Annotated in this window: 43 protein-coding genes and 1 tRNA gene (2 of these 44 only partly in view); 13 read left to right on the forward strand and 31 right to left on the reverse strand. The window is 39.7% G+C overall.

Annotated features, from left to right (window positions below; all coding sequences use genetic code 11):
• From F1325_RS16435 to F1325_RS16455, 5 genes are all read right to left on the reverse strand, one after another.
• Window positions 1-191, reverse strand: partial view of a DUF4156 domain-containing protein gene (locus tag F1325_RS16435; RefSeq protein WP_023582946.1) — the 5' portion only. The gene continues 154 nt to the left of window position 1, outside the view; the window shows 191 of its 345 coding nt (coding positions 1-191); it begins with the start codon at window positions 189-191; the stop codon falls past the left edge of the window.
• A gap of 324 nt (window positions 192-515) precedes the next feature.
• Window positions 516-2,147, reverse strand: coding sequence for a Na+/H+ antiporter (locus F1325_RS16440; protein WP_109374264.1), 1,632 nt, complete (start codon window positions 2,145-2,147; stop codon window positions 516-518).
• A gap of 361 nt (window positions 2,148-2,508) precedes the next feature.
• Window positions 2,509-4,155, reverse strand: coding sequence for a chaperonin GroEL (gene groL, locus F1325_RS16445; protein WP_109374263.1), 1,647 nt, complete (start codon window positions 4,153-4,155; stop codon window positions 2,509-2,511).
• Between the two features lie 52 nt (window positions 4,156-4,207).
• Window positions 4,208-4,501, reverse strand: a complete 294-nt coding sequence (locus tag F1325_RS16450; protein ID WP_036914050.1) for a co-chaperone GroES — start codon at window positions 4,499-4,501, stop codon at window positions 4,208-4,210.
• A gap of 169 nt (window positions 4,502-4,670) precedes the next feature.
• Window positions 4,671-5,177 carry an FxsA family protein gene (locus F1325_RS16455; RefSeq protein ID WP_109374262.1) on the reverse strand — a complete coding sequence of 169 codons (507 nt, stop codon included), beginning with the start codon at window positions 5,175-5,177 and terminating at the stop codon, window positions 4,671-4,673.
• Between the two features lie 374 nt (window positions 5,178-5,551).
• Between F1325_RS16455 and aspA the strand changes: the two genes are divergently transcribed.
• The 4 genes from aspA to F1325_RS16475 all read left to right on the forward strand — a co-directional run bounded on the left by aspA (window position 5,552) and on the right by F1325_RS16475 (window position 9,590).
• Window positions 5,552-6,976 (forward strand): aspartate ammonia-lyase, encoded by a 1,425-nt coding sequence (gene aspA / locus F1325_RS16460; protein ID WP_109374261.1) that lies wholly within the window; start codon window positions 5,552-5,554, stop codon window positions 6,974-6,976.
• Between the two features lie 158 nt (window positions 6,977-7,134).
• Window positions 7,135-8,460: an anaerobic C4-dicarboxylate transporter gene (locus tag F1325_RS16465; protein ID WP_098941860.1), complete on the forward strand. Its 1,326-nt coding sequence runs from the start codon at window positions 7,135-7,137 to the stop codon at window positions 8,458-8,460.
• A gap of 185 nt (window positions 8,461-8,645) precedes the next feature.
• Entirely contained in the window at window positions 8,646-9,218 is a 573-nt protein-coding gene (gene dicD / locus F1325_RS16470) for a division control transcriptional repressor DicD (RefSeq protein ID WP_109374260.1), read from the forward strand.
• 296 nt (window positions 9,219-9,514) lie between these two features.
• Window positions 9,515-9,590, forward strand: a tRNA-Phe gene (locus F1325_RS16475).
• Between the two features lie 178 nt (window positions 9,591-9,768).
• On the opposite strand, the gene F1325_RS16480 is transcribed toward F1325_RS16475, so the two are convergent.
• The 5 genes from F1325_RS16480 to F1325_RS16515 all read right to left on the reverse strand — a co-directional run bounded on the left by F1325_RS16480 (window position 9,769) and on the right by F1325_RS16515 (window position 22,637).
• Window positions 9,769-11,028 (reverse strand): HlyD family type I secretion periplasmic adaptor subunit, encoded by a 1,260-nt coding sequence (locus F1325_RS16480; protein WP_109374259.1) that lies wholly within the window; start codon window positions 11,026-11,028, stop codon window positions 9,769-9,771.
• Window positions 11,029-11,044: 16 nt separating this feature from the next.
• On the reverse strand, window positions 11,045-13,210 hold the full coding sequence (locus F1325_RS16485; RefSeq protein ID WP_160230723.1) for a type I secretion system permease/ATPase: 2,166 nt from the start codon (window positions 13,208-13,210) through the stop codon (window positions 11,045-11,047).
• A 24-nt stretch (window positions 13,211-13,234) separates the two neighbouring features.
• Window positions 13,235-14,488 carry a TolC family protein gene (locus tag F1325_RS16490; RefSeq protein ID WP_160230724.1) on the reverse strand — a complete coding sequence of 418 codons (1,254 nt, stop codon included), beginning with the start codon at window positions 14,486-14,488 and terminating at the stop codon, window positions 13,235-13,237.
• Between the two features lie 102 nt (window positions 14,489-14,590).
• A complete protein-coding gene (locus F1325_RS19445) occupies window positions 14,591-22,234 on the reverse strand; it encodes an Ig-like domain-containing protein (protein ID WP_244313530.1) in 7,644 nt (2,547 codons plus the stop codon).
• 121 nt (window positions 22,235-22,355) lie between these two features.
• A complete protein-coding gene (locus F1325_RS16515; RefSeq protein WP_109373306.1) occupies window positions 22,356-22,637 on the reverse strand; it encodes a helix-turn-helix domain-containing protein in 282 nt (93 codons plus the stop codon).
• Between the two features lie 441 nt (window positions 22,638-23,078).
• Between F1325_RS16515 and F1325_RS16520 the strand changes: the two genes are divergently transcribed.
• Window positions 23,079-23,870, forward strand: a complete 792-nt coding sequence (locus tag F1325_RS16520) for a helix-turn-helix transcriptional regulator (protein ID WP_109373305.1) — start codon at window positions 23,079-23,081, stop codon at window positions 23,868-23,870.
• Here F1325_RS16520 and F1325_RS16525 read toward each other — a convergent pair.
• The gene (locus F1325_RS16525; RefSeq protein WP_109373304.1) at window positions 23,849-24,703 is read right to left on the reverse strand and encodes a helix-turn-helix domain-containing protein; all 855 of its coding nucleotides are present in this window, start codon (window positions 24,701-24,703) and stop codon (window positions 23,849-23,851) included. The genes F1325_RS16520 and F1325_RS16525 overlap by 22 nt on opposite strands.
• 123 nt (window positions 24,704-24,826) lie before the next feature.
• Here F1325_RS16525 and F1325_RS16530 point away from each other — a divergent pair, with 123 nt between their 5' ends.
• Together F1325_RS16530 and F1325_RS16535 are read left to right on the forward strand one after the other, a co-directional pair.
• Window positions 24,827-25,474, forward strand: a complete 648-nt coding sequence (locus tag F1325_RS16530) for a CPBP family intramembrane glutamic endopeptidase (protein WP_109373303.1) — start codon at window positions 24,827-24,829, stop codon at window positions 25,472-25,474.
• A gap of 601 nt (window positions 25,475-26,075) precedes the next feature.
• On the forward strand, window positions 26,076-27,041 hold the full coding sequence (locus F1325_RS16535; protein WP_109373302.1) for a helix-turn-helix domain-containing protein: 966 nt from the start codon (window positions 26,076-26,078) through the stop codon (window positions 27,039-27,041).
• Window positions 27,042-27,111: 70 nt separating this feature from the next.
• Here the strand turns inward: F1325_RS16535 and F1325_RS16540 are convergent, their stop codons facing one another.
• The 16 genes from F1325_RS16540 to fixA (F1325_RS16615) all read right to left on the reverse strand — a co-directional run bounded on the left by F1325_RS16540 (window position 27,112) and on the right by fixA (F1325_RS16615) (window position 44,565).
• Window positions 27,112-27,396 (reverse strand): ferredoxin family protein, encoded by a 285-nt coding sequence (locus tag F1325_RS16540; RefSeq protein ID WP_109373301.1) that lies wholly within the window; start codon window positions 27,394-27,396, stop codon window positions 27,112-27,114.
• Window positions 27,393-28,679 (reverse strand): FAD-dependent oxidoreductase, encoded by a 1,287-nt coding sequence (locus F1325_RS16545; protein ID WP_109373300.1) that lies wholly within the window; start codon window positions 28,677-28,679, stop codon window positions 27,393-27,395. The genes F1325_RS16540 and F1325_RS16545 overlap by 4 nt, the downstream gene beginning before the upstream one ends.
• A 63-nt stretch (window positions 28,680-28,742) precedes the next feature.
• Window positions 28,743-29,684 carry an FAD-binding protein gene (locus tag F1325_RS16550; protein ID WP_160230725.1) on the reverse strand — a complete coding sequence of 314 codons (942 nt, stop codon included), beginning with the start codon at window positions 29,682-29,684 and terminating at the stop codon, window positions 28,743-28,745.
• Between the two features lie 11 nt (window positions 29,685-29,695).
• On the reverse strand, window positions 29,696-30,472 hold the full coding sequence (fixA, locus tag F1325_RS16555; RefSeq protein WP_160230726.1) for a putative electron transfer flavoprotein FixA: 777 nt from the start codon (window positions 30,470-30,472) through the stop codon (window positions 29,696-29,698).
• A gap of 53 nt (window positions 30,473-30,525) precedes the next feature.
• Window positions 30,526-31,665, reverse strand: a complete 1,140-nt coding sequence (locus F1325_RS16560; RefSeq protein WP_088494521.1) for an acyl-CoA dehydrogenase family protein — start codon at window positions 31,663-31,665, stop codon at window positions 30,526-30,528.
• Window positions 31,666-31,760: 95 nt separating this feature from the next.
• On the reverse strand, window positions 31,761-33,080 hold the full coding sequence (locus tag F1325_RS16565; RefSeq protein WP_109373297.1) for a GntP family permease: 1,320 nt from the start codon (window positions 33,078-33,080) through the stop codon (window positions 31,761-31,763).
• An 80-nt stretch (window positions 33,081-33,160) separates the two neighbouring features.
• The gene (locus F1325_RS16570) at window positions 33,161-34,294 is read right to left on the reverse strand and encodes a 2-hydroxyacyl-CoA dehydratase subunit D (protein ID WP_160230727.1); all 1,134 of its coding nucleotides are present in this window, start codon (window positions 34,292-34,294) and stop codon (window positions 33,161-33,163) included.
• On the reverse strand, window positions 34,294-35,535 hold the full coding sequence (locus tag F1325_RS16575; RefSeq protein ID WP_069369783.1) for a 2-hydroxyacyl-CoA dehydratase subunit D: 1,242 nt from the start codon (window positions 35,533-35,535) through the stop codon (window positions 34,294-34,296). The genes F1325_RS16570 and F1325_RS16575 overlap by 1 nt, the downstream gene beginning before the upstream one ends.
• Window positions 35,532-36,359, reverse strand: coding sequence for an acyl-CoA dehydratase activase (locus tag F1325_RS16580; protein ID WP_109373295.1), 828 nt, complete (start codon window positions 36,357-36,359; stop codon window positions 35,532-35,534). Before F1325_RS16580 ends, F1325_RS16575 begins: the two co-directional genes overlap by 4 nt.
• A gap of 36 nt (window positions 36,360-36,395) precedes the next feature.
• Window positions 36,396-37,631: a CaiB/BaiF CoA transferase family protein gene (locus tag F1325_RS16585; RefSeq protein ID WP_098941845.1), complete on the reverse strand. Its 1,236-nt coding sequence runs from the start codon at window positions 37,629-37,631 to the stop codon at window positions 36,396-36,398.
• A 66-nt stretch (window positions 37,632-37,697) separates the two neighbouring features.
• On the reverse strand, window positions 37,698-39,335 hold the full coding sequence (locus tag F1325_RS16590; protein ID WP_109373294.1) for an AMP-binding protein: 1,638 nt from the start codon (window positions 39,333-39,335) through the stop codon (window positions 37,698-37,700).
• Between the two features lie 461 nt (window positions 39,336-39,796).
• Complete coding sequence (locus F1325_RS16595) at window positions 39,797-41,119, reverse strand: MFS transporter (RefSeq protein ID WP_109373293.1); 1,323 nt, start codon at window positions 41,117-41,119, stop codon at window positions 39,797-39,799.
• An 88-nt stretch (window positions 41,120-41,207) separates the two neighbouring features.
• Window positions 41,208-41,495 carry a ferredoxin-like protein FixX gene (gene fixX / locus F1325_RS16600; RefSeq protein ID WP_023582978.1) on the reverse strand — a complete coding sequence of 96 codons (288 nt, stop codon included), beginning with the start codon at window positions 41,493-41,495 and terminating at the stop codon, window positions 41,208-41,210.
• A complete protein-coding gene (gene fixC, locus F1325_RS16605) occupies window positions 41,492-42,784 on the reverse strand; it encodes an FAD-dependent oxidoreductase FixC (protein ID WP_160230728.1) in 1,293 nt (430 codons plus the stop codon). Before fixC ends, fixX begins: the two co-directional genes overlap by 4 nt.
• A gap of 57 nt (window positions 42,785-42,841) precedes the next feature.
• Window positions 42,842-43,780, reverse strand: a complete 939-nt coding sequence (locus tag F1325_RS16610) for an FAD-binding protein (protein ID WP_160230729.1) — start codon at window positions 43,778-43,780, stop codon at window positions 42,842-42,844.
• Window positions 43,781-43,791: 11 nt separating this feature from the next.
• Window positions 43,792-44,565: a putative electron transfer flavoprotein FixA gene (fixA, locus tag F1325_RS16615; RefSeq protein ID WP_109373290.1), complete on the reverse strand. Its 774-nt coding sequence runs from the start codon at window positions 44,563-44,565 to the stop codon at window positions 43,792-43,794.
• 600 nt (window positions 44,566-45,165) lie between these two features.
• Here fixA (F1325_RS16615) and caiT point away from each other — a divergent pair.
• The 6 genes from caiT to caiE all read left to right on the forward strand — a co-directional run bounded on the left by caiT (window position 45,166) and on the right by caiE (window position 52,282).
• A complete protein-coding gene (gene caiT / locus F1325_RS16620; protein WP_088494513.1) occupies window positions 45,166-46,680 on the forward strand; it encodes an L-carnitine/gamma-butyrobetaine antiporter in 1,515 nt (504 codons plus the stop codon).
• Between the two features lie 41 nt (window positions 46,681-46,721).
• Window positions 46,722-47,864, forward strand: a complete 1,143-nt coding sequence (gene caiA / locus F1325_RS16625; protein ID WP_099074590.1) for a crotonobetainyl-CoA dehydrogenase — start codon at window positions 46,722-46,724, stop codon at window positions 47,862-47,864.
• A 69-nt stretch (window positions 47,865-47,933) separates the two neighbouring features.
• Window positions 47,934-49,154 carry an L-carnitine CoA-transferase gene (gene caiB / locus F1325_RS16630; protein ID WP_109373289.1) on the forward strand — a complete coding sequence of 407 codons (1,221 nt, stop codon included), beginning with the start codon at window positions 47,934-47,936 and terminating at the stop codon, window positions 49,152-49,154.
• 75 nt (window positions 49,155-49,229) lie between these two features.
• Complete coding sequence (gene caiC, locus F1325_RS16635) at window positions 49,230-50,786, forward strand: crotonobetaine/carnitine-CoA ligase (protein WP_109373288.1); 1,557 nt, start codon at window positions 49,230-49,232, stop codon at window positions 50,784-50,786.
• Between the two features lie 77 nt (window positions 50,787-50,863).
• A complete protein-coding gene (gene caiD, locus F1325_RS16640) occupies window positions 50,864-51,649 on the forward strand; it encodes a crotonobetainyl-CoA hydratase (RefSeq protein WP_109373287.1) in 786 nt (261 codons plus the stop codon).
• Between the two features lie 39 nt (window positions 51,650-51,688).
• Complete coding sequence (gene caiE, locus F1325_RS16645) at window positions 51,689-52,282, forward strand: carnitine operon protein CaiE (RefSeq protein ID WP_109373286.1); 594 nt, start codon at window positions 51,689-51,691, stop codon at window positions 52,280-52,282.
• Window positions 52,283-52,353: 71 nt separating this feature from the next.
• On the opposite strand, the gene caiF is transcribed toward caiE, so the two are convergent.
• The 4 genes from caiF to F1325_RS16665 all read right to left on the reverse strand — a co-directional run.
• The gene (caiF, locus tag F1325_RS16650) at window positions 52,354-52,746 is read right to left on the reverse strand and encodes a carnitine metabolism transcriptional regulator CaiF (protein ID WP_100158920.1); all 393 of its coding nucleotides are present in this window, start codon (window positions 52,744-52,746) and stop codon (window positions 52,354-52,356) included.
• Between the two features lie 572 nt (window positions 52,747-53,318).
• Window positions 53,319-53,981 carry a fructose-6-phosphate aldolase gene (gene fsa / locus F1325_RS16655; RefSeq protein ID WP_109373285.1) on the reverse strand — a complete coding sequence of 221 codons (663 nt, stop codon included), beginning with the start codon at window positions 53,979-53,981 and terminating at the stop codon, window positions 53,319-53,321.
• 288 nt (window positions 53,982-54,269) lie between these two features.
• Entirely contained in the window at window positions 54,270-54,881 is a 612-nt protein-coding gene (locus F1325_RS16660; RefSeq protein WP_109373284.1) for a lytic polysaccharide monooxygenase, read from the reverse strand.
• Window positions 54,882-55,268: 387 nt separating this feature from the next.
• Window positions 55,269-57,671: the 3' portion of a cytotoxic necrotizing factor Rho-activating domain-containing protein gene (locus F1325_RS16665; protein WP_160230730.1), read on the reverse strand. Its footprint extends 453 nt past the window's final position; 2,403 of the gene's 2,856 nt are visible here — the last part of the coding sequence; the start codon falls outside the window, past its right edge; it ends in the stop codon at window positions 55,269-55,271.

Raw genomic sequence — 57,671 nt, forward strand, 5'->3', positions numbered from 1 at the left:
TGGCTTTCAGTACGGGAACCTGATAACCAGTTATTTTGAACACCTGTCACTGTTCCTAGTAATTGGCATTCACTGCCTGGTTGCGTATCAGTGATTTGTACCTGTGAGCCAGCAGTGCTTAATGTGTTTGTTGCAGAACAGCCTGCTAGTAACAACGCGGCTGCAGCTCCCAATAACAATTTAATTCGCATGATCCCCTCATTTATTTGAGTGTCCGTTTAGTAATGACAACAATATACCTTGTCATCTCTCTTATGCGCAAAAATAAATCATCATCACTATCTCACATTAGCCAATAGCCTTAAGATATTATTTTCGCTTCAAACTTATTTTAACGTACAAATTCGGCTTTGAGATAGACAAAGCAATAATGCCCCTATTCTACACCGCTTTTATGCTTTTAAAACGATCTGACCTATTTTCAACCTACACAGTGCGAGAACGAACACATAATTTGTTTATTTTTTAACATCTTCAGACAGCAAATCGCTATCTGAAGATAATATTGACCTAAATTAACTCAAATGATGATTCAGTGCTTCTTCTTTTAAATCTAATTCATGGCGTAAACGATGAAAAATATGTTCGCTAATATGACGTGATTTACGTAACTGCTGTAATGTATCGCGCTCTATTTTTAATGCACTGCGAGACAACTGACGCTCCATGCTAAACAAGCGTTTCAGATCAAGCGCCCCTTCTTGCACACTGTCTTCACTATCAAGACGACGGCTATAAATTTCTAATAAATGTGAACCTGCCTCATTGCGTAGTGACATCTCATCAAGATCTTCACAAGGTTGGTTCATTAGCTCATTAATATGCGCAATCGCCGCTTCGTTTAACGCCAAACGCGTACGAATTTCATCATTTTCATAAGGTAAATCTTCTGATAGCCCTTTAGTTAAAATCGGTAATGCAATTGTGGCTATCAATAATGAACAGAGAATAACGCCCATGGAAATAAAGATGGCGAGATCTCGTGTTGGGAAAGGTGAACCATCTGTCATTAATAAAGGAAGGGTTAAGATACCTGCTAGTGTAATTGCACCCCGTACTCCTGCGGTTGCCATAATGGCCATTAAGCGCAGATCATGACGAGATAAACGTTTATTAGGAGAACGGAATACCGTCAGCGACATCGATACCCATACCCACGAAAAACGCAGTACAGCAAGTCCGATTGTAATAACGATAATATAACCTACAACTGCCCAAGGATTAGTTGCACCCGCCGATTGCGTCACTTCAGGTAAAATTTTCCACATTGCAGGAAGTTGTTCACCTAATAGAATAAAAATCATGCCATTAAGTGCAACCTGAACCGTATCCCAAACCGCTTTACTTTGCATACGTGTCGCTGCTTGCATACGACCCACGATTTTTTCGTAGTGCATTGCAATACCAGCAACAACCGCCGCTAAGATCCCAGATACATGGAAATGCTCCGCTAATAAATAAGCAATAAATGGCATCAATAAGCTGATCAAGATTTGGATAGCTGGATCTTCACCAGTACGTTTAACCAAAAACTGATTTAATCGCCCAATCACGCCAGCCACAATCAAACCAATAGCAGCACCACCTAAAGCAACTAATAAAAATTGCCCCGTTGCTGAAGCAATAGAAAAAGAACCTGTTAATGCTGCTGCGACCGCAAAACTAAAACAGACTAAGCCTGTAGCGTCATTGAGTAACGACTCGCCTTCTAAAATATGTGTCATACGTGAAGGAAGTGGCGAATTGACGGTCATTGCAGACACAGAAACAGGATCGGTTGGCGATAAAATCGCGGCTAATGCAAAAGCAATCGCAAGCGAAATAGAAGGAATAAGCCAATGAATAAAAAAGCCCATCCCAATTACAGTAACAACAACTAAACCGATCGCTAACGACATAATGGGTTTAATCTCTTGGAACAACGCCTCTTTGGGAATACGCCAACCATCTAAAAACAGCAATGGAGGAATAAAGAGGAACAAGAAAAGATGTGGATCAAACGCCACTTCAAAGCCAAAGATCGACAAACATGCGCCAACCGCAATTTGGATCAATGGCAAAGGAATTTTTTCTGACAGTAATCGTGAGATAAACACACTCACAATCACGGCAAAAAGAAAGATAAGTACAATTGCGACGACAGACATGGTGAGCACCCCAATTTATTTAATATTTTTTAAGCGGTGCAGTAAAAACGATCTGTTGCCTAATTGTAAAGAAATAAGTTGTTTCTAATTATATATAAAATGAATTATCTGATAATTCTGAAATAAAACGGCATAAAAAGAGCGTAATTGGCAGTCCAACTATTGGGGGGGAACTTCATATAAGAGGTTGTTTTGTGCATTAAAGGCATAGTATGTGATTTATGTTAACAAATAACCCCCTAAAAAGGGGTTGTTATGTGTATCAATGAAATAATGCGATTTTCAAATCTCGATTGTATTTAGACATAAAAAAACCCGAGCCTAAGCTCGGGTTTTCTCTGTAAAACGGTAAGCTGATGAATTACATCATGCCGCCCATTCCACCCATGCCGCCCATACCGCCAGCGCCACCTAAATCCATTTTGTCATCTTTAGGTGAATCTGTGATCATTGCTTCTGTTGTGATCATCAGACCTGCGATAGATGCTGCAAATTGTAGTGCAGAACGAGTAACTTTAGTTGGATCTAAGATACCCATATCAATCATATCGCCGTAAACATCAGTTGCCGCGTTATAACCGTAGTTACCTTCACCCGCTTTCACGTTGTTTACAACAACAGATGGCTCTTCACCTGCGTTAGCAACGATTTGACGCATTGGAGATTCCATTGCACGTAATGCAACGCGGATACCCACTGTTTGTTCTTCGTTATCACCAACCATCTCACGCAGAGCGTTAGCAACACGAACCAGCGCAGTACCACCACCCGCAACAACGCCTTCTTCAACCGCTGCACGAGTTGCATGCAGAGCATCGTCAACGCGAGCACGTTTTTCTTTCATTTCAACTTCAGTTGCTGCACCAACTTTAATTACTGCAACACCGCCAGCTAATTTAGCAACGCGTTCTTGTAATTTTTCACGGTCATAATCTGAAGTTGCATCTTCGATTTGTTGACGAATTTGAGATACACGACCGCTGATAGCGTCTTGATCACCTAAACCATCAATAATAGTGGTTGTATCTTTGTTGATAACAACACGTTTTGCTTGACCTAAGTCTTCTAATGTTGCTTTTTCTAACTCCATGCCGATTTCTTCAGAAATCACCGCACCGTTAGTTAATGTTGCGATATCTTGCAACATTGCTTTACGACGATCACCAAAGCCAGGTGCTTTAACAGCAGCAACTTTAACGATACCACGCATGTTGTTCACAACTAATGTTGCCAGTGCTTCACCTTCAACATCTTCTGCAATGATAAGCAGAGGTTTGTTAGCTTTAGCAACACCTTCTAAGACAGGCAGTAATTCACGGATGTTAGAAACTTTTTTATCAACTAACAGAATGAATGGGTTTTCTAATTCTGCTGTACCCGTTTCAGGTTTGTTGATGAAGTAAGGAGACAGATAACCACGGTCAAACTGCATACCTTCAACAACGTCTAGCTCGTCTTCTAAGCCAGTACCTTCTTCAACGGTGATAACACCTTCTTTACCCACTTTATCCATCGCTTGCGCGATCAGAGTACCAACGGTTTCATCAGAGTTAGCAGAAATTGTACCAACTTGAGCAATCGCCTTAGTATCTGAACATGGAACAGACAGTTTTTTCAGTTCTTCGACTGCTGCAAGAACAGCTTTGTCGATACCGCGTTTCAGATCCATAGGGTTCATGCCAGCGGCAACTGCTTTTAAGCCTTCGGCAATGATTGATTGTGCTAATACTGTTGCAGTTGTAGTACCATCACCTGCCGCATCATTGGCTTTAGAAGCAACTTCTTTCACCATCTGTGCGCCCATGTTCTCGAATTTATCTTCGAGTTCAATTTCGCGAGCAACAGATACACCATCTTTAGTAATAACAGGTGCGCCGAAAGATTTATCTAAAACAACGTTACGACCTTTAGGACCTAAAGTTACTTTAACTGCATCTGCAAGAACATTAACACCACGTAACATTTTATTACGAGCATCTACACCGAATTTGACGTCTTTAGCTGCCATCGTATATTTCCTTTGAATTCGTTCAGTTTAAGAAGATCTTAAAAGAGAAAAATTATTCTTCTACAATTGCTAAAATGTCGCTTTCAGACATGATAAGCACGTCTTCGTTATCAATTTTTTCTGTTTTAACGCCATAACCGTCGTTAAAAATTACGATATCGCCAACTTTAACATCCAGCGGCTTAACGTCGCCGTTTTCCATAATACGGCCTTGACCTACGGCTAAAATTTCGCCACGAGTTGATTTACCCGCCGCAGTGCCAGTCAGTACGATACCGCCTGCTGATTTAGCTTCGACTTCTTTACGTTTAACAATAACACGGTCATGTAATGGACGAATCTTCATTAATAGTGCTCCTATAAAAAAGTCCATATCAGGATTAAGGTTGATACCAGTGCCCAAGATGAACCAGTACCATGACGATACAGGTGGGGGCATCCAGTAAAACTTCAAGGGGAGAAGTGTGATTTTTTTTCAAATTTTCCCCATTTCAGTTGATTATGCTTTGGGCTAATTATTTTTTGTCAGAAAAATGGTCGTTATCCTGATCTTCCGTCTTATTATTCAGTTGGTTACTCGGTGAATCCTCTTTACGCTGAAACTCGCCTTCGAAGGTTGTTCCATTCTGATTAGAAGAAAATCCACTTTGACCATGACCTGCTGAATAAATTTGAATTCGAGAGATCAGTTTCGTCACTAATAGCGCTTGCAATGGTGGTAATAACAACAGCAAGCCCAAGAAATCTGTAAAAAAGCCTGGGATTAACAGTAAAATACCTGCCAGTATTAATGAAACGCTTTTCACCATTTCTGCTGCTGGCACTTCACCCACTGCAAGTTTTTGTTGCATTGAAGCAATATTTTTTACGCCCTGATTTTTTACCAGTGAGACACCAACACAAGAAGTCAACACCACAAGGAATAGTGTTGTAAGAACGCCAATAGAAGATGCCACATTGACGAAAATAACGGCTTCTATATAGATAAGAAGGCAGATAACAATTAATGGGAGCCAACGCACTTGGTTCTCCTTTTTATAAAAAAAGATTCATATTATTAATAGAAAGGAGTGTGAACTACATCTAAGGTGATGGTTTACGAACTCGCTTTTTCTTAGTTTATCTACATAATAATGGGGAGCCTAACACTCCTTTTCAAGGGGCGTTAAAAAGAGAAGTAGAACTGTAAAATCCATGAGATAGATCACAAAAAGAAAATATTTAGAGGTTATTTACGTATAAAGTGATCCAGCTTAAAGGTATTTGTTCACAACCCGAATATGATCGTGTCAGTACCAAGCAAAACGGTAAGTTATATTACATTATTAACCGTTAACGATATATTTTATTAACAAGCGCATAACTAGACAGTTAAAATTTTAATAAGAAGGTTCTCATGTCAAATAAAACTCGTATCGAAGAAGACCTGTTAGGTAAAAGAGAAGTTCCTGCTGATGCTTACTACGGCGTCCACACTTTACGTGCAATTGAAAACTTCTACATCAGTGATCGTACCATCAATGATGTTCCAGAATTCATCCGCGGTATGGTAATGGTGAAAAAAGCTGCTGCATTAGCAAACAAAGAGCTTCACACTATTCCTCGTGAAATCGCTGATACGATTATCAAAGCCTGTGACGTAGTATTAGAAACAGGTAAACACATGGATCAATTCCCAGTTGATGTATTCCAAGGCGGTGCAGGTACTTCATTAAATATGAATACCAATGAAGTTATCGCAAACATCGGTCTGGAATTAATGGGCCATCAAAAAGGTGAATACCAATACCTGAACCCAAATGACCACGTCAATAAGAGCCAATCAACAAACGACGCTTATCCTTGTGGTTTCCGTGTAGCGGTTTATAACTCTATTATCAAATTAACAGAATCTATCGAACTGCTGAAAGCTGGTTTTGATAGAAAAGCAGTTGAGTTCAAAGACATCCTGAAAATGGGTCGTACTCAATTACAAGACGCTGTACCAATGACTTTAGGTCAAGAATTCCACGCTTTCTCTGTACTGATGAAAGAAGAAATCAAAAACCTGAAACGCACTGCTGAGTTACTGTTAGAAATGAACTTAGGTGCAACAGCTATCGGTACTGGTCTGAATACAGCACCTGGTTACCAAGAACTGTCTGTTAAAAAATTAGCAGAAGTAACTGGTTTAGCCTGTGTTCCAGCAGAAGACTTAATTGAAGCAACTTCTGACTGTGGTGCTTATGTAATGGTTCACGGCGCATTAAAACGCTTAGCTGTAAAAATGTCTAAAATCTGTAATGACTTACGTTTACTGTCCTCTGGTCCTCGTGCAGGTCTGAAAGAAATCAATCTTCCAGAACTACAAGCAGGTTCTTCAATCATGCCAGCTAAAGTAAACCCAGTAATTCCAGAAGTTGTAAACCAAGCTTGCTTTAAAGTTATCGGTAATGACACTTGTGTCACTATGGCAGCTGAAGCTGGTCAATTACAATTAAACGTAATGGAACCTGCAATTGGTCAAGCAATGTTCGAATCAATCTCTCTATTAAGCAACGCTTGCCGTAACTTAGTAGAAAAATGTGTTGATGGTATCACTGCGAACAAAGAAATCTGTGAACACTTCGTATTTAACTCAATCGGTATCGTTACTTATCTGAACCCATTCATTGGTCACCATAACGGCGACATCGTTGGTAAGATTTGTGCAGAAACAGGTAAGAGTGTACGTGAAGTTGTTCTAGAACGTGGTTTATTAACCGAAGAACAACTGGATGATATCTTCTCTGTTGAGAACTTAAAAAACCCGGCTTACAAAGCAAAACGCTTTGATGATTAATAATTATGTTTCATAACATAACCATGTTAAACATAAGAATGAGCTCTTAAAAATACAAGGCACGGACTCTTTAAGGGACGTGCCTTTTTACTTGATTGTAAAAACAAAAATTTAACTTATCTTTCTCATTTTTTTAATTATCTCAAGGAGTAAACGCTATGTTAGCCGTAGAATTGATTATCGTTCTGCTGGCCATTTTCCTCGGTGCGAGACTTGGGGGAATTGGTATCGGGTTTGCCGGTGGTTTAGGGGTTTTAGTTTTAGCTGCTATCGGTGTTAAACCTGGTTCAATCCCTTTTGATGTTATCTCCATCATTATGGCTGTTATTGCCGCAATCTCTGCGATGCAGGTTGCTGGTGGTTTGGATTATCTTGTTGGCCAAACTGAAAAACTGTTAAGACGCAATCCAAAATACATCACAATTCTTGCGCCTATTGTGACTTATTTCTTAACTCTATTTGCAGGTACAGGGAACATCTCTTTAGCAACACTGCCAGTTATCGCTGAAGTTGCAAAAGAACAAGGCATCAAACCTTGCCGTCCTTTATCAACCGGTGTTGTTGCAGCTCAAATCGGTATTACTGCATCTCCTATCTCTGCGGCTGTTGTTTACATGGCTTCTGTCATGGAAAACCCAGCAATGGTGGGTGAAGGTAACACTGTAAGTTATATCACTCTGCTGTCTATCTTATTACCAGCAACTTTCCTTGCTATCATTCTGATGTCATTTATCGTGTCTTGGGTATTTAACTCAAAACTGTCTGATGATGCTGTCTATCGTGAGCGTTTAGAGCAAGGTCTGGTTGAATTACGTGGTAGCCAAGAACGTAGAGAAACATTACCAGGTGCTAAATCATCTGTAATGCTGTTCCTACTGGGTGTTCTGTGTGTTGTAACTTATGCAATTATCAACAGCCCAAGCTTAGGTATTGTCAAAACTCCACTGATGAATACGACTAACGCTATTCTTATCATCATGCTGAGTGTTGCAACACTGATCACTGTCTTCTGTAAAGTGAAAACTGACAACATCCTAAACTCAAGTACCTTTAAAGCTGGTATGAGTGCATGTATCTGTATTCTGGGTGTTGCATGGTTAGGTGATACTTTCGTTTCAAGTAACATCGATTGGATCAAACTGACTGCGGGTGACTTAATCACTGGCCATCCTTGGTTATTAGCAGTTATCTTCTTCTTCTGTTCTGCTCTGTTATATTCTCAAGCAGCAACAGCGAAAGCGTTAATGCCAATGGCTTTAGCATTAGGTGTAACTCCATTAACTGCAATTGCTTCTTTCTCTGCGGTTTCTGGTCTGTTCATTCTGCCAACTTACCCAACATTGGTTGCAGCAGTTCAAATGGATGACACAGGTACAACTCGTATCGGTAAATTAGTCTTCAACCACCCATTCTTTATCCCAGGTACTATTGGTGTGGTATTAGCTGTCGGATTTGGTTTCCTCTTCGGCGGTATGATTTTGTAGTTTGAAGTAAAAAATTAAAACATTGCAAAAAAGTGCTTAGCACTTAAAAGAAATAAAAAATAAGAAAATACCCTGTCGGCCAAGATGGGGTATTTTCATTTTAGCTTATCGCTCCTCGCTTTCATTTTTAGCTAAAGTCTGCTAATTATGATGTTCTCGCGACAACGTGATTTAAGGAGATTTCCGTGCAACGTGAAGCGTTATTAGACCACGTACTTATCCAATTAGAGCAATATGGCTTAGCTGCAACCTTACCTGAGCTTCTTCAAGATTCGGGTATCAACGAATCTGATCTTCACCCTTTCTGGCCTGATAGAGATGCATTGATTTTTGATTGTCTTCGCCACCATGGACAGCAAATTGACATTTGGCAACGCCAAGTAATGTTAGATGAAGAGCTCTCTATCGAACAAAAACTACTGGCACGTTACGATCAACTCGCTATGCGTTTAGAAAAAAACCGATTCCCAGGTTGTTTATTTGTTGCTGCTTGTAGCGCATATCCTGATGAGCACTCTCAAATCCACCAATTAAGCCAACGCCAAAAACAAAGCTCATTTGATTACTCTAGAACGCTACTACGCGAGCTTGATATCGAAGACAGTGAATTAGTTGCCAAACAGATGGAACTCATCTTAGAAGGCTGTCTAAGTCGTTTAATGGTGAATCATCATGCTGATGATATTATTACAGCAAAATTATTGGCAGAAGATATTCTTAAGATTGCTCAATGCCGAAAAAATGGTGCATTAAGTTAGTTGTAAGCGTTAGAAAACGAGAAAAATGATCTGTTTTTTTGTTTGTACTCAATTTCTATCTGTAGAGTAGCAAAAAACAAATTTAATCATCAAAAAAAGAGAAGGTTTTCTCTTTGATATGCAAAAAAGTGAATATCTTTACTGATTGTTATTTAAGCATTTTTTGCTAAAAAAACGCTTATGATGAAAATTTAAACTCGAATAGAGTAAAAAGAAAGCAAACAAACTTATTTTTGCATTTTTTATTAAAAAGACGTTGACGCATCACGCTGAATACGGTTTAATGCGCCTCGTTAGCCCGAATAGCTCAGTCGGTAGAGCAGGGGATTGAAAATCCCCGTGTCCTTGGTTCGATTCCGAGTTCGGGCACCATCTTTAGAAAAACCAGCCTTAGGGCTGGTTTTTTGCTTTCTACTCTTCATAATTTTCAATATCTCTTTTCAAACGAGACAATCCCTTTATTGCATTATGACTTTTCTTGTTCTCTTAAAATATTATTTCTAATGCAGCCTTATTATATGAACAAGACTGCATAATATTAAAAATAGAATTATCTTTCTTGTAATGCTTGTTTCATCCTAGTTATTGGCTTAATCAAATATTGGAATACTGTTTTTTCACCCGTCTTAATATCCACACCAGCAATCATCCCTGGAATGACAGGTAATTCCTTTCCGTTTTTGTCAGTAAGATGACTACTCTGTGTAGTGACTAACACACGATAAAAAGCTTCATCTTGATTGAGTTTTAAATCACTAGGTCTCTTTTGATCATGCAATGTATCTGGGCTAACTAAAGTAACAATACCTTCCAATCCACCATAAATAGCGTAATCATAAGCAGTTAGTTTGACTAATGCAGGCATTCCTGTACGGACATAAGCAACATCTCTCGGGCTGATATAAGCCTCAACTAATAGTTGGTCTTCCAATGGGACAATTTCCATAATATCCTGCCCTGCTGAAATTACTCCGCCAACAGTATTAATACGTATATTTTTGACTATACCTCTTAATGGAGCCCGTATTAATGCTCGTTCGACCGGATCAGCACGCCCTGCCATATTTTCCCTTGCCTGAGCTAATTCGGCTTCTGTTTTAACTAACTCAGCACTTGCTTCCGTTAAATATTTATTTTTCTTTTCATTTATCTGAGATTGAATATCGGCTGACTGTCGCTCCATTCGCAACAATTCCACAGCTGACATCGCACCTTGTGCAACAATAGGCCTTGTTATTGCAATCTCTCTGTCTAATAAGGCTTTACTTTTTTGTAAATTATCTATCCCTGACTCCAGTGCCTCTTTACGTATATTGTATACCGTTGTTTCACGCGCCACTAAATCAGCGGCTAATCCCTCAGGGAATTTTAGTTCAGTAGAATATGCCTCCGCTTTAAGTCTTGCTCGGATTGCTTCCAGATTATCAACTTTCGCTTCACTTTCCCTTAAAATAGCCGATGAACGGGTATCATCTAGAGTCAACAATACTTGTCCTTTCTCAACAATATCCCCTTCTTTTACCTCCATGCTTTTTAATATACCAGCATCTAATGTCTGGATGATCTGCTCTCGACTGCTGGGAATAATACTACCCTGCCCACGAGTAACTTCTTCAAGACTACTGTTCCATGCCCAAATAACAAAAATAATCAGAAAAATCAGCAACATTGTGATCATCATAAAGCTCTTATGATGTTTTTCGTGCTGAAGCGCTGCATGTAAGTCATTTAGAAGTGCTAAATCTTTATTAGAAAAAGCCTCTTTAGGATGACTTGGCGATGTCACTTGTTTTTTATTTAATTCATTCATTTCAACATTCTCAATCTTACTTATCTGTTTTGGCTTTTGAGTGAACAGTTATTTGTTTTTCTTTTTCATTTTTAGCTAACTGTTGTAAGACCGCATCTCTGGGGCCATCCATCACCACTTTACCGTTATCAACAACAATTATTCGGTTGACGATACTCAGAACCTGAGGTCGATGAGTAACAACCAATAATGTTCTTGCACGACACCATGCTGAAATGGCATTTAATGCCTGAATTTCTGAATATTGATCAAGTCCCGTTGTTGGTTCATCAAGTAAGACAACTTTTGGATTTCTCATCGTCATTCTAGCCAAAGCAACAATTTGTTTTTGCCCACCAGAAAGACCTAACCCATTCTCCCCCAAGGACATATCTAAGCCTCTTGGATGCTTTTTAATGACTTTATCTAAACCAAATCGCTTTAGTGCTACAATCAAATCTTGATCACTAGAAAAACCATCCATACGAGCTAAATCAAGATTTTCTCTTAAACTACCTAAAAATAATCTTGGTTCCTGCTCTAATAACAACACCTGATTACGCAAATAATGAGGATCTATTTGGCGAATATCGACATCATCTAGTGTGATGTTCCCTTGTTCCGTCGGATATAACCCAGTGGCTAATTTTAAAGTCGTTGATTTACCACTGCCAATACGCCCAAGTATTCCGACTTTTTCACCTGGCTTTATTTCAAATGATAAATTTTTCACTACACTGCTACTATCTTGATTATAAGCAAATGAAACATTTTGGAATTTTATATTTCCATTCATTTGTTTTAACGTAATATATTTCCTATCAGGTTCACGTTCTGAAGGTCTTTCAACAATACCGTTTACACCTTTTAAGGCGACCCAAGCCTGTTGAAAGCGTATAGCTAAACCCGCAATTTGCCCTAATGGTGATAATGCTCTACCGGATAAAATAACCGTTGCAATTAACGCCCCCATCGTAATTTTATTTGCGGGATCATCACTATGAATTAAATAAGTACCGATAATAACTAAAAATATCGTATTTAACTGTTGCATCATAACAGCAAAATAAATAACAAAATTACTGATATTTTTAACTTTCATTGATGAGGAAGCTGTTTTTGCCGTGTAATAATCCCAACGCTTTTGTGCCCAATTCATTGCGTTATTCGTTTTTAACGTTTCTATGCCTTCAATCGCTTCTACTGCTAATCCTTGTCTTTGAGATGATTCCTTCATTGATTCATTAATATATTTTGATAAAGGGAGCTGAGCTAAAAGTCCAACAATAATAACCAGTGGAATTATCGTAAGTGGCACCAAAGCCAAGCTTCCCCCAACCAGTGCAATGACCGAGACAAATAAAATTAAAAAAGGCATATCAACTAATGTTAATAAACTTGCACTCGTCATAAAATCACGGACAGATTCAAAATCTCGTAAATTATTAACATAGGAGCCAGATGATATAGGCCTTTCCTGTAATTTAAGATTTGTCACTTTTCTAAATAAAGCCGAGCTGATAATTAGGTCAGCCTTTTTACCCGCAATATCCGTTAATCGTCCTCGGATCATCTTTGCTGTAAATTCAAATAATATCGCGATAATTACACCAATACTTAAAACCCAGAGAGTTTGATATGACTTATTTGGTATTACTCTGTCATAAACATTCATGACATATAATGAACTAACAAGTGCTAGAAAATTAATTACAAAAGTAGCAAAAATAATTTGATAATAATATTTTTTAAAGCGCCAAATAACTTTAAAAAACCATGCCTTAGGCATCGTATATTCGGGCAATTCTGAACGTACATCTGTTGCGATACGAGGCTTAATAAACCAACAATAACCTAAATACTTTTCATTTAATTCTGATTGAGTTAACCAAACAGATAAACCATCGACTTGCTGAATTTTATATTTACGCTGCCCAGTTTCATCAAATGAAATTTCTGTTAAAACGGCACTCTCTTCATTTTTTAATAATAATAATACTGGCATAGCCAGAGAGGGAATATCATCTAATAAACGTTGTGATAATGTATTTTCAAATCCTTCACTCTTCAGATATTCAACCAGTGATGAAAAATCAATTCCCATCTTTGCGGTACGGATTGTATGCGCAGTCAGTGTAGCCACGGATAAATGTGTGCCTAATAACTGAGTTGTAAGAGAAAGACCTTCTATGATCAATTTCATAACTACAATATTTACCTTAATTTATTAATGTGCGAGTGAATTAAGTGCCCAGCGAGAAAGTGTTCCTTGCGCATATAAATAATCAAGCATTCCATACCTAAGATCACTCAATGTGGTGGCATAAGATAATTCAACATCAGATAGCTCTTTTTCTGCATTCAAAACATCTAACAAAGAACGGCGAGCAACATTAAATTGCAATTGATAAAAATCGACGACTTTTGTCGATGATAAAATTTGTGCATCTAATATCTTTAATTTTTGAGTACTTTTTTGAATATTAATTACAGATAAGCGTCTTGCTTCTTCAATATCTCGAATAACCCTATCCATTCGCTGTTGAGCCGCATTTAACTGACTTACTTTTTCATCAACAGAATATAATGATGAAAAATTAATAATATCCCATGTCACATCAATACCTATCTGACGATCATCTTTAGTTATATTTCCAGTTAAATTAATTCTTGGTAATTGTTTTTTATTTTCAACTTTAACGCCCATTTTTTTAGCGTCTATATCGGCTTGGCTCACAAGATAGGCCGGATTTTGATTATTATTTTCCGCAGTGAATTCTCTATACATATCACTGACTGTCATTCCATCAAAAGGATTGACAAGATCACTCTCTCCAACCGGAAACCCTGTATATTTTGATAACGTACTCAGCGTTGTCATTAATTCTTTTTCATAATAATTAATATCTTGTTCTACTAATATTTTTCTTGCTTCTGCCTGAACATATTCAGAAACACGTCCTTCATCATTACGGGCTATCACATTTAATTCAGAGATAATTCTATTATGCCTATCTAAGCTTTTTTTCTTTACCGCAATAGATTCTTTGGCTAACAATGCTTTTAAATAGAGATCTGATATGGTGTAAGCGACATTTTCTTTCGTTTCGCTATATTTAAATTGATAATAGAGCTGTTCTTTTTCATTACGTTCAACATCATTTTCTATTCCACCAAAAGAATAGAGATTTAATTCTCCTCTTAGTCCTGGAGTAAAACTATTATTATCATAATCACTTTCATCACGATGATATTGTCCTAATAATTTATTTCCAATGACGCTTATTACGGGAAAATGTTGAGCCCTAGCCTGATTAACTCTTGCAACCGCTATATCTATATCGGCTTTAGCTTCTAATAACTCGGGCGCATTATTTAATGAGTTATTTAATATATATTTTAAAGAATTCGCATGTGAATTAAATAATACGCCTCCAAAAATAACAAACGTTATTATTTTGAGTTTATTTATAGAAAACACAGATATTACCTCTAATAAAAAATACAATCTAAATATAGAAATTTATGATTGGATAATAAGGCTGCTCGAACGAGCAGCCTTAGATTTAATTAAAACAGATAATTAGAAAACACCTCCATTATCAATAATATTATTATCGATATAGACATTAGCACCACTTGCACTACTGTAAAGCGTATAAGTATGCTCAGTGCCATCTAATGCAGTTGCTTTAGTTGTTGTGGCTGTAGCGGTAAATGTCCCTAAGGTGTTAACTCCGTCAGCCCCTAAATCAACTTTATCATTAGCATCACCGGAAATATAAATCGTTGAATTTGCATTCATTCCCAATACATCCGATGCTGTTAATTTGACGGTTTGAGATGCATTATCTACTTTCAGAACACTGCCAACAGTCATATCAACTTTCTCGAAGCCAGTAATACCTTCATTGTTCCCTGTCGCCAGATTGACAGAAATATTACCTGCCAGAACCAGAGTATCACTACCTTCTCCACCGTTAATGGAACCTTGATTACCAATAGGTTTGGTATCATAGTCTTTTGTCAGAACAACGATATCATCACCAGCACCCGCATCAATGGTTATATTACCATTTGAAATAGTGCCAATTTTGATTGTGTCATTCCCCTCACCACCATCAATGGTTGTCGCAGCTGAACCTAAAGTTGCACTAGTGGAATCAAATACGTCATCACCCGCCCCTAGTGAAATAGTGGCGTTATATGCTCCCTCAGTAACGGTAACAGTATCATTACCATCCCCCATAGAAACAGTAGCACCACCATAAATCCATCCAGCAGTTAAGGTATCGGCATTATCACCGACAGAAACATTACCAGTCAGATTTTTAGTGATAGTGATATTATCACTACCATATCCACCTAAAATTTCACCGGATACAGAGCCATAAATAGTGACGGTATTAACATCTGTAACTGCGTCAATATTAGTGTCATTACCCAGACTGAAATTGCCACCATCCTGATAAACAGAAAGATACTCTTTTGGCAGATTTGACTTAGCTTGAGTACCACTCCCCAGATCTAATAAACCAGATAATTCGGTATTATTTTGAGAATTAGCATCCCCTTGGGTAAAAGTATCACTGCCTGAGCCAAGATAGATTTGACCAGCATTTGTTACCCCTGTACGTTTAATCGTAACGGTGTCATCACCAGATTCCATAAAGAGATAACTGCCAGCATACATAACACGCAACGCCGTATTCATACCATCCATAGTAAAAGTATCATTACCTTCACCAGCATAGACTCGGGTATTGGCTAACATATTACCGCGAACCACCATCAGGTCATCACCAGCCCCTAAATCAACAGTTGTAATACTTTGATTACCATCTGTTTTTGTACCATCAGGTCCATTATCTGAAGAGTTAGCCACATTGCTGTATGATGAAGTTTCGCTACCATCCTGATAATAACCAACATAAATTGTATCGTTATAATCAGTTGTTAACATAGGATCAGCATCACCGCTGTTAGCACCGATGGTATATCCAAAATCGTTTGTTCCCGCTTTAGATGAGGATAACGAATATTTCAGCGTAAAATCACCATCCAGATTACGTAATGAAATCGGGTTACCATCATAAATAACACCCGTTGCTGAAGCACCCGCATTATTTACTATATCTGTTGCGGCTGTAGCGTTGTCAGATGTTCCCGTAATGGTTGCAACCACTTTTTCCATACCCTCGGCATTAAATGCATTTTGGTTAGCTTCCATTGTTGGATCAACCATAAATGAAACACTCTTAGAGCCAGCAGGAATAACAACCGTTACTGTTGATGCACCATCATACGTTACTTTGCCTGTGTCACCATGCAGGACAATTTTTCCGTCGTGCTGAGAGCCTGCAAGCGTTGAATAATCTGGCGCACTGGCATGACCCACACCATTTGTTAAGGTTATTGTCACAGTCACATCTTGTGCTGCAACAGAATCTAAAGCAACGGTATACACTAATCCGGTAGTACCATCTGTGTCTTCAACGGTTGCAGGAACCTCTGTTACTTCACCGGAAACAGAGGCATCTGCACTAATCTTATCCCCTTTGCTATCCGTTGATGTTGTATCAACACTGATACTCACTGTCGGTAACACATCTGTTTTAGATGTTGTTGTTGCCGGATCACTTTCATTACCACTTGGATCTTTAGCAATTGCGGTCACTTCACTGTTATCTTTTACATTATCAGACGGAATAGTAGTGTTATTACCTTGACTGTCTGGGATCAAATTAGGATCGCTAGATGTCCAGCCATTATCCCCTTTCTCCATTGTTACAGTCTGTTTATCACCGTTTTCATCTTCAAACGTAATTTCAACAGTATCACCTTTATTGGCATCCCCCGGCAGTTCAACGGAAACAGAACCGTTATCTTCTGCATTTAATACTGGTGCCGATGGTGCAACCGTATCAACAGTAAAGTCGGTTGCTTGACCTTGACCACTCGTGTTGCCCGCAGGATCGGTAATTTCTGCTTTCACAGAATAATTGCCATCCGGAGTTGCTTTATCCGCTGGGATAGTGACATCCGCTTTACCCGCTGTTACTTCATCCGCTGTCAATGTGTGTTCAACGGTGTCAGTAGTGCCATCAGGTTTGGTAATAGTCAGTGTCAGAGTGTCACCCGCAGCACTACCACCCGGTACGGTCACTTCAGTTTGTACGCCGTCTTTTAACTCATCAGCATTCACACCGTTTGCCGCTTCTGGAATAGTCACCACCGGTGTTGTATCTACAGTGCCGTCACCGTCAGTATCCCCCGGAATTTGCGTATCAACAGTAAAGTCAGTTGGTTGACCTTTTCCGCTGGTGTTACCCGCTGGATCGGTGATTTCAGCCGTAACAGAGTAGTTACCGTCTGCCGTCACTTTATCCGCAGGGATAGTTACCTCGGCTTTACCCGCTGTCACTTCATCCGCCGTCAGTGTGTGTTCAACAGTGTCAGTGCTACCGTCAGGTTTGGTGATCGTCAGGGTGAGTTTATCCCCTTCCGCACTGCCTGCTGGCACGGTCACTTCAGTTTGTACACCGTCTTTTAGCTCGTCAGCATTTACACCGTTGGTTGCTTCTGGGATCGTGACTACAGGAGTCGCATCCACGGTACCATCACCGTCAGTGTCGCCTGGAATTTGTCCATCAACAGCAAATTCCACTTTATTCCCTTGTTTCGGCGGATTACTTCCCTGAGTTAAACTGACATCTACGCTATTTTGACCGTCTTGTACCGCGCCTTTCGGAATATCCATTGACACTTTGCCCGCAGTTACTTCATCTTTCGTGACGGTATGTGTAATAGTTTCAGTGGTGTTATCTGGACGAGTAATAGTCAGTGTAATTTCTGCACCTTCTACAGTGCCTGCTGGCAAGGTCACTTCCGCCTGTAAACCATCTTTCAGTTCATCTGCATTCGCATAACCATCCGCCACTTCTGGGATAGTCAGCACTGGTGCATCGGTGACACCATCGGTTTTTGAAGTCACAGTTGAAGGGTCACTTTCATTGCCGCTTGGATCTTTGGCAACACCCGTTACTTCGCTGTTGTCTTTTACATTATCCGCAGGGATCGTCGCTTTATCACCATTGCTATCCGGAATTAAAGCAGGGGTATCCGATGTCCAACCATTGTCGCCTTTTTCTAAGGTCACCGTATGTTTGTCACCGTTTTCATCTTCAAACGTAATTTCTACGGTATCGCCTTTATTGGCATCCGTTGGCAGTTCAATAGATACCGAGCCGTCATCTTCTGCTTTTAATTCTGGTGCTGAAGGTGCAACTGTATCGACCATAAAGTCTGTTGGCTGACCTTTTCCACTGGTGTTACCCGCTGGATCGGTGATTTCAGCCGTAACAGAGTAGTTACCGTCAGCCGTCACTTTATCCGCAGGGATAGTTACCTCGGCTTTACCCGCTGTCACTTCATCCGCCGTCAGTGTGTGTTCAACAGTGTCAGTGCTACCGTCAGGTTTGGTGATCGTCAGGGTGAGTTTATCCCCTTCCGCACTGCCTGCTGGCACGGTCACTTCAGTTTGTACGCCGTCTTTTAGCTCGTCGGCATTTACACCATTAGCCGCTTCTGGGATCGTGACTACAGGAGTCGCATCCACGGTACCATCACCGTCAGTGTCGCCTGGAATTTGTCCATCAACAGCAAATTCCACTTTATTCCCTTGTTTCGGCGGATTACTTCCCTGAGTTAAACTGACATCCACGCTATTTTGACCGTCTTGTACTGCGTCTTTCGGAATATCCATTGACACTTTGCCTGCCGCCACGTCATCTTTCGTGACAGTGTGCGTGACCGTTTCAGTGGAGTTATCTGGACGAGTAATGGTCAGCGTAATTTCAGCACCTTCTGCGGTGCCTGCTGGCAAGGTCACTTCGGTCTGTAAACCGTCTTTCAGTTCATCTGCATTCGCATAACCATCGGCCACTTCTGGGATAGTCAACACAGGGGCATCGGTAACACCATCTGTTTTTGAAGTTACAGTCGAAGGATCACTTTCATTACCGCTTGGATCTTTGGCAACACCCGTTACTTCACTGTTGTCTTTTACATTATCCGCAGGGATCGTCGCTTTATCACCATTGCTATCCGGAATTAAAGCAGGGGTATCCGATGTCCAACCATTGTCGCCTTTTTCTAAGGTCACCGTATGTTTGTCACCGTTTTCATCTTCAAACGTAATTTCAACGGTATCGCCTTTATTGGCATCCGTTGGCAGTTCAATAGACACCGAGCCGTCATCTTCTGCTTTTAATTCTGGTGCTGAAGGTGCAACTGTATCGACCGTAAAGTCAGTTGGCTGACCTTTTCCGCTGGTGTTACCCACTGGATCGGTGATTTCAGCCGTAACAGAGTAGTTACCGTCTGCCGTCACTTTATCCGCGGGGATAGTTACCTCGGCTTTACCCGCTGTCACTTCATCTGCCGTCAGTGTGTGTTCAACAGTGTCAGTGCTACCGTCAGGTTTGGTGATCGTCAGGGTGAGTTTATCCCCTTCCGCACTGCCTGCTGGCACGGTCACTTCGGTTTGTACACCGTCTTTTAGCTCGTCAGCATTTACACCGTTGGTTGCTTCTGGGATCGTGACTACAGGAGTCGCATCCACGGTACCATCACCGTCAGTGTCGCCTGGAATTTGCGTATCAACAGTAAAGTCAGTTGGTTGACCTTTTCCACTGGTGTTGCCCGCAGGATCGGTGATTTCAGCCGTAACAGAGTAGTTACCGTCTGCCGTCACTTTATCCGCCGGGATAGTTACCTCGGCTTTACCCGCTGTTACTTCATCTGCCGTCAGTGTGTGTTCAACAGTGTCAGTGCTACCGTCAGGTTTGGTGATCGTCAGGGTGAGTTTATCCCCTTCCGCACTGCCTGCTGGCACAGTCACTTCGGTTTGTACGCCGTCTTTTAGCTCATCAGCATTCACACCATCTGCCGCTTCTGGGATAGTCACTACCGGTGTTGTATCTACCACACCGTCACCGTCGGTATCCCCCGGAATTTGCGTATCAACAGTAAAGTCAGTTGGTTGACCTTTTCCACTGGTGTTGCCCGCTGGATCGGTGATTTCAGCCGTAACAGAGTAGTTACCGTCTGCCGTCACTTTATCCGCAGGGATAGTTACCTCGGCTTTACCCGCTGTCACTTCATCCGCCGTCAGTGTGTGTTCAACAGTGTCAGTGCTACCGTCAGGTTTGGTGATCGTCAGGGTGAGTTTATCCCCTTCCGCACTGCCTCCCGGTATGGTCACTTCAGTTTGTACACCGTCTTTTAGCTCGTCAGCATTTACACCGTTGGTTGCTTCTGGGATCGTGACTACAGGAGTCGCATCCACGGTACCATCACCGTCAGTGTCGCCTGGAATTTGCGTATCAACAGTAAAGTCAGTTGGTTGACCTTTTCCACTGGTGTTACCCGCTGGATCGGTGATTTCAGCCGTAACAGAGTAGTTACCGTCTGCTGTCACTTTATCCGCTGGAATAGTGACATCCGCTTTACCCGCTACTACTTCATCCGCTGTCAGCGTGTGTTCAACAGTGTCAGTGCTACCGTCAGGTTTGATGATTGTTAGAGTGAGTTTATCCCCTTCAGCGCTACCACCCGGTACAGTCACTTCGGTTTGTATGCCGTCTTTTAACTCTTCAGCATTCACACCATCTGCCGCTTCTGGGATAGTCACTACCGGTGTTGTATCTACCACACCGTCACCGTCGGTATCCCCCGGAATTTGCGTATCAACAGTAAAGTCAGTTGGTTGACCTTTTCCACTGGTGTTACCCGCTGGATCGGTGATTTCAGCCGTAACAGAGTAGTTACCGTCAGCCGTCACTTTATCCGCAGGGATAGTTACCTCGGCTTTACCCGCTGTCACTTCATCTGCTGTCAGCGTGTGTTCAACAGTGTCAGTGCTACCGTCAGGTTTGGTGATCGTCAGGGTGAGTTTATCCCCTTCCGCACTGCCTGCTGGCACAGTCACTTCGGTTTGTACGCCGTCTTTTAGCTCGTCGGCATTTACACCATCTGCTGCTTCTGGGATAGTCACTACCGGTGTTGTATCCACCACGCCGTTACCGTCGGTATCGCCTGGAATTTGAGTATCGGCAGCAAATTCCACTTTATTCCCTTGTTTCGGCGGATTACTTCCTTGAGTTATACTAACATCAACACTGTTTTGGCCGTTTTGTACTACATCTTTCGGAATATCTATTGACACTTTGCCTGCCACGACTTCATCTTTCGTGACGGTATGTGTAATAGTTTCAGTGGTGTTATCTGGACGAGTGATGGTTAGCGTAATTTCTGCGCCTTCCACAGTACCTTCTGGCAAGGTGACTTCTGCTTGTAAACCGTCTTTCAGTTCATCCGCATTTGCATAGCCATCCTCTACTTCTGGAATACTTAAAACTGGTACATCTGTTACAGGATCTGGTTTTGCTGTTACAGTAACGTCATCACTTTTATTACCGCTCGGATCTTTTGCACTTGCGGTAACGTCGCTATTATCTTTTATCTTGTCATTAGGAATAGTGACATGATCGTTATCTGTATCAGGAATCAAGTCCGGATTGCTTGATGTCCAGCCATTATCGTCTTTCTCTAGTGTGACAGTATTTGAGTTACCATTCTCATCTTCAAAAGTAACATCTACAGAATCACCTTTGTTTGCATCTTTTGGTAAATCGATAGAAACAGAACCATCATCTTCAGCGGTTAATCCCGGTTTACTTGGTGCAGTGACATCTGCATCATTACCTTTATTGTCACCACCATGATTTCTATTAGCTAAAAAGATCGCTAATGCACTACCGATAGAACCCGCAACCCATAAAAATAGGCCAATTCCATCATCATTATCAGAAAGAGTACCGGTTTCACCAGCAACTAAATGCTCTAAAACAGGACCATCTTGAGTAATAGTGGCTTCCCCCATTACCCCATTTTGATCTAAGACATTTAAAGTTGCATAACACTGTTGCTCTCCTGGTTTGCATTCTTCCCAGAAATCTTTAATTACAACTTCAAGATCTTGTTCTTTACTAGATAAAATAAGATCATCCGATTTACGAAGTGCTTTAATATCTAGTGGTGAAAGATTTGTTTCAGAATCAAATAATTGATAAACCTCATTTGGCTTTGCCGTTATTACATGCTTTGCATGCGGATTTAACTGCACTTGTATATCTGAATTTTTTTCAGAAAAGATAAATTTCATAATAATTACCTAGCATTAGAATAGAACCTCTAAACAGAAGATACTTGCTGTTTATTTAAAAATTTCTTTATTAAGAATTAGTTACAAAATGATATTCTTTCCTTTTTCATTCTCCTTACATTTACATTTTTTTATCTTTGTGAATATATTCACAATTACAATCAATAATTATTCTCTTTTTACTGTCTAATATTTTTATAAAATGAAGGATGGAAATATTTAAAATAAAGCAAACTTCTATTAGTGTAGAAACGCTCCATTTAACATCACCTCGTTCTAGGCGAGAATAATGTTGTTGACTTATATTCATTTTCTTTGACATATTAATCCCTGTCAGTTTTTTAGCCTTCCTTATAGCTTTAACCTCGTTTCCTATTACATAATTAATATTCCAGCCATACATCTTAATTACCTAATTCAGGGATAAAGATAGAAATACTACAAATACAATTTCACTTAAGTTCAGTGTATCACCTAGCCTCACGCCCCAAATCAAACAAACAAATAAATAAATGCCACAAAATAACAAACAAGATATCTATCAACAAAATAGCTCACAGAAAAAAAGATAAATTGCCACAACTTTTAATTAAATCGCCAAAAATGTTAAAACACATCCTTATAATCAAAGTTATACTCACATTCATGTAAGTAACCTTGAAAAAATTAGTCTTTAACCAAGCTGGTTCACACAAAAAATAACACTAAAAGATAAATAAATATCACTATTTGCCACCCTGCGATAAATGTAATTTCATTTATAAAAATAAAACCATAGACTGATCATTAATATTTATCATTACTATTTAACTAATTTAATTTGGATTAAAGTGAGTCTATTTACATGAAAGATTACTATTTTCATTTAAAAAACTTAACCCTATCTAATTACATTATGCTACTAACAAAAGACAGCGAAATACGAATAGAAACAAATAACTTTAAAAAATCAATAAATAAAAATAGTATTGCTCTAATATCAAAAGATATAAAGTTCGATGTATATTTTTCTAATATAAATAAACCAACCTTACTTTATTTATCTTGTGATATTCTTAGAGATGCGTTAAAAATAAACCTTGCCTCTAACCATCTTAGATTAAAAGAGAATGCGCAGAATATTGAAAATAATATTTTAATAAAAAAGGCTCAACCAGAAGATATTCTATTATTTAATAAATTAAAAAGTAAATTTAACAATGAAATTGTCACGTCTGATAAAATAGAACATGAATATATATTAAAAATAGCATGCTTATTGAGCGGATTAGAAATAAATATGATGGGTTTTATCTATGAGATGTATAACTCATCATATACAAATAAAATCATCAATATCATTAGTGAAGATTTAAGTTATGAGTGGACAATAAAAGATATTAGTAAAAGGCTATATATTGGAACATCATCTTTAAGAAAAAAACTAGAGGCTGAAAAAACAAGCTTTACTAAAATATTAACAAAAACAAGAATGGAACATGCTATAAATTTATTAACAACAACAAATTTAAATATCAATACTATATCAAATAAATTAGGGTATAAAACAACTTCATATTTCATAAAAAAATTTAAAGAATATTACAATACAACACCTAAAAAATTACTAAAAAATCATACTACAGGAACGAAATAATCTAATGAACATATATTACTTTTATCTTTCATATCGTTGATATTAAAAACTTCAATATCATAGCTATCTCTTTTTTTAGCCTTTAACTTTGATAGCTCTCTAAAATAAATAACATTAGATAATATGAGATATTCATCCCATGTACCATAAAATGAAAATTTATAATACCTATCACCATTTGTAGAAACAAAGGTTTCATGTTTATTAGTAAATTCAAAAAAATTATATACAGCTAAAATGTTCTTAGTGGAGGTAGTTCTTTCACATCTATAATATACGTTTAAATAAATTTCAGAACTATTTTTTATTAAGCTTTTTAATTTATCTATTTTATTTTTATTCTTAAAACCTAATCCCGTTCGAGTAACTTTTGCCTTAAGCTCAAAAGGAATATCAACATAAAAAACACTTTCCTCATTTTCAGAAGGTAACAGACAAACAAAGCTCTCACTATTCATTAAGTTAGGGAAAGTTAAATATTTGTGTTGCGGTATATAATCAGTAAAATCCCAGTATGCACAGCTCCGGTAAGCACTTGGTGTTATTTTAAAGTATCTTTTAAAAGCTCTTGAAAAGTTCTGTTGAGAATTAAATTGATAAATAATCGATATATCTAATACAGATAAACTTGTTAATCGTAATAAAGTTGCAGACAACGATAAACGTCTCGCGAGGATATATCTAGCAATCGTCTTACCAGTAAAATGATAAAACAAATCTTGAAAATGCCTTTTACTGTATCCTGATTTTTTTATAACATCATCTTGAGATAAAGGACTATTTAAATTTTCTTCAATCCAATCGAGGATAGCCTGTAAAAGATTTTCTTTCAAAATTTAGCCTTATATTAGCTATAAGTTATTTATATTTATTACATTAACACAAAAATTATTTTTATCATGCATAATAAATAAAACAAATTACTTATCTGATTACCTCCCCAAGGACAAGCATAAATGGAATTTCCCAAAGATCGAGTTTACCATTCAGTCATCTGCGTACTTGCCTTTATAGGCTACTTCTTTTCCTCTTTTAGCCTATTGCTAACGCCTTCACCTATTGCACTGTATCAATCGACTTATATCATCTCATTGGTGAGCTTTTTTATTTACCTTCCCTACTGCCTAATTATTTGGTTTGCCTATCAAAAACACATTACATTAATGCCATTAGGCCGACTTCAATGGCGAACATTAAAAGCTCCTGTCTTAGCATTACTGGGATTATTATTTATCGGCATGTTTTTAGGATCTGACGATGATTCATGGATAGCCGAGGTTGAACCCATTACAGGATTTGCTTTCTTCCTGTTTGCCCTTGCTGTTATGTTTATTGCTCCGATTACTGAAGAGATCATTTTTAGAGGTTTTCTATTAAATGCAGGCATGTGGTATGGCAATACAGGAAAATGGATAGCGATTATTCTTTCTTCACTGCTATTTTCAACTATGCACTATCAATATGAATCAATCTCTACATTTATTCTTATTTTTATTGTGGGAGTTATCTTTTGTTTAGTAAGGATAGGAACTCGTTCATTAATCGCACCTATTGCCCTACACTGCATCAATAATTCAATCACTATTCTTTTCTTAATGATATAGCACGTTTATTTAATAAAACTCTCTTTGATATAGAAAAATGGTTATTATTAATAACTAATATTTAAAGAGTTTTATTACTTTTAGCTAAATATTTTTTATAATAAAAAAATATTTATTATCTATAATTATCTTACTAACGCATCTTAAAAATAAATTACATTATTAACCATAAAAAATCATCTTATTAACAAGCCATTATTTAAATTACATAAAATCCATATTAACTCACACTCTGAAAAGAATGAAATAAATAAGATATTAATAAGAATCACTCTTAATTTATTTATGAGATCTCTCTCTAAAGATAGGAAATTAACTTAGGATTAATAGCATAGAAATGCTAGCATAAAAAATGCTATAAATTAATTCTATAATTTACATGATGTTAGTTTAAATAAATTAAAAATTTTTAAATATATTGTCTTCAATTTATTAACAAGAAAGATAATGAATATCTCCGTTAATAATTATTTAAACTTACTATTCTAATTTTAAAATTAAAGTTATAAAAACATTATTCTATTTCAACCTGGTTTAAGTCGTTTTTATACTAGATTGATAGCAACACAACAAAAATACTTTCAATAAAAGTGGGCGTACTATGAAAAGCATGTTTACGACTCGGGAGCTCCCTGACGTAGATCGGTTTTCCGTATTCAGGGATACAATAAAAGACCGCTTTTTATCGTCTTATGAATGCAATGAAGTCGAATTGCCTCCTCATTCTCGATTTTATGCCAACATTGTCGAGCAGAAGGTGACAAATATTCGCTTTATTCAGCTAGAGTCTAATGGTCACTGGGCGAGTAGCCGTCCTTTAACTCATAAACTTAGCTTGGAAGAGCATTTTCAAATTGAGATACAGCGTTCAGGAACTAGCCATCTTACTCAAGATGGAAGAACCGCATTTCTACGGCAAGGAGACTTTTGTATTTTTGATATGGCAAGACCCGTATCATGGTCTTTTGATAACGATTACTCATTATTTAAAATTTTGATCCCAAGGGAGAAACTAGCATCACGTTTAGGTAATACCCAAAATCTTACTGCAAGAGCAATACGAGGCAATAGCATTACAGGCTCCCTCGTTTATAGCTTTGTGATGCGCTATATTCCGTTCTTAGACTCAATGCCACCACAACATGCACAACAACTTTCCGATATTTTATTGAATTTAATTACGTCTGCTTTCAGTGAATACAGTATTGCAACTCCACCTCAAAGCTTAGGAAGATCAACACTGTTTTATTTTGCCCAGCACTATTTAGAGCAACATATTTCCGATCCAGATTTAAGTGTTAATCAATGTGCAAATGCTTGTGGGATCTCTGTGCGCTATTTACAGATGTTATTTAAAGAACAAAATACCTCTGTACTTCGTTGGATCTACCAAAAACGCCTTGAGAATTATAAAGCGGCTTTAGTTAATCCTCTCTTGGCAGAGAAAAATATTACACAATTAGCTTATGAATGCGGATTTAGCGATATTTCTAATTTAAGTCGAAAGTTTAAATCCGAATTTTTTATGACGCCTTCAGAATATCGAAAAATACATTCGTTAAGATAAATAGACTAATTATCTCCCCCTCTAGTTAAAATTTTGGAGGTTACGCTAAAGGGGGATTGGTGTTGTTACATTAACCGTAACGAAATTCAATGCCTAAAGTGCCACATGGATATTCCCATTTCTTTAAAATTGTTTCACCACATAAAACACGGCAAGTTCCGCACTCTAAACAGCCCGCGTAATCAAAAAGGTATTGTCCTTTTTCATCTTTCTTATATAACCCAGCAGGGCAAGCTTTCATTAAGATGTCAAATTGTGCAGGATCGATATCATCCTTTAACACAATATGTGGATTTTCTTCATCCACATTAAATTTATTGACGCCTAATTTAACGTCTACGTTGACTTGACTCATAAAGAACGTACCCCCTTAAACCCATCTTTAATTAAGTTCATTACACCCACTTTCTTAACTTGAGACAGTATTTTCTTACGCACTGGTTTTTCTGGGCCATTAATCACAAATAAATCATGCATTACATTAGCCGCCATTTGCGGGTAATCCGTAAAGAATCTTGTATTATCAAGGAAAGAAGGTAAGTCTTTGTATAACTTCATATCTTTCATCACAAAGCTGTCATTTAATAAAGATTGGTAGCAACTTAATTCTTTTTGGCTATAACTGTTTTGCTCTTTCGCCATTAATACCGCTTTTGCAGCCGCTTCACCTGAAGCAATCGCTAAATCCATTCCTCTTACGGTATAGCCGACATTAAGGCAAAAACCTGCGGCATCTCCCGCCACTAATACGCCATCTTTCACTAATTCAGATACCATATTCATGCCACCCTCTGGCACCATATGCGCTGAATATTCTAATAATTTGCCGTCTTTGATAAGTGGTGCAACAACAGGGTGTTGTTTAAAATCTTCTAATAATTGAGGAACCGTTTTTTCGAATTTATCGACATTATGTAGCCCTAAAACAAGACCTAAAGAAACGGTATTTTTATTGGTATATAAGAATCCGCCACCTAAATATCCACCTGATGGTGCGCCAGCAAAAAGCCAAGCTAAGCCTTCATCATTAGTACAACCAAATCGGTCTTCCATTTGTTGTGGCGTGAATTCCAATAACTCTTTAACTCCTACCGCCACAGTGTGAGGGTTAACTTTTTGTGTCATACCTAATTGTTTTGCTAATAATGAATTAACACCATCAGCGAGGATAACCACATGGGCTTCAATTTCATCATCACCTGCTTTTACACCACACACCTTGCCTTCTTTCACCAACACTTCATCAACGCGAACACCCGTGATCACTTGTGCGCCAGCGTCTTCTGCTTTTTCCATTAACCATTGGTCAAATGAAGAACGTAATACGGTATAAGAGCGTGCAGCTTCCTCTTCTTGTTGCGTGTGTTGATAATCTAAAGTCACACCATCTGTTTCCGTTAGCATGGAAATTTTTTCACGCGTCACCAAGCGTTCAACAGGTGCTTCTTGGGCAAAATTGGGAATGATTTTTTCAAGGCTGTGCGCGTATAAACGTCCACCTGTCATATTTTTACTGCCAGCGAAATTACCTCGCTCTACAACTAAAACATCACACCCTGCTTGTGCTAATACATAGGCAGCAGTACCACCAGCAAGTCCACCACCCACAATAATGGCGTCAAAAATATCGTCTGACATACTTTCCTATCCTTTTATTATGTGTGGTCGCTTAGCAAATTATCACTAAGCGACCTACGGTGATTAGCCGCCAAGCTTCGCGGTTAATGCAGGTAACACTTTGTAGAGGTCACCAACAATACCGTAATCCACCATATTGAAAATTGGGGCATTTTTATCTTTGTTGATAGCAACAATGACTTTTGCTCTATCCACACCTACCATATGCTGAATTTGCCCTGAAATACCGACAGCAACATAAACATCCGCACCTAAGGTCACACCTGAAACACCAATGTAGCGGTCGTGTTCCATCCAGCCTTCACCTTCAGCAATTGGACGTGAACAACCCACTTCGCCTTGAAGGGCTTTCGCTAATGCCGCCGCGAGTGCAATATCATCCGCCTTAGCAAAACCGCGTCCGACACCAACAACACAATGCGCTTTACCTAAATCAACGGTACTGCCTTGTTTTGGCTTACGAGCCAATACTTTTAATGTATGTGCAGGGGCGATAAAGGCACTTTGCACCACTTGTGCATTGGGTGCGTCTTTGATGGCTTCCACATCTAATGCACTGCCCACGGTAGCAATAGCATAAGGTGAACGAATTTCTGCTTTAGCATGCGCTAAACCACCATAGACTTGGTGTGTCGCAATCACCGTATTGTTTTCAATAGCAAGACTTAATGCATCACTGACAACACCGGCGTTTAAAGTTACGCCAAGACGAGCCGCAATCGCTTTTGCACGTTTTGATGAAGCAAGTAGAACCAATGCATTCGCCCCCGCTTCTTTAATAATTGCTGCAAAAGAGGCCGCATAATCTTCAGCGATCACTCCCTCTTGAGGTGCAAAACAGTACACACAATCAGCGCCTAAGTTGACACATTCACGCGTACTTTCATCATCACCAATAAACAGCACATTGACCTTTTCACCAAGACCACGAGCAAACGCAATCAGCTTTGCTAAATCATCCGCTTTTTCGGCATAAACAAAGGTAGTAGGTAGTAAACTAGCCATTTTTAATCTCCTTATTGATTAACCGCTTGGCGTAAATGTTCAGCAAAAGTGGCAATATTTTCATCTGAATCACCTTCTAAAATAATACCAAGGCGATCAGATTGCTCTGGCGCACAAACTTGTGTTTGCACAACAGTCAGAGAAGAAATATCAACACCGATATCGCCTAACCCTAGCTTTTCAACTGATTTTTTATTCGCCGCTAAAATGGCTTTCATTGAAGGGAGTTTTGGTGTGTTAATACTTGAAGTGACACACACAATGGCAGGTAATGTCAGTTCAAGTTCTTCAGTGATATTTTCTAAATCACGTTCAACAATGATTTTGTCGCCTTCAACGGTGATTTTGTTTACAGCGTTCACACAAGGTAAACCTAAATATTCACCAACGGCTAAACCCGTTTGTTGAGCGTATAAATCACCCGAACCTTCACCGAAAATGAGCAAGTCAAAACCCACTTTTTTTGCTGCTTGCGCAATAATATTGGCAGTATCTGTTGAATAAAGCGCGCTACATGCATCATCAGCAACCAGTGTTAATGCATCAGGGCCACGCGATAAAATATCTTTTTTAATTTTCGCGTTTTCAACCATGGCACTTGTCCCCACACTTAATGCAGTTACAGTACTATCACCAAGGGCAGAGGCTATTTCTACTGCGGTTTCAATTGCATTCAAGTCATACAAACTAATTTTTAAACCCGCATTATCGGTTGCGAGTGTACGATCAGGCCGTGTTGTGATGTCTTGTTCGTCATGAACAACCTTACAGCAGGCAATAAGTTTCATAATTCACATTCTCCGTTTTGCACAATGCAACAAATTAATAAGCTCAAATCTCATTACGCTAAAATATGCTTAGCGATGACCATACGTTGCACTTCACTTGTGCCTTCAAAAATCTCAGTAAGTTTTGCTTCACGCATCAAACGTTCAACAGGATAGGATTTGGTGTAACCCATACCGCCATGTAATTGAACGGCTTTTTGAGTTACATAAGTGGCAGCTTCTGCTGCATAAAGTTTGGCTTGAGCTGATTCACGAGTGTAAGGAAGACCCGCCATTTTGGCGGCAGCGGCACGATAAACTAGCATACGTGCGCAATCAACACGCGTTGCCATATCCACTAATACCCATTGAATACCTTGATTAGCAGCAATGGGTTTACCAAATTGAATACGTTCTTTGGTGTAAGCAATAGTGGCATCTAAAGCGCTTTGTGCGATCCCTAATGCCAATGCAGAGCAACTTAAACGCCCGCCATCTAAGGTTTCCATCGCGATATTAAAGCCTTTGCCTTCTTCGCCTAACATAGCGCTGGCTGAAACAACACAATCACTGAAGCTCACAGAGCAGGTTTCAGAGCCGTTCATACCCATTTTGTCTTCAGGTAAACCAATGCTAATACCTGGGTTATCACGCTCAACTAAGAATGCAGTGATCCCTTTTACACCCTTACTTTTATCGGTCATGGCAAACACGATAAAGAAAGCACCTTGAGGCGCCGCAGTGATCCACAATTTAGAGCCATTAATCACATAGTTATCGCCTTGACGAACGGCTGTTGTTTCTTGAGCCGCAGCATCACAGCCCGCACTAGGCTCTGACAAACAGAAGCACCCTAATTTTTCGCCAGAAACCACACCTGGTAAAATGCGTGCTTTAGTCTCTTCATCAGCATATTTTTGAATGATTGGCCCTGTTAAAGAACATTGTGATCCCATGATCATAGCGTGAGAGGCGCTCACTTTAGCCATCTCTTCTGTGGCTAATACATAGCTAATAGCATCTGCTTCTGTACCACCATAAGCTTCATCAATGTTGAAACCAAAGAGTCCCAATTCAGCCATCGGTGCAACACTCTCACTAGGAAAGCGATGTTCTTTATCAATAGCACCCGCAATTGGTTTAATGTCGTTTTCAACGAACTCTCTGACCATATCGCGGATCAGGACTTGTTCTTCTGTTAGCTGAAAATCCATGTTTATCTTCCTCTGAGAATATTGATGGTTATCTCTATGGCGTGCGATTTCGCGTTTGTCGTCTTATCGCACGCATTAATGGGTTAACGTTGTGCCTACATCGTTGCTATTGATGCAGGTAAAAAGGTGTACAGCAGCAACATAAACATCATGGCTAACAGTGGGATAGCGAGGGTTAATGTCCCCACTGGCCCATAGCCCTCTTTATGGCTGACACCACAGACGCTAAAGACAGTAATAATCAATCCGTTAAATGGCGGTGTTGTACTCATAGATGCCATTGTGGCAACACGGTGTAATGAACCTTGATCAACCACGGTTGCAGGGAACATCGCGGCAATCATTGGCATGGCGATACTTAACGCACCAGAGCCTGAACCACTGATAAACACTAGCGCACCGACTGAAATTGCAGTCACAACGAGTGGATTAAGACCCGATTGAGCAATCGCTTGGAATGATTCTTTGAAGGCTGGTAACGTCATGACTAACGCACCAAATCCAACAATAACCGCCGTGTTAAAGAGGGAGGTCACCCCTTCCATCGTTCCTGCGGCTAAATTAGGTATGAGTTTTTTCCAATCTAGATAGCGTAAGTACACAATCAAGGCAGCAATAATGGCGCAGAACAGTGCAATAGCGGGATCCCATTTCAGGATATTCAGCACGACAAGCAGAATAAGCATCGGCAGTAATGCAACGAGCACATTCGGTAATTGGCGATCTTTTTTACCCTCTTCTGCTTTCGCCGTTTTTTCATCTTCAACCCAACCTTCACCTTTCGCTTTTACGCGCTTAAAGAGCCAAGTGAGATAAATAATCACTAAGGTGACTTGGAACAATGCTGTCAACATACCTGGTACTAAACCCGCAGTTGCTGACGTGCCTAGAAATTTCATTGGGATAAGGTTTTGGATCTGAGGCGATCCCGGCATGATCATCACAAACGTACCCGCACCTGCAAAATAGACAGCCGGAATAAGTCTGCGAGGAAGATTCGCTTTACGGAATAAACTCACCATCATTGAATAGACGGTAAACAGTGCAACAAACACTGACACACCGCCGTAGGCTAAAATGGCACAAGCCGCCACTAATGATGGAATAACGGCTCTTTCACCAAATTTACCAATAATAAAAGAGGCAACACTATCAGCAGCGCCACTGATAGCGGTTAATTTGCCAAAAATCGCACCTAGTACGAAAATGAAGAAGAAGCTGCCAAAATAGCCACCTAATCCGCCGGTATACACTTGTAATAGTGCATCGACAGGATTAAGCATATCTGGTGATACAAGCCATGCAGTCACAGCAAGAAATAGGCTGGTGGTAAAGACAGAAATAAAAATATGTATGCCTTTCATACACATAATCATTAATATCGCTAGCCCGATGATTAAACAAATAATACCCATGATTGCCCCACTTATATGTGTTAGGGTTCAATTGACCTGCGTAAATCACGCAGGTCTTTTGTGACTATTAATTAACGTTGTTAAGCAGAAAGCACATCTGCAAAAGTTTGCAGTGCCGTTCTTGCCTGTTCATATGTTTTGGTTTGCTGATCAATTTCGATAATGATGGAAGGAATGCCTTCTCTATCGAGGAATTTCTTCACGATAGGGGCATCAAATTCTTCAGGATCACAGAACTTCGTCAGTAAATAGACAACACCATCAGCGCCTGTATTTTTCACCATATCGGCAATTAAACGACCGCGTTTTTTCTCTGGATCATACAAAAGTGAACACCCATCAAGATGAGCGATTTGCTCAGCCATTGCTTCATAAGGTGCTTTGTTTTCAGGAATATCTTGGCGAAATTGACGAGACTCATGCGCGACTTCATCCGCTACAATCGCCATTTTGTTGTCAGCCAAAATTTGTAGAATAGAAGGGCTATCCGCAATAATGCCTGTTACAATAATCTTGTGTCCTTTCCAAGGTTCTGGAGACAAGGTTTTGCATTGTGCAACAATGGTTTCAACGGCTTTTGTATGCTCAACGACATCCATAAAATAACCACTTTTGATCACAGTATTACGACGTTGTGGTGTGACCAAGTTTGGATGAAGTGCCGCGATATCTGAAAACTCGCGTAATGCGCGACGGCGCTGATTAAATAGATGGATGGCATTTTTCAGTGCATCGTCTGTCACCGCTTGACCTGAAATCTCCCCTAATTGCAGTGCAATTTTCTTATATTGTTCAGTTAAGAATGCAATACCTGCTGGCGTTTTACGGTTCTGTGGATGAACCAATTGAATGAAAGGAACTTGTGGTACACCAGATTTCCAGTTTTGCCCTAAGCATTTTAAGGTGTCACAAAGAGAAGGAATTAAGGCAGCAGACAATTTATTTAATGCCCCATCTAATCCCATCTCAAGAGAAGAAAGCACTAACGCACAATAGAAAGGAGGAAAATATTTCTTCGCTTCTGAGATCTCACGGCCTTCTGCTCCCCAAATACCAAAAGGCACCATACCTGCGGCATAGACAATTTCATTCGGCGTATATTCAGGAAAACAGCCAACAACCTTTTTACCACTACGAATAAACCCATCTAATTGAGCAACAGGGTTATCCACCACGGCTTGTAACTCATCAAACAACTCCGTTAATGTTTTCATTAGATGTCTCCCTTTTTCATTTCTGCTTTGTTAGCAGCCATAATTTCAGTCAATGCTTCAACACGGGTGACATACTGCGCTTCAGAGAAAACACGAGGATCAGCTTGGTCGCCATCAAAAGTCACTGTTGGGATCTTAAGTTCATGACGAATACGGCGCTCAATTTCAGGCATAATGCCACTCCAGAGCTTGCAACTACGGTTAACGTGAATAATCGCACCATCAACTTTATTCTGACGGCTCACGTTAATACGCATATCAGCAGCACGCTCAACAGAGACACAGTTAGGAACGTAGGAGTAAGCACGCATCATTTCGTCACTGTTTTGATAAATCACACCAAATGCAGTAGCGTAAACAGTGGCAGTTACGTTGATACCTTGCTCTTTTAACGGAGTAGATGTGGCACGCAAGTAAGGCCAGCAGGCAATACCTTCAAAGAGAACACGGTATTTTTCTTCACCGCGGTAAGTCGATTTTTTCTCTTTGATATTTTGTTCCATCTCTTCACACAGTTGCTCAAAAGCCAGTGCGGCTTCTAATTTACCGCGAGCACAAACAGCAACAGCCATGTGATTAAAGAGATCAAAACCATTCATTGGCGAAGGTTCATATTGGCAATATTCCGCCGCTTTTAACCATGCACGTCCTGTACGTTGCGAAATTTCACAGACTTCTTTAAATTTCTCTTCTGAGAATACTTTGCCTGTGACTTTTTCGAGTTGTTTGATGGCATCATCAAATTGCGCTTGAACATATTTCACCGTTACATCATCGGTGTCATAGTCATTTTTATAAGGAATATCGATAAGGATCATCGGGATATTCAGCTCATAAGCGATATTTTCATACCATTTGATCATGCAGTTACAGATGTTGTTACAGCACAGCAAGAAGTCAGGCTGTGGCATATCCATCTCTTCACACTGCTTAATATCCATGTAAGAGAGGCTAATGCGTGCATAAGCACAGATATCATTGGAATAACCCATGCTTTCTGCGTGCTCACACATTTTTAAACCCGCACCTTTTGCGGCAATCGCAGCGGCTTGATTTTCAGGATAAACCACACATAAACCCAGTGTTTCAGCGATTTCTTGAGGGAAGTTTGAAGCGCACCACCCTATTTTTTCACCGCTGTTTTTGGCATCCCACGCACGCTGATAAGCATCAGCGGCAATTTTTTGCAGTCTTTTTTTCGCAGGAATATAATCCGGCGCATTCATATCTACATTGCTCATTTTGATGTTCCTATTGTTAACGCATCGTCTTCCAGTTGATGGCGGCACGCTTCAAAGGCATAAATGGCGGCACCTATCGCCCCGTTGTATTGTGATAATGGTGAGGTGGCGATAGGAGCGTTCAGCTCTTCGCTAACATAACGAACAACTTCAAAATTACTGGCAACACCGCCTGTCATGACAACAGGAGCTTCAACACCGACTCGTTTTGCAAGACCTGCAATACGGCTAGCCACAGAGCGGTGAATACCATTAATGACGTCGGGTATTGTTTCGTTATTCGCGAGATGAGAAATAACTTCCGATTCAGAGAACACGGTACAGGTGGAGCTAATCGTGACTTTCTTCGTGGACTTAGCGCCCTCTTGAGCGAGATCGGAAATCTTGGTTTCTAATACTCGCGACATCACATCTAAAAAGCGTCCTGTACCCGCAGCGCACTTGTCATTCATCACAAAGTTCAATAAACGGCCTGCACCATCCATATGAAGTGCTTTAACGTCTTGACCGCCGATATCAATCACTGTTTTCACACCCGGAAAAAGAAAGTGCGCACCTTTCGCATGGCAGCTAAGTTCACTCACTTCTTTGTTGGCTTCTTTCAAAGAGTTACGTCCATAACCTGTTGCGCAGATCCAGCTGATCTGACTGAGATCGCCGCCAAATTGACGCAATACTTCATTGATCGCTTTTTCAGGCCCAGATGTACCAGCGCCAACAGATGCCAATGATTTCGCGACAATCGCGTCACCATTTTTCATGATGATGCATTTCGAGGCTGACGATCCGATATCAACGCCCATTGTGAAAATGTCTTGTTGCATGCCTTTGCTCTCCTGAAAATTAAAAAAGTAAGTGGATTATTCTTTCCACGTCATCACGTCTTTATTGGCTTCAAGGTTTGCTATCTCTTCAGCGCTATACCCTAATTCAGCTAATACAGACGGTGTGTCTTCACCTAACAAAGGGCCACGGCGATATTCAGGTAAACCACTTTCTAAGAAATCAATCGGTGGACGAACTAAGGCTTTTTCACTGCCATTTTTATATTTCATGTTGTAGAAGGTGTTGATTGCCCAAGCTTGTTTATCTTCCAACACTTCTTCCCAAGTTTGTGCAATGCTGAATGGGATATCGTTTTTGGTGAAAATATCTGCCCACTCTGACGCTGTTTTTTGCTCAACTTGCTGCCAAATCAGGTCATATAATTCTGGAGAGCGATTATTTTTCGCCACTTCTTGTAAACGGGTATAACGGGCGTCTTCTGCTAAATCTGGGCGACCAATACAGGAAATAAAGGTTGGGTAATAAGCATCGTAAACAGGCATGCAGACTTGGATAAAACGATCATCTTTCGTTTTATAAGCCAAAATAAATGGGCTGGTGGTATTGCGGCGATCGATAGGATAAGGCTGACCATAATCTGGGTATTGTGCCGCTTGGATCATGATGGCTTGAGTGTAAATAGAGGTATGCAACAAGTTAGTTGAAACATACTCACCTTGACCGATATTTTGAGCACGAATATAAGCAGCTAACACACCTGAAACCAAGCCTAATGCGCACTGGTGATCGCCTAGACCAGGGATCACATTCATAGGTACTGTGCCTTTTTGGTACAGAGAGCCTAAAATACCGCCACGCGCAAAGAATGCTGTGTAGTCAAATCCTGGTAAGTCTTTATCTGGACCTTCATCGCCATAACCCGTCACACTGGCGTAAACTAATTTTGGAAAGCGTTGTTTTAACGTTTCATAATCTAAACCCGCACGCTCTCTTGCTCCAGGGCGCCAGTTAGTTAAGAAAATGTCTGCTTTTTCTAACAGTTCAAACAGGATTTTTTTCCCTGCTTCTGTTTTCGTATTTAACACAATCCCACGTTTATTGGCGTTTTCTAAATCAAAACTGGTGTTTTCATGTTGATCTAATGGGCGGCCTTCTGTTGGTGCTGTATAGCGTAAGTTATCACCACTTGGAGATTCGATTTTGATTACATTCGCACCCATATCAGCTAAAATACGACCTGCTGCCGGTACCGCGATAAAGGTCGCCAACTCAACTACGGTGACACCTTCCAGTGCTTTATGACTTGTCATTTCTTCTCCTAATTATTTTTAGACTTCATACTGCTGTTGTCAGAATGTGGATAAATCCGTTGTCACTTAACTCGCTACTTTGTTTTTTTCATCCTTGATTGAAACGCTATAACCCAGTTGCAATTTCAGCGCTTGCACATCAATTTTTCCGCAAGGGGTATGAGGAAATTCTGTAAAGAAATGGAGTTCTTTGGGGATTTTGTAGCGAGCCAGTCGCTCTTGTAGAAATTCACGTAATTCACTTTCACCAATGCTGTGGCCTTTTTGCACACAAATGGTGGCAATCACTTCTTCACCTAAATCAGCAGACGGAATGCCAAATGCTTTTGTCGCATCAACACCAGCATATTCAGCAATAGCTTCTTCTATTTCACAAAGGCTGATATTTTCACCACCGCGCACCACAATCTCTTTCATGCGATAGGCGTAGTGATAATTTCCTTGTTCATCGATACAGCCGATATCACCCGTGTGTAACCAACCCTCTTCGTCTAACGCTTCTTTGGTTTTATCAGGGGCATTGTCATAGCCCATCATCACATGGAAGCCACGCGTACAAATTTCACCTAAAATACCTACTGGCACAGATTTACCTGTTTTCGGATTGATAATTTTCATTTCAACAAAAGGTAATGGCTTACCAATAGATCCACGTTTTATTGTTAAAGGATCGTTAGGTAATGTTTGGGTACAACAAGGTGAGGCTTCTGTTTGACCATAAGAGACGGTGATGCCTTTCATGCCGAGGATATTTTCGATGTCATCGATTAACGCAGGAGGAAAACTCGCTCCTGCAATAATACCTTTATCAAGACTAGATAAATCATAGTGAGAAAATTGCTCATGCTTCATTAAGCGACTAAAAATTGTCGGTACGCCATGCATAATAGTGCAACGATAGTCTTGAACGACTTTTAAAACATCTTCAGCACAGTAGTTATCTAACAGAACTAATTGGCATCCTGTTGTTAATGCAAAAAAGAGGCAGGAAGAGAGTCCAAAGCAGTGGAACAGAGGAACCGCAAGACAAATTACATCGTCATGAGTCACACCTAAGCGCTGTGCTGATAACATGGCGTTATTGATGACATTATATTGGCTTAACATGACACCTTTAGGCATTGCTGTACTGCCAGAGGTCATTTGAATAGTCAGCAAATCTTTTACACTAACTTGTTCAACAGCATGCTGATAAACAGCAGCGGATACGTGTATTGCTTTTTCTTTTAATTGAGATAAAGAGACACTTTTTTCTGCATGTTCATTTCCCATGCTAATAAATAATTGAGGTAATACATCTTTATTTTCGGATGCTTTTTTAGAAAGACAATTAATAACCTCAATAAAATGATTGCTTTTAAAACCATCAGAAAAACAGAGTGCTTTAATTCCTGTTAATCGACATAAATCTAATAACTCTCTTTTTTTAAAATGAAAGTTAATACAAACGACGGGTACACCAATTTGAGCGGCGGCAAGAAAACAGATTATCCATTCCACACTATTAGCAGACCAAATACCTAAACGATCCCCCTTTTTTAAACCAATAGATAAAAAACCACGGGCGACTTGATCCACTTCTTGTTGTAATTGTTGCCAAGTTAGTGTTTTTTTACTTTGATTCTCAATCAAGGCTATTTGTGAAGAATATTGCTTCACTACACTGTTTAGACATTCTTTAACTGTCGTTTCTAATAAGGTCATAAATACCTACTCAACCGCTTCTTTGCTGGTGTTTACGTCTGTAATGACCTTATTCTGGGTAGGGGGAATTATTCATTCTTGGTAAATAACGAACTGTTTTTCGTCATTTGAATAGTCTGAGAGAGATTTGTGATTGGTGTCTAGATTCGGTGGGTTAAATATATTTACCAATTGAAGATAAATTAATAACAATGAAATAGATTTGGAACCGAAGCGTTATAAAGGTGTTATTTTTAAATAATAAAAAAGAGAGTGACTTTATTTAAATAAGAAAAATAGAATCACTCTCTTTTTAATATAAATAGCCTCAGCTCACTTTAAGATATAAAAAAATCTTATCAATAAACATTGATGTGATAATTTAAATTAAAATAATATAAAAATAATAACGATTGAATTTTACAGCCTCTACATGAAAATTAATTTAAACAATTAAATTTATTGTTTACCAATTAAGTGTGTTATTTACCCCGACGCATCGGCATAGTTGAAGTCTGATTAAGCGTTAATCCTTTGGTTTCTGGTGCAAACAGCACTGACACTATCATCCCAAACAGTGAAATCCCAGCACCGACTAACATCGTGGTGTTAATGCCATAAGTGGCAATAAATGCAGGGAGCGCGCAGGTTGAAATCACGGTGCCAATACGGCTTATCGACATAATCACACCCACTGCGGAAGCGCGAATGTCTGTTGGGAAAAGTTCGTTAGGATAAAGCCACTGTAAAATACCCGGCCCTCCAGAGAAGAATGCATACGTGGCAAACGCTAAGATAACAAATAAGATGGGTAAATCAGGGAAAACGCCGAGCACTAATAATGCTAACGTCATCATGGCAAAACTACCAATTAATAACGGACGTCGCCCTGTTTGGTTTAACCAGAACATGGCGGGAATACAACCAAACATAAAGAATAGACTAATGACTACATTACCCAGCGCCGCACTCCTTCCTGTATCCCATCCTAATAAACCGACAATTTGGGGTCCAAAGGTATAGATGGCAAACATCGGGATCACTTGGCAAGTCCAAATCACCGCAACAAACAGAACAAAAGAAAAGTGACGTTTATTAAATAACTCAATAAAACGCGTTGTTTTCGCATCTTCCGCTTCAAAAACCACAGGCTCACCAAAGAGCTTGATCATCATCTCATTACACTCTTTAATACGCCCTTTGCGTATTAACCAAAGCGGAGATTCGGGTAAATCAAAACGACCAATTAAAATAATAACGCAAGGAATAAAGGCACTACCAAGCATCCAACGCCAACCATCTTCAATATCATATAAAAGATAACCGACCAAATTGGCGCACGTCGCCCCGATATACCACATGGCAGCAATAAAACCGACAGCAAAAGCGCGTTGTTTTTTATTGGAAAACTCAGTAATCATCGAGGTCGCAATAGGATAATCGGCACCAATCACAATACCAATCAGGAACCGCATCACCAACAGACCTACTGGGGTTGAAACAAACATTGTCGCGATAGAAATAATAGCAATAGCCACAATATCCACAAGGAACATTTTGCGACGACCCACTTTGTCACAAATATAACCAAAGAGTGATGTACCAATAAAAAGCCCTGCTAATGTCGCTGCACCAAGCAGACCAATCCATCGTGTATCAAGCTGTAATAACGGTGTGAGTTGCTCTAACGCTACACCGATAATCACTAATACATAGCCATCAAGAAAAGGGCCGCCACTGCCCCATAACATCACTCGACGATGTACTGAGGTAAAACGAATATCATCAAAGTTTCTGGGTTGCATGACTGCGTCCTGGTATTTTTTCTAAATAAAACAAAAAAAAGAAAAGCTCCCAGGCCGGAGACAGCACTGGGAGAAAAGTAGCGATACATCATCCGTAACGATATTCCACGCCAAAAGTTCCACGTGGGTATTCCCATTTTTCAAGCGCACTGTCTAAACCAAGAATTCGACAAGTTCCACACTCTAAGCACCCTGCATAATCAAAACTGATAGTGCCATCTTCTTGTTTTTTATAAAGACCCGCAGGGCAGGCTTTAACTAAGGTTTCTAGCACCTGCATATCGGGTTGCTCTTTGACGACGATATGTGGATTTTCCTCATCGACATTAAATTTATTGATGCCTAATTTGACATCGACATTTACGGGAGAACTCATATTGCTTTTGCTCCTTTGATCCCATCTTTGATTAGGTTCATCCAGCCGACCTTTTTGGTATGACGCATTAGGGTTTTACGCATAGGTACTGGCGCTTCACCCGTAACAGTAAAGAGATCTTTGGCAATACCAACGACCATTTCAGGATAAGCGGTGAACATACGAGGGTTATCAAGTAAATCAGGCATACGCTGATAGGCTTTCATATCGCGTAATGGACCATCTTCTAAATGCTTGAGATATTCATTTAGCGTCTGTTTGCTAAAATCATTTTTCTCCATTGCCGATAGCACGGTTTTTGCAGCAGCTTCGCCGGATGCCATCGCTAAATCCATGCCACGAATAGTGAAGCCAAGGTTCATACACATCCCTGCTGCATCACCCGCAATCAATACGCCATCACGTACTAATTCGTGTTGCATTCTTAACCCAGCTTCAGGAACAACGTGCGCACCGTATTCCACCATTTTTCCGCCTTCAATCAGCGGTGCGACAACTGGATGCTGTTTAAAATCTTCCAGCATTTGTGGTACCGACTTTTTAGCGTCTTTAATATGGTGAAGCCCACACACCAGACCTAAAGAAAGCGTGGTTTTATTGGTATATAAAAAACCGCCACCCATTAGTCCATCAGTAGGCGAGCCTGCAAATAACCAAGCCGCACCTTCATTATCTTTTAGGTTGAAGCGATCTTTAATCACACTTTCAGGCAGTTCGATGATCTCTTTGACACCTACCGCGACATTTTCGGCCGCAACACGTTTTGTCATTCCTAGCTGTTCTGCAAGAATAGAATTCACACCATCCGCGAGGATCACCGCTTTGGCTTCTAACACATCACCATCGGCTTCAACGCCAACAATTTTGCCATCACGCTCAACTAACTTATCAACACGAATGCCTGTGATACATTGCGCACCCGCATTTTCGGCTTGTTCCATTAGCCATTGGTCAAACTCGCCCCGTAATACAGACCAAGAGGCCGTTTTTGGGTTATTTCCTTCAGCATTTTGGTAATCAATCGTCATTGCGCCTGTTTCGGTCATAAATGACAATTTTTCATGAGTGATCACGCGTTCAACAGGCGCTTCTTGCGCAAACTCAGGAATGATGCGCTCAAGGGTATGTGCATACATACGACCACCGGTTACATTTTTCCCGCCAGCGTAGTTACCTCTTTCTATTAGCAATACTTGTGCGCCTTCTCTTGCCAAAACAAGTGCAGCCACAGATCCTGCTAATCCTGCGCCAACAATAATGGCATCGAAAATATCTTCGGAATCGGACATAACATCTCCAGAATTTGCGATAAACAGCAGAGAAGTTCCCTTCCCTGCTTAAATAAATCAGTTAGATAATTGACGAGTTAATGCAGGTAGAACCTTCATTAAGTCACCGACAATGCCGTAGTCAGCGAATTGGAAGATAGGTGCATTTTTGTCTTTATTAATAGCAACAATGGTTTGAGCGCCATTAGCACCGACCATATGTTGAATTTGTCCTGAAATACCAGCAGCTAAATAGAGTTCAGGTTTCAGCATCAGATTGGAAATGCCGACATAACGCTCGTGTTCCATCCACTTCTCATTTTCAGCAACAGGACGAGAGCAGGCGATTTCAGCACCAATGGCTTTGGCGAGTTCTTCTGCAATAGCGATATTTTCTTTACTGCCGATACCGCGACCCACGCTGACAACAAAACGCGCTTTGTCTAAATCAACGGCATTGATTGCGCGTGGTTGAACTGAATTGCGAACGATGGTTTGAGCAGGGGCAATCCATGCGACTTTTTGTGCATTACCTGTCACACCAGTTTCTGGCGCAACATCAAAAGCACCCACACTTGCAGTTACAACACAATAAGGCGTTTTCAGGGTTTCATCACCAAAGGCAAGACCACCGTAAACCATATGTTTTGTCACAAGAGAATCACCGTCTGCTTTTAAAGATTGTGCATCATTAGAAACAACTGCCTCTAAACGATGACCTAAACGTGCTGCGATTAATTTTCCGCGACGTGTATTAGGCAGTAGCACTAAACCTGCATCACCGCTTTGTTTGATGGTTTCAACCATGCTTTGTGCATAGTCTTCAATAATGCGATCGTCAGGTTTGCCTTCTAATTGGAAAACGGCTGTTGCACCTAATTTAAAGGCAGCAACACTTTGCTCATCATTCAATGTAAATACATTGATAGATTGCCCTAATGAAGAAGCGCCACCCATTAATTCTGGTAAACGGGAAAGTGCATCACTAAATACCCAAACAGTTGAAAACTGGCTCATAACTCCCCCTATTACTTAAGAATTTTACGTAAATGTTCTGCCAACTCAGCAATCTGATCATCGCCATCACCTTCAATAATGATGCGTTGACGAACTTTCTGTTTCGGCGCAGCCACTTTTTGTTCTGAACGCGCAGTAATCGCACCCAGACCAAGATCGGCAACACTCCATTGCTGAACAGGTTTCTTGGCAGCACCAAGAATGGCTTTCATCGAAGGAATTTGAGGTGTGTTAATATCGGTAGATACCGCAATAACAGCAGGTAATGGAATTGTCAGTGTTTCGATTTCATTTTCTAATTCACGCTCGACCGTAATTGAATCATTAGAAAGAGAAACAATTTTGTTAATACCATTTATTGCTGGAATATTTAGGATTTCACCCACCAGCAAGCTAACTTGTTGTGAACTTAGATCCGCAGATCCATCACCACAAAGAATTAAGTCATAACCTTTTTTAGCCGCAGCCGCAGCCAGTGCAACCGCTGTTTGATAAGGCAGAGAGGCTTCAAATTGGTCATCAACTACAACCACTAAATCGTCAGCTCCACGAGAAAGAACGTCTTTGCGTGCTTTCGCATTTGTCAGTGATTTACCACCTACACTCATTGCCGTGATTTGAATGCCCTCAAGTTGAGTTTTAAGCTGATTAGCGGCTTCAATCGCATTTAAATCATATTGGCTGATTTTGGTGTTAGCACGAGAAAAATCCAGCGAACTATCTGCGCTATTTACCGTAATATCCTGCTCATCGGGAACACTCTTGTAACATGTAATAATATTCATTACATCTCCTGAAATTAATAAATAATGTCATTTACTCTGGCAATGTAATATAGAATTAACACAATTAAGCGTTTAAAAAATTAAACCTAGGTCACCAATATTGAACATTATTAAATAATGAATCGATAGGTTTCAATATTGCCAAATACATCACCAATATTGAAATTAATTTTAATTGAAGTGAATAACTTTCAATATTGCTACTTTGATCAACAATATTGAAGGTAATAAGCATAACGTTATTTAACGTTCAATATTGCCACCGAGATCAACAATATTGAAAGACAGAATATAACAACCCTATTACATACAAGCTTATAGCGATAACTATCAACAAGTTACAATGAAAATAAAACGTTATAAAACGTAACATAAAATCGACAAAAAGAATAGTGTGAAGTGAATAACAGAATAGATTTCTTATAATATCCATCATTCTTCATCATTAATGGATTTATGGATTAGCCAATCACTTTATTTTTCTATTATGATGAAAACTCAATAGACGAAATAGATAGAATTAAACTTAAATGCTTTATTAGATATTAGGAATTAACACTACTTAAACTTCTGCGCTAAATATATTTGGAAAATTTACCTATGAGCAAAGATAATAAAAAGGCTGGAATAGAACCGAAGGTTTTTTTTCCACCATTAATCATTGTTGGTATTTTATGTTGGTTAACGGTACGTGATCTTGACGCTTCAAATGAAGTGATTAACGCCGTATTCAGCTATGTTACCAATGTCTGGGGTTGGGCCTTCGAATGGTATATGGTCATTATGTTCGGGGGTTGGTTTTGGTTAGTCTTTGGACGTTATGCCAATAAACGTCTTGGGGAAGATAAGCCAGAATTTAGTACCGCAAGCTGGATCTTTATGATGTTTGCGTCTTGTACATCCGCAGCCGTCCTCTTCTGGGGTTCGATTGAAATATACTACTACATTTCAAGCCCTCCTTTTGGAATGGAAGCTTACTCAACTCAAGCAAAAGAAATTGGTCTAGCTTATAGTTTGTTCCACTGGGGTCCTTTACCTTGGGCAACTTATAGTTTCCTTTCTGTTGCCTTCGCTTACTTCTTCTTTGTTCGCAAAATGGAGGTTATCCGCCCAAGTAGTACCTTAACCCCATTAATCGGTGAAAAACACGTTAATGGGATCGTCGGAACCATTATTGATAACTTCTATCTCGTTGCGTTAATTCTGGCAATGGGGACTAGCCTTGGTTTAGCAACACCGTTAGTCACTGAATGTATTCAATACTTATTTGGTATTCCTCATACCTTGCAATTAGACGCCATTATTATCTCTTGCTGGATCTTATTAAACGCAATTTGCGTGGCTTTCGGTCTGCAAAAAGGGGTGAAAATCGCCAGTGATATTCGTACTTACCTGAGCTTCTTAATGTTGGGTTGGGTGTTTATCGTCGGTGGTGCGAGCTTTATCGTCAATTACTTCACCGATTCTGTCGGTACATTGATGATGTATATGCCTCGGATGCTGTTCTATACAGACCCTATCGGTAAAGGCGGATTCCCTCAAGGCTGGACTGTCTTCTATTGGGCTTGGTGGGTTATCTACGCGATCCAAATGAGTATCTTCTTAGCGCGTATTTCTAAAGGTCGTACTGTTCGTGAATTATGTTTAGGGATGGTTTCAGGTTTAACCGCAGGAACTTGGTTAATTTGGACAATCCTTGGTGGTAACACCTTACAACTGATTGACCAAAACATTCTCAACATTCCACAACTAATTGAACAATACGGTGTTCCACGCGCCATTATCGAAACATGGGCAGCATTACCACTAAGCACAGCGACAATGTGGGGCTTCTTTATCCTCTGCTTTATTGCCACAGTCACCTTAATTAACGCCTGTTCTTACACACTGGCAATGTCCACTTGCCGCTCTATGAAAGAAGGCTCTGAGCCACCTTTGTTAGTACGCATCGGCTGGTCTGTGCTGGTTGGTGTTATCGGCATCATTCTATTAGCACTTGGTGGTTTAAAACCGATTCAAACCGCCATTATCGCTGGAGGATGCCCACTATTTTTCGTCAATATCATGGTCACCTTGTCCTTTATTAAAGACGCCAAAGTACATTGGAAAGACTGATCCGCTATAAGCAAAAAATGACACATTAAGAGGTTATTAACATGGATTTTAGATTGAATGATGAGCAGGAACTGTTTGTTGACGGTGTCCGCGAATTAATGGCCAGTGAAAACTGGGAAGCTTATTTCGCCGAGTGTGATCGCGAAAGTAAATACCCAGAGCGTTTTGTCAAAGCCTTAGCGGATATGGAAATCGACAATCTGCTTATTCCTGAAGAGCACGGTGGATTAAATGCAGGTTTTGTCACTGTTGCGGCTATTTGGATGGAGTTAGGTCGTTTAGGTGCGCCAACTTACGTGCTTTATCAATTACCAGGTGGTTTTAACACCGTATTGCGTGAAGGCACACAAGAGCAAATCGATAAAATTATGGCGTTCCGCGGTACGGGTAAACAGATGTGGAACTCTGCAATTACAGAGCCGGGCGCAGGTTCAGATGTCGGTAGCTTACAAACGACTTATACCCGTAAAGATGGCAAAGTTTACCTCAATGGTAGCAAATGCTTTATCACTAGTAGTGCATACACCCCTTATGTTGTTGTGATGAGCCGTGACGCAGCATCACCTGATAAACCTATCTTCACTGAATGGTTTGTGGATATGAGTAAGCCGGGTATCAAAGTAAACAAGTTGGAAAAACTGGGTTTACGTATGGATAGCTGCTGTGAAATCACGTTTGATAACGTTGAGCTTGAAGAAAAAGACATGTTTGGCCGCGAAGGTAACGGATTTAACCGTGTTAAAGAAGAGTTCGATCACGAACGTTTCTTAGTGGCACTCACTAACTACGGTACAGCAATGTGTGCATTTGAAGATGCCGCTCGTTATGCCAACCAACGTGTGCAATTTGGTGAAGCTATCGGTCGTTTCCAACTTATTCAAGAAAAATTCGCTCATATGGCGATCAAACTCAATTCAATGCGCAACATGTTATATGAAACTGCATGGAAGAGTGACAACAACTTAATCACTTCCGGTGATGCTGCAATGTGTAAATACTTCTGCGCAAATGCGGCATTTGAAGTGGTTGATAGCGCAATGCAAGTGCTTGGTGGTGTTGGTATTGCTGGCGAGCACCGTATTTCTCGTTTCTGGCGTGACCTTCGTGTTGATCGTGTGTCTGGGGGTTCTGATGAAATGCAGATCCTGACATTAGGACGTTCAGTACTTAAACAGTATCGCTAATTAATCACGAATAACTCTCTCATCACTCGGTGAGAGAGTTTTCACTCAGACCACTTACGAGGTGACGCTATGACAGAACATTTACCAATGCCACAATTCGGCCCACTTTCAGGGGTTCGTGTTGTGTTTTCAGGAATTGAAATTGCAGGGCCATTCGCAGGACAAATGTTCGCAGAATGGGGAGCTGAGGTGATTTGGATTGAAAACGTTGCATGGGCTGACACCATTCGCGTTCAACCTCATTATCCTCAGCTTTCTCGCCGTAATTTACATGCACTATCGTTAAATATCTTTAAAGACGAAGGTCGTGATGCATTCCTAAAATTAATGGAAACCACTGATATCTTTATTGAAGCCAGTAAAGGCCCAGCCTTTGCACGTCGTGGTATTACCGATGAAGTGTTATGGGAGCATAATCCTAAATTAGTTATCGCGCATTTATCGGGCTTTGGCCAATATGGCGATCCGCAATACACCAACTTACCCGCTTATAACACTATCGCTCAGGCGTTCAGTGGCTACTTGATCCAAAACGGTGACAAAGATCAGCCAATGCCTGCTTTCCCTTATACTGCAGATTATTTCTCAGGAATGACCGCAACCACTTCCGCTTTAGCTGCACTGTATAAAGTTCAACAAACAGGCAAAGGCGAAAGTATTGATATCGCCATGTATGAAGTCATGTTGCGTATGGGGCAATACTTCATGATGGATTATTTCAATGGTGGCGAAATCTGTCCTCGTATGACCAAAGGGAAAGATCCGTACTACGCAGGCTGTGGGCTTTATCGTTGCCAAGATGGTTTTATCGTGATGGAAGTGGTGGGTATTACTCAAATTGAAGAGATCTTCAAAGATATCGGCCTTGCACATCTACTGGGTACACCAGAAGTTCCAGAAGGCACTCAACTTATTCACCGTATTAATTGCCCTCATGGTCAATTATTCGAAGATAAGTTAGATGAATGGTTGGCAAAACAACCGATTACTGACGTGCTGAAACGCCTGTCTGAACTCAATATTGCCAGCGCTAAAGTGCTGACTATTCCTGAGCTTGAAGACAATCCGCAATATGTCGCGCGTGAGTCTATTACCCAATGGCAAACCATGAATGGCGAAACCTGCAAAGGGCCAAATGTGATGCCGAAATTCAAAAATAATCCGGGAAAAATCTGGCGTGGCATGCCATCTCACGGCATGGACACTGACGCTATCTTGAAAAACATCGGTTATAACGACGAACAAATCAGGGGGCTGGTCGATAAAGGGCTGGCTAAAATCGTAAAGTAACACCGTAAAATTCAGACACCGCACTCCTTTCAAATCGTGTCTGAATTCACGGCAAAAGTATGGGATAACAGTTTAATGGATGTGATTGGCAAACAAAACTTACGTCAAATGTGGGATGATTTGGCAGAGGTTTATGGCACAAAAACAGCGCTAATTTTTGAATCCGCACAAGGACTCGTGAGACAATTTAGCTACAGTGAATTAAATGAAGAGATCAATAGAACCGCAAATCTTTTCCATGCTGGTGGCATAAAAAAAGGCGATCATGTTGCCTTACATCTTGATAACTGCCCTGAATTTTTCTTTTGCTGGTTTGGGCTGGCAAAAATTGGCGCTGTAATGGTGCCCATTAATGCGCGCTTTATGTATGAAGAGAGCGCATGGATAATTAATCACTGCCAAGCCCATTACGTGGTCACTCGTGATAATTTCTATCCGATTTACCAACCTATGTTGCAGGATGAACAAAACCCTTTAACACAGCTGTTTTTAATTTCTGAAAATGCGATATCTACTGAAAAAGGGGTTGTAGATTTTTTAAAAGAAAAAGCCAAACATCCTGTTACGCTTAATCATCACACCCCATTAAGTGTGGATGATACTGCTGAAATTCTTTTCACATCGGGTACCACATCGCAACCTAAAGGTGTGGTTATCACGCACTATAACTTACGCTTTGCGGGTTATTACTCATCATGGCAAAACGCATTACGGGAAGACGATATTTATCTTACCGTGATGCCAGCATTTCATATTGATTGCCAATGCACGGCATCACTCCCTGCTTTTTCTGTGGGTGCCACCTTTGTTTTACTCGAAAAATACAGTGCAAGAGCCTTTTGGAAGCAGATCCTTAAGTATCAAGCAACAGTAACAGAGTGCATTCCAATGATGATGAGAACCTTAATGGCACAGCCCGTTTCATCAGAAGAAAAGCAACACAAATTACGCGAAGTGATGTTCTATCTCAATCTCGCAGATGAAGAGAAAGACGCCTTTATTGAACGCTTTAACGTGCGATTACTCACCTCTTACGGCATGACAGAAACTATTGTTGGTTTAATCGGTGATAGACCCGGCGATAAACGCCGCTGGCCGTCAATCGGTAGACCCGGTTTTTGCTATCAAGCTCAAATCAGAGACAAACAAAACAACGAAGTTCCTGATGGCGTTGTGGGTGAGATCTGCGTAAAAGGTGAACCTGGGAAAACCTTATTCAAAGAGTATTACAACCGACCTGATGCAACAGCTAAAGCATTAGAGCCTGAAGGTTGGTTACATACTGGTGATTATGGTTACCGAGACGATGAAGGTTTTTTCTATTTCGTTGATCGCAGTTGCAACATGATCAAACGTGGAGGCGAAAACGTCTCTTGTGTTGAGATTGAAAACATCATTAGTTCACATCCCAAAATTCAAGATGTGGCGGTTATTGGTGTACCTGATGATATTCGTGATGAAGCCATTAAAGCTTTTGTGGTGCTCGTTGAAGGTGAAACCTTGAGTGAAGAAGAATTCTTCCATTTCTGTGAGCAAAATATGGCGAAATTTAAAGTTCCCTCCGCGGTTGAGTTTAAAGAGGGTTTGCCGCGTAATTGCTCAGGAAAGGTGATCAAAAAGCATTTGAAATAAGCCATAGGTCGGCTTTAACAATCACCCAATAACCACAATCATAAATGCTTATTTTTGATGACGAAAAGGAATACAACATGAGCCAATCATTACACCTAACAACGCGTGGTTCAGTACTTGAAATTGTATTAGATAGACCAAAAGCAAACGCTATTGATGCAAAAACCAGCCATGAAATGGGTGAAGTTTTTCTGCGTTTTCGAGATGATCCAAGCTTACGAGTTGCCATTATTACAGGCGCGGGCGAACGCTTTTTCTCCGCAGGTTGGGATTTAAAAGCAGCCGCAGAAGGTGAAGCGCCTGATGCAGACTTTGGTGCGGGTGGTTTTGCAGGTTTAACCGAATTATTTGATCTTGATAAACCTGTCATTGCCGCCGTTAACGGCTATGCTTTTGGTGGTGGCTTTGAATTAGCGCTCGCCGCTGACATGATGGTTTGTTCAGACAATGCTTCTTTTGCCTTACCAGAAGCGCAATTGGGCATTGTCCCTGATAGTGGTGGAGTCCTGCGTTTACCAAAACGTTTACCGCCTGCTATCGTCAACGAAATGCTGATGACAGGTCGTCGTATGAATGCAGATGAAGCACTTCGTTGGGGTATTGCAAACCGAGTTGTCAGTTCTGCTGAATTAATGGATAGCGCACGCGAACTCGCCGATCAAATCGCTAATAGCGCCCCATTGGCTGTAGCGGCTTTAAAAGAGATTTATCGTGCCACCAGCGAGCTTTCCATTGAAGAGGGCTACAAATTAATGCGCAGTGGCGTATTAAAACATTACCCAAGTGTTTTACATTCAGAAGATGCCACAGAAGGGCCTCTTGCCTTTGCTGAAAAACGCACACCTGAATGGAAAGGACGGTAATTATTGTTAATCTCGATAATACAACAATGAGGGAAACTGATGAGTATCTACGCGTTTGAAGGTCTTGTTCCTGTGGTTCATCCAACAGCTTATGTTCATCCATCTGCTGTATTAATTGGTGATGTGATTATTGGTGCTGGCGTTTATATCGGCCCTCTGGCTTCACTAAGGGGCGACTATGGACGCTTGATTGTTGAAGCAGGCGCAAACCTTCAAGACGGTTGTATCATGCACGGTTATACCGATATGGACACCATTGTGAGAGAAAATGGACACATTGGGCATGGTACAATCCTTCACAGTTGTATTATCGGGCGTGACAGTTTAGTCGGTATGAATAGCGTGATTATGGATGGTGCAGTCATTGGTGAGGAAAGCATTATTGCCGCCATGAGCTTTGTAAAAGCGGGTTTTCAAGGACAACCTCGACAAATGTTGATTGGTAGCCCAGCAAAACATGTGCGTGATATTACCGATCAAGATATGGAGTGGAAACGGATGAACACCCGTGAATATCAAGATTTAGCGGTACGTTGTCGCCAAAGCTTGGTAGAAACAACACCTTTAACGGCGCCTGAACCTAATCGCCCACGTTTACGTGGCACAACAGACGTTAAACCGAAAGGTCAGTAACAAATGGCGACAGGCGTCATTAACGCCTGTCGAATTTATTCGATTTTTTGAGTAAAACTTAATTTCTCAGATTAGCGACGTTGCGATTTCGACAACATCCATTGCCATTTTTGCTCATGGTTTAATCCATGAGGGATCATCGTTGCCAATTTTTCAGGTGAACTTTGACTGCTTTTACCTTGAATATGTCCTTTTATGCGAGAATAAAGCTGAGGATCGATATGACTCACTTTGATCATACGTTGGCATTGGCAACCTCTGCCTTCAAGCTGATTAGGCACGCTTTTTGTTTCACATTCAATTTCTTTTACATCAGAAAGAATGTAAGAAACGATATTAATCGCATTGCATTGAGGAATATCGAATTTTTTCGCAATCTCTTTTGCACTTACCCAGCGCTCTTGCTCTTGAACCCAATCAGCAATTGACAGATAGAGTGGTTTATTCATGTATTCTTCACACATATTTACTCCAGTATCACAAATAAAGTTTTATTTATCGCTAAATAAAGATAATAACTGAATATGTTAATTATCATTGCACCGCGGAGTATCGGTTTTCCCTGTTAATTAGGTAAGTTAACTACCCCATCAATATAATATTAGTTTATTTTTTAACAACCAAACTCTTTAATTAACACGCCCGTCACAATTTATTATTTTGTTATTAAAGCAAAAGTAATAACAATTAAACCGAGTAAAAACAAAAAATTAATTAAATATTAAAATATAAAAAACACCTTAAGCAATCAACAATAACTCATTGATATAAGTGATATTTTTAACAACAAAACAAAAAATAAATAGATTATATTAATAATCCATTTATAGACTAACATTATAGTAATAGATCTAAATTTAGATTGCCAGAAAGGTGGCTTATTATTAGATGTAAATCAATAATCGTTTATTTTAAGCTATATTAACCTACTTATTAATACATTAGTAAAAGTGAAGATAAATATCTACATACGCAAAAATCGATAAATTAAGTGCCATATAGCGATATAGCACTTAATCTCATATTATTAATTTGATTATAAAGAACGACGATCAAATGCAGTTTGCCAATCGTCAGCAAATCTATTTACTGCATCATCCACTACTGGTGAACGGATAATTGAGTAAGCAAGCTCAATCGGTAATGTCACTGAAGAAGCCCCTGCTAATAAACAATCGACCACTTGACGTGGTGTTTTAAAACTCGCGGCTAGGATTTTTGTGGGTAAATTATGCATGGTAATCAGCGTTTGTAATTCTTTTACCACTCTGACCCCATCAGAACCTTGTCTATCCATTCTATGTACATAAGGCGCAATATAGTCAGCGCCTGCTAATGCCGCCATTAAACCTTGAGAAACACTGTAAATCGCCGTGCCTAATACCAGCATATTTTTTTGCTTTAATTGTTTAATGGCAACTAAACCCGCTTCAGTAACCGGTATTTTAATCACGGTATTATCGGCAATATTCCCAAGATGCAATGCTTCTTCAATCATGGTATCCACATCACTGGCAATAACCTGCGCAAATAGACGCCCTTTACCGCCCATAGCGGCTTTTAATTCAGGTAATAGGGTTTCAATATTTTGTGCGGATTTAGCAATAATGGAAGGATTAGTGGTCACACCCGCAATAGGAAGAACTTGAGAGAGTTTTCTGACTTCGTCGATATCCGCTGTATCTAAATAGATTTCCATAATCGCACCTTAATGATGTTGGTTTTAAGCTAAATAATTATAGATATAACATAGAAAATAACATTGTGAGCGATGGATTTCTAGTCGATTTAATGAAAATAGCACCCATGTTAAGGCGCTATTAATTGAATAACGATAATAAATAGTTATTTTTTATTTAATAAAAAACATGAGCTCTAATCTAAATTTAAAATTTAGATTTAGAATTTATTTATATTTTAAAATAAACAGTATTAAAAATAATACTATTATTGATATTAAATAATTACTTACATTAAGTTAAATTGATTACTCTTTAAATTCAGCATCAATCACTTGATAAAAAGCATTTTTCGTATCCGCAATATTCCAAACACCTAAAATAACCTGATAACCAGAACGTTCTGGTATATTACAATTTAATTCTACTGTTTCCGTTGGTATTTTCCCATTATCATCTTGTTGACAAAATGGTGTTAAATCAAAATCAGCGCGAGTAAGCGGTTTATTCACATCCCATTCTGGTTTAGTAATAAAGAATTTCCATGATGCGGTACTATGTTTAGCGGTTAATGTCCATTTAAAGGTATTTTCTCCACTTTTCATTGCTACTTTATGCCAGCGATCAGCACTCTGTTCATTTAACGCAGAAAATGCCGCATTTCCACCACTGGCAATTTCACCATCTTTAGGTCCATCTTTAGGAAAGCCTTTAAGTCCTTCAACTGATTGAGGTTCATACTGCACTGGACCACAATTTTTATTTAAATTTTGTCCTTTTGATGAACACAAAAAGGCTCTGCTCGGTGGTTTATCAATATAGCCATGTTTTAGCGTCACATCGGCTAATGCCGTTGAGATAAAACCCACTGATGATAATAATAACGTTGCAGTAAATAAAATAAGTTTATTTTTTTTCATAATGAAACCTCATAATTATTAATAATTTTTTTCAATATAATGATTGCATCAATCACATTAGATATTAGTCGAAAATAGACAATTGAATATCCATTTATTAAGAACTGTGAGCAATATCGCGATTTAATTTAATATTAAAATGGAACTAACACTGTTATTTAATATTTATTAAATAACTATCAATCATAAAAATAATAAATTAAATTATTTTTAATACTTTATTTTATATTTTATTAATAAAACTAAAATCATCAACATAAGATAAAAACAACCCAAATGAGACAGAAATGCTGTCTCTCTGGGTTGTATATTTTGGGATATGTTTTAACGTGATTACAATATAGCAATATACAATCGTAATTGATGTCCTTCTGTAATTGCGATGTATTAATGTAAACGAGTTTTCATTGAGTTAAGAACACTAATTTTGTTCGTCTTCATATCGATAGTCACATCTTCCGACAATACTTTCACATTAACTTTTCCTGAATCCTTGGCCAATAGAGCATAACTATAACCAGCCCTGCCAGAGAAACTAGGCAATTTAGCTTCAAGATTATAATCAAATGCAGCGACATTTTCTTGGACATGATCGATCTTCGTGCCTTGTTTCCCCAAATAAGTTATTGCCGAATTTTCAAACTCACTTAATGTACCAATCAAGTCATTATTATGATCCCCTGATACCGATAAATTCTTACCTGATAAGGCATTAAGGCTAGTTTGTGCTGTTTTCACTCCCTGAATCCCCGTTTTCCAGTTATTGTCACCGGATCTTTGTCCGGTATGCAACGCATAGAATTGTTCTTTATCTACAGCGTATAGCATTGTACAGCCACTCAGAGCTCCTGAAGTGATCACTAATGGTTTCTCCTCCTTAATATCATCCAATCGAATACTTATACCCACACTGCCTGATGAACCACTCATAACTTTAATGGCGGTAAGATTATCAGAAAGTGTTTTATGCCCCCAATAAGTTCCTATTGTTCCAGAACCGTATTCGTTGGACGTAACCTTAGAGCCATAGAAAATATGAACAGCATTGTAAAAATTACCTCCTTCTTGTAATAATTGCGGACTGTACTCTCTTACTACGGGATTATGCTCAACCGAATCAAATCGATTAATGACGAATGGCAATGTCACCTCAGCACTCTCGTTGTTACTCCCCACAAATAATCCACGATTTCGTAAAGGAGTAATAGATCCCTTTTGTAGCTTTGTATCATCTGATGAAAAGAAGAGAGAAAAACTGCTACTAGGCATTCGCCCATCAGGATCACGCAATGTCACCGGGTTATTACGCACCATGCGGTATAAATTCAGCCCATCCACCGTACCTGCCGGATCGGCACTTAACCAACGACCAATCCACGGTTGATAATAACGATAACCGTAGTAATAAAGCCCCGTAGAATCTTTCTCTTTGCCTGAATAACGGATAGTTTTGTAATTGGCTTCTACCGCATTTTCACTCGACCAAATCGCGGTGCCCCCATAAGGGTAATACTCTTCATAACTGACTAATTGCCCTTGACCATCGGTTTCTAATCCACTGTTACCCACACCATCATCATAGCTATAACGCAGTTGGTTATTCTTAATCCCTTTTGGGAAGCCCACTTTCCAACATAAGGCTCTCACATTTCCTGTTATATTAACCACCTCTCGATGTTCGGTAAGATGCGCCCCCTCCGTTGATTGCCATATTTCTAAATTCGGTAAATAGTGAGTTTCCCTGATAATCTGCCGTCCTGATAATCTCTGTACCTGTTGTTTCATTAATCGTTGAGATGCGCTTGCATAAACATAGTGTTCTGAATTCCCTCTCTTATTCACTTGTGCCAATGTACCGCGAAGATCCCACTGCAATGCATCGCCCGTTGATAAATGTTTCTGATTACCTAAAGCATCAAATTGCTGATCAATTTGTTCGATAGCCACCTGTTGTGTTTCAAGTAATGCCCGATTGGTTTTCTTGGAGACACTGATATTTTGGGTGAAACTCTGTTGTGCTATTCCCGATAGATGGCGAAGTTGGACTAAGTTACCACCGCTGTCATAGGTATATAAACGCGTGTAATTGGTATAACTTTGTGCATCTTTCACTAATGTAGTGACTGATTGAGATTGCATTGAAGCGGGTGTTTTTTGATTGGTAGATTCACGACCTGTTGCACTCACTAATTGATACAGAGAGTCATACACATAACGATTTTCAGGCACCACTTTCTGATTACGCCAGTAGCGAGTGGCTTCAGCATCATTTTTAAGACAAATAATATTACCGACAGGATCGTACTCATAACGCAGATCTTGCATTATCTTCGCACCCAAAACATGCCCTTGAGGACGCTGGGTTTTGACATGCAACAAACGTTGGGTTTCAGGCTCGTATTCATAAGTGGTGACTAATCCATTACCGTGCTCTACACGTAATTTTTGCCCTGCTGCCGAGTAATCGATCGCTTTAATCACGAGTTGTTTTTTATCGCTTTGTAATTGCACACTACTTTGTTTTAGAAAACCTGCTCTATCGTATTTCCATTCACGCTCGTGCCCTGTAGCATCAATTTGTTTTAATAACTGACCTGTAGCATCATAAATATTGCGTGTTTGATATTGAGAATGTGCGGGTGTTTTAATGGTATTCGCAGTGATAAACCGTAATTCAATTAAACTTTGCCCTGTTAAGGTATAAGCACCATATTCCGTTCTTCCAGCAAGAAAATCATGATGAGTACATTTACCGACGGAGTTATTGGCAATATTTTTATTATCAGCCCC

This window comes from Proteus columbae (assembly GCF_009914335.1).
Classification (GTDB): domain Bacteria; phylum Pseudomonadota; class Gammaproteobacteria; order Enterobacterales; family Enterobacteriaceae; genus Proteus.

What these genes read in the sequence shown, in the direction of transcription:
- F1325_RS19445 (WP_244313530.1), bottom strand. Translation starts at nt 22,234, where the DNA reads ATGAAATTTATCTTTTCTGAAAAAAATTCAGATATACAAGTGCAGTTA.
- F1325_RS16660 (WP_109373284.1), bottom strand. Translation starts at nt 54,881, where the DNA reads ATGAAAAAAAATAAACTTATTTTATTTACTGCAACGTTATTATTATCA.
- F1325_RS16590 (WP_109373294.1), bottom strand. Translation starts at nt 39,335, where the DNA reads ATGACCTTATTAGAAACGACAGTTAAAGAATGTCTAAACAGTGTAGTG.
- caiB (WP_109373289.1), top strand. Translation starts at nt 47,934, where the DNA reads ATGACAGAACATTTACCAATGCCACAATTCGGCCCACTTTCAGGGGTT.
- fsa (WP_109373285.1), bottom strand. Translation starts at nt 53,981, where the DNA reads ATGGAAATCTATTTAGATACAGCGGATATCGACGAAGTCAGAAAACTC.
- F1325_RS16610 (WP_160230729.1), bottom strand. Translation starts at nt 43,780, where the DNA reads ATGAGCCAGTTTTCAACTGTTTGGGTATTTAGTGATGCACTTTCCCGT.
- F1325_RS16465 (WP_098941860.1), top strand. Translation starts at nt 7,135, where the DNA reads ATGTTAGCCGTAGAATTGATTATCGTTCTGCTGGCCATTTTCCTCGGT.
- F1325_RS16575 (WP_069369783.1), bottom strand. Translation starts at nt 35,535, where the DNA reads ATGAGCAATGTAGATATGAATGCGCCGGATTATATTCCTGCGAAAAAA.
- F1325_RS16520 (WP_109373305.1), top strand. Translation starts at nt 23,079, where the DNA reads ATGAAAGATTACTATTTTCATTTAAAAAACTTAACCCTATCTAATTAC.
- F1325_RS16485 (WP_160230723.1), bottom strand. Translation starts at nt 13,210, where the DNA reads ATGAAATTGATCATAGAAGGTCTTTCTCTTACAACTCAGTTATTAGGC.
- caiA (WP_099074590.1), top strand. Translation starts at nt 46,722, where the DNA reads ATGGATTTTAGATTGAATGATGAGCAGGAACTGTTTGTTGACGGTGTC.
- F1325_RS16545 (WP_109373300.1), bottom strand. Translation starts at nt 28,679, where the DNA reads ATGTCAGACGATATTTTTGACGCCATTATTGTGGGTGGTGGACTTGCT.
- F1325_RS16440 (WP_109374264.1), bottom strand. Translation starts at nt 2,147, where the DNA reads ATGTCTGTCGTCGCAATTGTACTTATCTTTCTTTTTGCCGTGATTGTG.
- F1325_RS16595 (WP_109373293.1), bottom strand. Translation starts at nt 41,119, where the DNA reads ATGCAACCCAGAAACTTTGATGATATTCGTTTTACCTCAGTACATCGT.
- fixA (WP_109373290.1), bottom strand. Translation starts at nt 44,565, where the DNA reads ATGAATATTATTACATGTTACAAGAGTGTTCCCGATGAGCAGGATATT.
- fixC (WP_160230728.1), bottom strand. Translation starts at nt 42,784, where the DNA reads ATGTCCGATTCCGAAGATATTTTCGATGCCATTATTGTTGGCGCAGGA.
- F1325_RS16550 (WP_160230725.1), bottom strand. Translation starts at nt 29,684, where the DNA reads ATGGCTAGTTTACTACCTACTACCTTTGTTTATGCCGAAAAAGCGGAT.
- caiF (WP_100158920.1), bottom strand. Translation starts at nt 52,746, where the DNA reads ATGTGTGAAGAATACATGAATAAACCACTCTATCTGTCAATTGCTGAT.
- groL (WP_109374263.1), bottom strand. Translation starts at nt 4,155, where the DNA reads ATGGCAGCTAAAGACGTCAAATTCGGTGTAGATGCTCGTAATAAAATG.
- F1325_RS16580 (WP_109373295.1), bottom strand. Translation starts at nt 36,359, where the DNA reads ATGCAACAAGACATTTTCACAATGGGCGTTGATATCGGATCGTCAGCC.
- F1325_RS16535 (WP_109373302.1), top strand. Translation starts at nt 26,076, where the DNA reads ATGAAAAGCATGTTTACGACTCGGGAGCTCCCTGACGTAGATCGGTTT.
- F1325_RS16480 (WP_109374259.1), bottom strand. Translation starts at nt 11,028, where the DNA reads ATGAATGAATTAAATAAAAAACAAGTGACATCGCCAAGTCATCCTAAA.
- F1325_RS16585 (WP_098941845.1), bottom strand. Translation starts at nt 37,631, where the DNA reads ATGACAAGTCATAAAGCACTGGAAGGTGTCACCGTAGTTGAGTTGGCG.
- F1325_RS16530 (WP_109373303.1), top strand. Translation starts at nt 24,827, where the DNA reads ATGGAATTTCCCAAAGATCGAGTTTACCATTCAGTCATCTGCGTACTT.
- F1325_RS16450 (WP_036914050.1), bottom strand. Translation starts at nt 4,501, where the DNA reads ATGAAGATTCGTCCATTACATGACCGTGTTATTGTTAAACGTAAAGAA.
- caiE (WP_109373286.1), top strand. Translation starts at nt 51,689, where the DNA reads ATGAGTATCTACGCGTTTGAAGGTCTTGTTCCTGTGGTTCATCCAACA.
- F1325_RS16570 (WP_160230727.1), bottom strand. Translation starts at nt 34,294, where the DNA reads ATGAAAACATTAACGGAGTTGTTTGATGAGTTACAAGCCGTGGTGGAT.
- F1325_RS16565 (WP_109373297.1), bottom strand. Translation starts at nt 33,080, where the DNA reads ATGGGTATTATTTGTTTAATCATCGGGCTAGCGATATTAATGATTATG.
- F1325_RS16515 (WP_109373306.1), bottom strand. Translation starts at nt 22,637, where the DNA reads ATGTATGGCTGGAATATTAATTATGTAATAGGAAACGAGGTTAAAGCT.
- caiC (WP_109373288.1), top strand. Translation starts at nt 49,230, where the DNA reads ATGGATGTGATTGGCAAACAAAACTTACGTCAAATGTGGGATGATTTG.
- aspA (WP_109374261.1), top strand. Translation starts at nt 5,552, where the DNA reads ATGTCAAATAAAACTCGTATCGAAGAAGACCTGTTAGGTAAAAGAGAA.
- fixX (WP_023582978.1), bottom strand. Translation starts at nt 41,495, where the DNA reads ATGAGTTCTCCCGTAAATGTCGATGTCAAATTAGGCATCAATAAATTT.
- caiD (WP_109373287.1), top strand. Translation starts at nt 50,864, where the DNA reads ATGAGCCAATCATTACACCTAACAACGCGTGGTTCAGTACTTGAAATT.
- F1325_RS16540 (WP_109373301.1), bottom strand. Translation starts at nt 27,396, where the DNA reads ATGAGTCAAGTCAACGTAGACGTTAAATTAGGCGTCAATAAATTTAAT.
- F1325_RS16560 (WP_088494521.1), bottom strand. Translation starts at nt 31,665, where the DNA reads ATGGATTTTCAGCTAACAGAAGAACAAGTCCTGATCCGCGATATGGTC.
- fixA (WP_160230726.1), bottom strand. Translation starts at nt 30,472, where the DNA reads ATGAAACTTATTGCCTGCTGTAAGGTTGTTCATGACGAACAAGACATC.
- caiT (WP_088494513.1), top strand. Translation starts at nt 45,166, where the DNA reads ATGAGCAAAGATAATAAAAAGGCTGGAATAGAACCGAAGGTTTTTTTT.